The following is a 52,764-nucleotide window of genomic DNA, read 5'->3' as shown; positions in this document are numbered from 1 at the left end:
CGGCTCGCAACCGGGCGAACGGTCGCCGGGCTGGCATCGGCTGTCGCCGGGCCGCTCCCTTCATCCGCTGATGCAACTTCGCTCATTAAGGCCTGTCTTCACAAACGCTTGATCGGTTGAGATTAGGTGATTGCGGCTTTTTTGCCAATTTCATCCTTCGTTGGACGATGGCGCCAGCAATAAAAATAGCCTCGAACTGGGTGTTCGCGCCGCGACGAACGGGGTGTCGCGCCGTGACGAACTGGCAGTTCGCGCTGCGACGAACTGGCGTTCGCGCTGGATTGACTCCCAAAACCCTTCTTTCTATAAGCCGCTCACGCTCGGGCCATTCGTCCCGGCGCGGTTTCGATCGCGCCAATGCCGGCCCGGCAAAGCTCCTGTTACACAGTGACAGAATCAAGAAGGGCCGCACCCCGCGGTATTAAAACAAATGAAGCGTACCTACCAACCGTCCAAACTCGTCCGCAAACGCCGGCACGGTTTCCGTGCTCGCATGGCCACCAAGGGTGGTCGCGGCGTCGTCGCAGCTCGCCGCAACCGCGGCCGCAAGCGGCTCAGCGCCTGAACGGAAGACGAGATCGTTGCCCGCAACCGGCAAGCCAGTGGGACCAAACCCCAAGCGGCTTCTGAAACGTGCGGAATTCCTGGCCGTCCGCCGCGGTGAAAAGCGGCGCGGGCGGCTTTTTCTCGTCGAAGTTCTCGACCGCAATGACGGCCTGCCGCCGCGCGTCGGCTTCACCGTCACCAAGAAGGTCGGCAATGCGGTTGTCCGCAACCGCGTCAGGCGGCGGCTGAAAGAAGCCGTGCGCACCCATGCCGCAAGTGACATGGCGCCCGGCAATGACTATGTCATCGTCGGGCGTGAAGACGTGCTCACCATTCCGTTCGGCCAGTTGAAGGCCGAACTCTCCCGCCGTCTCAGCGGAACACGATAGGCCAAGGGCTTTCGATGGAAAACAACCGGAACTTCTACATCACCATCGTCTTGTCGGTGCTGATCCTCGGGCTGTGGCAATATTTCTATGTGCTGCCGCGCAGCGAACAGCAGCGCGAGGCGGCCCGCATCGAAGAGCAGCGGGCGGCGGAGCAGAAGAAGGCGGCCGAGGCCGCCAACCCCGGCGGCACGCCGGCGCCCGCAGCGCCCGGCGCCATTCCAAACGCGCCCGGCACCTATGTTACGACGCCGGAAGGCCGCGCGCAGGAAGTGGCCAAGACGGCCCGCGTCAACATCGACACGCCGAGCCTGTCGGGCTCGATCAACCTCACCGGCGCCCGCCTCGACGACCTCAAGCTCAAGCACTATACCGAGACGGTCGACAAGACATCGCCGCAGATCCAGCTGCTCAATCCGCAGGCGCTGCCCACCGGCTATTATGCCGAGATCGGCTTTGTCGGCAGCGACACGACCGGCACGGTGCCGGGCCCGGAAACGGTCTGGAGCGTCGACGGCAATGCGACTCTGACGCCGGCGACGCCAGTGACGCTGACCTTCACCAACGACAAGGGCCTGACCTTCAAGCGCACGATCTCCGTCGACGGCGACTACATGTTCACCGTTTCCGATGCGGTGCAGAATTCAGGCTCGGCCCCGGTCACGCTGTCCAATTACGGCCGCGTCATCCGTTTCGACAAGCCAGCCATTGCCAGCTCCTATGTGCTGCATGAAGGCCTGATCGGCGTCACCGGCACGGAAGGCCTGCAGGAGCACAAATACGCCGACATCGAGAAGAACAAGCTGTATACGCCGAGCAAATCGACCGATGGCTGGCTTGGCATCACCGACAAATACTGGGCGGTCACCCTGGTGCCGACCGAGAAGCAGCCCTTCCAGCCGCACTATGCCTATTACGACAATGGCCGCCCGCGCTACCAGTCGGACTTCCTCACCGACCCGATCACCATTGCCGCCGGCCAGTCGGCGACGGTGGAGACCGAGATCTTCGCCGGCGCCAAGGAAGTCAACAAGATCAACGCCTACGCCCAGGACCGGCAGATCAGGCTGTTCGACCGGCTGATCGATTGGGGGTGGTTCATCTGGATCACCAAGCCGATGTTCTACCTGATCGACACGCTGTACAAATTCTTCGGCAATTTCGGCCTGGCCATCCTTGCCACCACGGTCGTCGTCAAAACCCTCTTCTTCCCGCTCGCCAACAAATCCTATGCGTCGATGGCGAACATGAAGAAGGTGCAGCCCAAGATGCTCGAGATCCGCGAGAAATACGCGGACGACAAGATGAAGCAGCAACAGGCGATGATGGAGCTGTACAAGACCGAGAAGATCAATCCGCTCGCCGGCTGCTGGCCGGTGGCGCTGCAGATCCCGGTGTTCTTCTCGCTCTACAAGGTGCTCTACATCACCATCGAGATGCGGCACGCGCCGTTCTTCGGCTGGATCCAGGATTTGGCCGCGCCCGATCCGACCTCGGTCTTCAACCTGTTCGGCCTGCTGCCCTTCGCGCCACCGGCATTCCTGCCGCATATGGGCGCCTGGGCGGTGGTCATGGGCATCACCATGTTCCTGCAGATGCGCATGAACCCGACGCCGCCGGATCCGACGCAGGCGCAGATCTTCACCTGGATGCCGGTGATCTTCACCTTCATGATGGGCAGCTTCCCGGCCGGCCTCGTCATCTACTGGGCCTGGAACAACACGCTGTCGATCCTGCAGCAGGGCGTGATCATGAAGCGTCAGGGCGCCAAGATCGAATTGTGGGACAATCTGACGGCATTGTTCCGAAAGAAACCCTCGCCGGCTGAATAGAAGGCGCTATTCCGGCAATCAAAGCCCCGGCTCGTCCGGGGTTTTTTTGGACGAGGCGCGCATCACGTTCCCGTGAGGCGCGAAACTTGCGGCGTGCAACCGGCGTGGCTGCTGCTTGTACCGCCAAGGCCGATCAACACCGATCAGCTCTAATCCGAAGACCGCTGTTTTTGATCCGTGACCCCGTCATGTCCATCGCGGGGATGCGGCGCGTGGAATGGGCATTCGCCTTTAAGTATTTGTTATCATTATCGTTTTTTACTCTGCACCGAAACTTTCCCGCAATCGCCGCGTAACTCTTCCCGACAATCGAATCAACAATTGTCGCACCAGAAGGGTTCTCCAATGGCAAAGTCCATCCTCAAGGCATTCTGCTTTTCCGCCGGCCTGGCTCTATCGGGCCTCGCAGCTACGACGGCCTATACGCTCGCCAATCCCGCCGTTGGCGGCGCTGCGATGCTGACCTCGAAGAACATCGTCGAGAACGCCCTCAACTCGCCGATCCACAAGACGCTGGTTGCCGCCGTCAAGGCCGCCGGCCTGGTCGACACGCTGGAAAGCGCGGGACCCTTCACGGTGTTTGCGCCGACCGATTCCGCCTTCAAGAAACTGCCGGCCGGCACCGTCGCCACGCTGGTGAAGCCCGAAAATAAGGACAAGCTGACCAAGATCCTGACCGCCCATGTCGTGGCCGGCAAGATCTCCGCCAAGGATATGATGACCAAGGCCAAGGCGATGGGTGGCAAGTATGAAATGAAGACCGTCAGCGGCGACACGCTGATCGCCGAGGTAAAAAAAGGCGCGCTTTATATCGTCGACGAATCCGGCGGCGCCGCCAAGGTAACGGTCGCCGACGTCAACCAGTCGAACGGCGTCATCCACGTCGTCAACAAGGTGCTGTTGCCGAAGTAACGGTTTTAGGCAACGGCGAATGACGGCGGGCTGCGACGGGCTTTCTCGGTCTGCCTTCCCCACCTCACGGCGAGGTGCCATTCTTTTGAAGCCGTCTTCGACACCACCGGGGTCCTGCTTGTCCTTCGCAGGGCCCCGTTTTTCGTTTCAGGGCGCCTTAGGCGACTGCGCTGCGGTCGACCTGATCGTGATCTGCCGCGGCACCAAGTGAACATCGAAGCCCAGCAGGGCTCGCTCATCGGGCGATTGGTGCTATAGGGCGGATCACGCCATCTAGAATGGCGGCTTTAATTTGCGCCACTCTCGACGGATCTCGCCATGGACGGACCCAACCCAGACATCAAACACCCGATCCCGATGCACACCCGCGTCGGCTTCCTCAAGCCCCTGGTCACCGCGCCGAATATCGAGATCGGCGAGTTCACCTACTATGACGATCCTGACGGACCGGACAAATTCGCCGAGCGATGCGTGCTGCATCATTATCCCTTCATCGGCGACAAGCTGATCATCGGCAAGTTCTGCGCCATCGCGGAGGGCGCGCGCTTCATCATGAACGGCGCCAACCATGCCATGTCCGGCTTTTCCACCTATCCGTTCAACATTTTCGGTCATGGCTGGGAGCAAGGCTTCGACCCGAAGACGTGGTCACAGGAACTGCGCGGCGACACGGTGGTCGGCAATGATGTATGGATCGGCATGGATGCGGTGATCATGCCCGGCGTGTCGGTCGGCAATGGCGCCATCGTGGCGGCGAAATCGGTGGTGACGCATGACGTGCCGGCCTATGCGATCGTCGCCGGCAATGCGGCAAAGGTGGTGAAGATGCGTTTCGACGACAGGACGGTGCGGCGGTTGCTGGCTGTGGCGTGGTGGAATTGGCCGGTGGACAAGATCGGCCGCAACCTCAACGCCATCCGGGGCGCCGATATTTCCAGGCTGGAGGCAGCAATTTGAACGCGCTGGGCAACACCGTCATCGGCACCGACCTGTTCACCAAGGGGTGGATCTTCATCCGCGGCGTGCCGGCGATGAAGTTCCTGCCGCCGGAGGGGCCGCCTGAGATCGCCTTTGCCGGCCGCTCCAATGTCGGCAAGTCGTCGCTGATCAATGCGCTCGTCGGCCATAACGGGCTGGCGCGCACCTCCAACACGCCGGGGCGCACGCAGGAGCTCAACTATTTCGTGCCGGGCGGGTTTTCCGGCGAAGGCACCGACCTGCCGCCAATGGCGCTGGTCGACATGCCGGGCTACGGCTATGCCAGCGCGCCGAAGGAAAAGGTGGACGATTGGACCAAGCTGGTCTTCGACTATCTCAAGGGCCGCGTGACGCTGAAGCGGGTCTATGTGCTGATCGATTCCCGCCATGGCATCAAAGCCAAGGACGACGAAGTGCTGTCGCTGCTCGACAAGGCGGCGGTGTCCTACCAGATCGTGCTGACCAAGACCGACAAGATCAAGGCCGCCGGCGTGCCGCAGCTGATCGAAGAGACATTACTGAAGATCAAGAAGCGGCCGGCGGCGTTTCCGTTCGTGCTCGCCACGTCGTCGGAAAAGGGCGAGGGTCTGGACGAACTGCGCGCGGCTATCGTGCTGGCGGCCAATGGCGGTTAAAAGCAACTCCGGGAAAAGTGTGAAGCGGTTTTCCGTCCGGAGTTGCGAAAAAAGACCTTTGGCTAACTAGGCCTTTGCCTTGGACTTCGCCTCGAGCGCGATCATCTGATGGCTTTCTTCCTCGGCAAGCTTTTCGGTGCCGTAGGACTTCAGGAACAGGCTGACGCCCGACCGCACGATGTGGTCGATTTCATCCTGGCTCGGCGCCGTGGTGCGGTAGGCGAAGATGCACTGGCGAAACAGGCCGGCGAGGCACAGTTCGGTGAATTGATAGGCGGCAAGATCGACATCATCGATCTTGAGCAGGCCGCGTTCGATGGCTGCATTGAGGAACTTGACCACCTTGTCGTGGCCGCGTTTTGGGCCACGTTCGTAAAACCGCGCGCCCATGTCCGGTATCCTGTCGGAGGCGCCGATCACGGTGCGTTGCGCCTGGATGACCTTGGCCGAGGTGATCTTCATCGACAGCACCTTGCCGAATTTCACCAGCGTCTGGCGCAGATCGTCGGCGCGGTCGAGCATGTCGTACATGTTCTTGAAGATGGTGCCGCGCTCTTCCTCGATCAGCGCCTCGAACAGCTCTTCCTTGTTGGCGAAGTAGACATAGATCGTGCCCTTGGAGACGCCGGCCTCGCGGGTAATGTCGTTCATCGACGCCGCTTCGAAGCCCTTGTCGATGAACACGCGCCGCGCGCCCTCAATGATCTGGCTGCGCTTGACCGGATCCTGGCCCGCCGCCGGGCGGCCGCGACGCGCACTATCCAGCACATCGCACCGATCATTTTCGACGTCGGGTAACGTGTCGGCCATTAAAGTCACACCTCGCGAAATAATTCGAACCGAGCGGTTCGATTGCTCTTGATATGGGCCTGCTTTAGCGCTATGTCAACGTTCGCATCGAACCGAACGGTTCAGTATAACACATTTTCCTTATGTAGCTACGGTAGCGAGATATCATGTCCTCGAACACGTCAACCACCGCCGAAGTCCGCCCCTTTCCCCACGCCAAGGTCTCGCCGGTTATCGAAGCGCCGGAAGCGCCCATCAAGCCTGCCGCCGAAGTTTTGGCCGAGGTGCCGGCCAAGAAGAAGCGGTCGGCTCGCTCGTTCATGCTGCCGATCATCGGCCTCGCTCTGCTCAGCGCCGGCGCCTGGTATGGCTATAATTACTGGACCGACGGCCGGTTCCTGATCTCGACCGACGATGCCTATGTCCAGGCCGACATGTCGTTCGTCTCGCCGAAGATTTCCGGCTATGTCGATCAAGTCAAGGTCTCGGAGAACCAGCAGGTCAAGGCCGGCGATCCGCTGCTGACGATCGAGGACGGCGACTACAGAATAGCCGTTGCCCAGGCGGAGGCGCAGATCGCCACGCTGGCCAAGACGCTCGACCGTATCGACGCGCAGACCAAGGCGGCGCACGCTTCGCTGCAACAGGCGCAGGCGCAGAAGGTCGCCGACCAGGCGGCAGCCGACAATGCCGCTCGTGCCCAGCAGCGCGCCGCGCAACTGGTCAAGACGCATGTCGGCACGCAGGCGCAATTGGACGACGCCCAGACCGCTCTCGACCAGGCCAATGCAGCCCTCGTCGGCGCCGACGCGCAGATTGCAGCCGCACAGGCCAATATCGGCGTGTTCGAAGCGCAGCGCGCCGAATCGGCCAGCACGCTGGCTTCGCTGCGGCTGAACCGCGACAAGGCCGCGCGCGATCTGTCCTTCACCGTGCTCAAGGCGCCTTATGACGGCGTCGTCGGCAACCGCTCGGTCGAGCAGGGCGACCTCGTCAGCCCCGGCCAGAAGCTCGCCGTCGTGGTGCCGCTGGACAAGCTCTACATCGTTGCCAACTTCAAGGAGACGCAGCTGGCCAAGCTGATGCCCGGCGAGAAGGTGCGGGTCTCGGTGGACGCCACGGACGGCCATGATTTCGAAGGCACGGTGTCGTCGCTGGCGCCGGCTTCGGGTGCGGTGTTCTCGCTGCTGCCGCCGGAAAATGCCACCGGCAACTTCACCAAGGTGGTGCAGCGCATCCCGGTTCGCATCGACGTGCCGGCCGATGTGCTGAAGGCCGGCAGGCTGCGCGCCGGCCTGAGCGTCGTCGTCGCCGTCGACAGCCGCACGGCTCCGGCCGCGGCGAACTGAGCGGCCGCAAGGGGATAACGCCATGGCAACCGCAACCATAACAGCAGGAGCGGCCCCTGCCATGCCGGCGGTGCCGACGACCATCTCGACGCGCCGCCTCATCGCCTTCCTGGCGATGGTGTTCGGCATGTTCATGGCGATCCTCGACATCCAGATCGTCTCAGCCTCGCTGGCCGAGATCCAGGCCGGCCTCAGCGCCAGTTCCGATGAAATCCCATGGGTGCAGACCGCCTATCTGATCGCCGAAGTGGTGATGATCCCGCTGTCGGGCTTCCTCAGCCGGATGCTGTCGACGCGCGTGCTGTTTGCAGGCGCCGCGGCCGGCTTCACGGCGGCCAGCGCGCTGGCCGCGACCGCCACCAACATCGACCAGATGATCGTCTACCGCGCCATCCAGGGCTTTATCGGCGGCGGCATGATCCCGAGCGTTTTCGCCGCCGCCTTCACCATCTTCCCGCCGTCGCGCCGCGCCATGGTGTCGCCGATGATCGGCCTGGTGGCGACGCTGGCGCCGACCATCGGCCCGACCGTCGGCGGCTATATCAGCCATGCCATGTCGTGGCACTGGCTGTTCCTCATCAATGTCATTCCAGGCATTCTGGTGACGGTTACGACCTGGACCCTGATCGATTTTGACAAGCCCAATCTCGGCCTGTTCAGCAAGTTCGACTGGTGGGGCCTTGCCGGTATGGCGGCATTTCTCGGCTGCATGGAATATGTGCTCGAGGAAGGTCCGAACCATGACTGGCTGCAGGAACAGGCCGTGTTCATCTGCGCCATCATCATGGTTGTCGGTGCGGCGCTGTTCTTCTGGCGTGCCTTCACCGCCGAGGAGCCTATCGTCGATCTCAGGGCCTTCACCAACGTCAATTTCGCCTTCGGTTCGCTGTTCTCCTTCGTCATCGGAATCGGCCTGTACGGTCTGACCTATCTCTATCCAGTGTTCCTCGGACGCATCCGCGGCTACGATTCCTTGATGATCGGCGAAGCCCTGTTCGTCAGCGGCCTGGCGATGTTCGTCACTGCGCCGATTTCCGGCATCCTGTCGAGCAAGATGGATTTGCGCATCATGATGATGATCGGGCTGTTCGGTTTCGCTGCCGGCACATGGTGGATGACGCATCTGACCGCCGACTGGGATTTCTGGGAATTGCTGATCCCGCAGATCCTGCGCGGCAGCTCGATGATGCTGTGCATGGTGCCGATCAACAACATTGCGCTCGGCACCTTGCCGCCGGACCGGCTGAAGAACGCGTCGGGCCTGTTCAACCTGACCCGCAACCTCGGCGGTGCGGTCGGCCTTGCCGTCATCAACACCGTGCTGATCGATCGCAGCGCCTTCCACTACGCCAGGCTGGCCGAGCATGTGGAATGGGGCAGTGCGGCGGCGCAGACCAAGCTGCAGAACATGACGCTCGACTTCCAGCAGACTCCCGGCCTCGACGCCACCAAGGCCGCGATCTCCAAACTGTCGGGCATGGTCCAGCAGCAGGCGTCGCTGCTGTCGTTCATGGATGTGTTCACCATGCTGACCGTGCTGTTCGCGACCATGGCGGTCTTCACCCTGGTCATCGCCAAGCCGGCGCCGCCCGCGGGCAGCGGTGGCGGAGGCCATTGAGCGCGCCGGACCCCCCGCCTGGCGCCCTCATGTGTGACCCCGGAAATCACCCCCGATTTCCGGGGTCACGCTTAAGCATCGATCGTTGTCAAGCTCCTTGGTCGAACACCCGGCGCGCTATGCTGCGGCAGGCGGCCCAAACCATTTGGTCAGCGAGTCGGTTAGCCCGGCTGCTTCAGGGCCGCCGACCCAGGCCACATAACCGTCAGGCCGGACCAGCACTGCGCGTGGGGCTTCGACTGCCCCCAGCACCGGAAGCTCCCATGCGCCATCGTAGCTGGCGTCGACCAGCTGAATCCGCTCCACCCACTGGCCGATACCAAAAGCGCCGGGCTCACCAAGATTAAGCAGCAGCGGCCGAGCGTCATGCAGCAGGGCGAAAACCGGCAGCGGACCGGCAGCGGTGACGAGGTCGAGATCCGGCATGCGACGCCCCAGCAGCGGATGCCCCTCGCCAAGATCGTAGTGGATGTCCAGGCCGGATAACATGCCGGCAAAACGCTTGCGCGGTTCTTCCATGCCGAGAAGTTCCGACACTGTATCGCGCAGCGCCTTGGTGCGCTCGTCTTCGCGACGGAGCACGACCGACGCCATGGTGTTTTTCATCACACGCGCGGCAATCGGGTGGCGCTCTGCCTGGTAGCTGTCGAGCAGGCTTTCGGGCGCAGTTTTCCTGACCACCTGGGCAAGTTTCCAGCCCAGATTAACCGCGTCCTGCACGCCGGTCTGCAGCCCCTGTCCACCGTCCGGTGGATGCACGTGCGCGGCGTCGCCTGCCAGCAGCACCCGCCCCTTGCGGTATGCGGCTGCCTGCCGGGTCATGTCGGTGAAGCGGGCCAGCGATGTCGGATTGTGGACGCCATAATCGGTGCCGTAGACGGCAATGAGCGCCTCGCTGAGATCGCGCAAAGTTGGCTCGCCGCCAGCCCCGACCTCGCGCTCGGTCACCAGCACCCGTACCGTACCGTCTTCCAGTCTGCTGAGGCCGTGAATTCCGATGGCATCGCGGTGGATACCCCATTGCGGCTCTTCTGTTACCTCGATCTCGGCGATCAAATTGCTGGTTGTCGGCTCGGAACCGGGGAACTCGATGCCCCCCGCCTTGCGCACGAGGCTTCTGCCGCCGTCGCAGCCGACAAGATAATCGGCACGAAGCGACCCGCCATCTGTCAGCGCGACATCGACGCCGCCTGCATCCTGCACGAAGCCTGTCACCTCGCGGCCACGGTAGACCGTGACGCCAAGTTCATCGACCCAGCAGGCAAGGATGCGCTCTATGTGCTTTTGCCACAGCGCCAGCCCGTAATTGTGGCGGGTGGGGAAGTCGCTGATATCAAGCGAAACGCCGGCGAAGCCTGCGACCTGTGCGGTCTGGCCTTGCGACAGGAACCGATCGGCAATGCCGCGCTGGTCGAAGATCTCGATGGTGCGCGAATGCAGGCCGCCCGAGCGCGCGCCGGCGAGGTCCTGGTTCTCGCGCCGCTCGACGATGGCCACATCGATGCCGGCCAGGGAAAGCTCGCCGGCCAGCATCAACCCGGTCGGGCCGCCGCCGGCGATCACCACGGAATGGGATATTCGCGGCCGGTCCGCATCAACACCGTCGGTCGATTTGGCGGTCGATTTGGGCTCGCCGTCGCGAGCCCGTGCTTTGGTTGGTTGCATAGGTTCTGGCCCTCTCGTTAGGGCTGCGGAATCTACGCATAAAAAGCCGTCTGCCAATTCTTGAAGTTGACTGTTTTCGCCCCATTTCAGGAGATACGAGGCGGTCGTCACACCGGCTCCAAATCCCCCACCCCGCTAAAAGACGCCGAACGGTCAGGCAGTGGCCGGCTTGAAGCTGAGCGCAACGCCGTTGATGCAATGGCGCAGGCCGGTGGGTGCGGGACCGTCATCGAAGACATGGCCGAGATGACCGCCGCAGCGGCGGCAATGGACCTCGGTGCGGGTCATGCCCAGCGAACGGTCCTCGGTCTTGCCGACGGCGTTGGCAATCTCCTGCCAGAAGCTCGGCCAGCCGGTGCCGGACTCGAACTTGGTGTCTGAGGGGTAGACCGGCAGGTCGCAACCGGCGCAGGCGAAAATGCCCTTGCGATGCTCGTTCAGCAGCGGGCTGGTGCCGGGATACTCGGTGCCTTCCTTGCGCAGCACGTTGAAGGCTTCGTCGGACAGGATGGCGTGCCATTCGGCGTCGGTCTTGGTGACCTCGAAGGTTTCGGCAGCCTTAGCGGGCCCGCCCATGCGCAACGTTGCCGCCGCGCCGGCCACGGCAGCGATGGCGGCGCCGCTCAAAAGCAAATCTCGACGGTTCATGACAGAAATCCTCCTGCGGGTTGTTTTGCCAAATTTGGCCGCCACTGGAAAATCAAAAGCCGGTGACGGTTGTCCTGCAAACGAACGCTCCACACCGGCTCCGCGCTTGTTGCGGACGGGATGGAGCGCTCGGTCGTTTGCTCGGCCCACGGGGGCGGGGCCGCGCAATCTGCAGGAGCTTACCGCCTGTTCGTCGGCGGCAGGGGCTTTGTTACATCTTCGGCAGCAGGACCTTGTCGATGACGTGGATGACGCCGTTCGACTGCTCGACATCGGCGATCGTGACATTGGCGACATTGCCGTTCTCGTCGGCTACGGTGACCTTGCCGCCATCGGCCTTGAGCGACAGCTCGCAGCCGCCGACCGTCTTGACCTTGTGGGTGCCGCCATCGGCCTTGGCCATCGAGGCGACATCGGCGCCCATCGCCTTGGCGCCGATGACATGGCAGGTCAGGATCTTGGTGAGCTTGTCCTTGTTCTCGGGCTTGAGCAGCGACTCGACCGTGCCAGCCGGAAGCGCGGCGAAGGCCTCATTGGTCGGCGCGAAGACGGTGAACGGGCCGGCGCCCTGCAGCGTCTCGATCAGGCCGGCAGCCTTGACGGCGGCGACCAGTGTCGTGTGATCCTTCGAATTGACGGCGTTCTCGACGATGTTCTTGTTGGCGTACATGGCGGCGCCGCCAACCATCGGATTCTCGGCATAGGCGATTGTGGCGAGGGCGGAGACGGCAATGGTACCGGCGAGCAAAAGGGTGGCGATTCTACGCATAGTGTTCGAACTCCTCGGGGTTATTGTTTCCTCTTTCGGAACAGAGGAGATACGAAATAGAACTGCCTGAGTTTCCGCGCGCCGGGAAAAATTTCCTTTATTTTGTCGGCGAATTAATCTCCCAGATCGAACCTCTAATCTCCAGCAGCGTATCCAAAACGAAAACAGCGGAAGATGTACTTCCGCTGTCTTCATTGTCACGTCATGGTTTTACGATCTATCAGATGCCCTTCAGGTCGCCCGCGGCAACGACCGGTCCGGTCGGCTGTCCCGTCGTCGAACCGCCCGTCGGCTCGACGCTGACAGCAAGCACGGCGCCTTGCGCCAGCTTCTGCTGCACGGCCGGGGTAACCGGGATATGGGCGACCTGGCCGGCGGGGATGACGCCCATCGAGACCGGCGCATTCTTGCCTTCGATCATCCACAGTTCGAAGTCCTTGCCGGCGGCGCGTTCGCCCGAAACCAGCGACAGGCCGACATCGCGGCGGGAAGCGTCGTAGACGACAAGGTATTTGACATCGCTGCCTTCGGCAGCCAGCGAGGCGACGAGGCGCTCCTGCGGCACGACGACCGGCGACCTGACGTAAGGCACGGCGACATAGAGCACCAGGGCCGCGAGAGCCGCTGCGGTGAGGCCGCGCCAGAAGCTAAGGCTGGACCACAGGCTGCCGCTCGGGGCCGTCGTCGACGCCGCGGTGGAGGAGAACAGCCGGCGATCGATAGCCGGCTTGATGGTGGCCGGCGGCTCTACCTCAGCATAAGCGGCAGCCATCGGCGAGAGGTTTACTTCCCAGGAATCGACGAGACGGGCAAAGCCGGTCTCCGCGTCGATGCGTCCGGAGGCTATCTGGCGCTCATCCGCCGGCAGCACGCCGAGAACGTATTCGGCTGCGAGCAGGTCGTCGCCTCCACGTTCCGGTCCATTTTCTTCTGCCAGGGTCATCTTTCCAGACATTCTCTAAGTTTCAACAGGCTGCGGCGCAGCCATGTCCGCATCGTGTTGAGCGGAACCTTGTGACGTTCCGCGAGCTCGGCGTAACTTTCGCCGTTCAAATAAGCACCCCGAACGGCTTGCGCCCGGTCTTGTTCCAACTCTTCAAGGCACTGATAGATGCGCTCGGATTCACCGCCCGCAACAACCATAGCCTCTGGCCCCGGACCGGGGTCAGCCACGTCGAGCGCGGCATCGATATCGGCAGCGGGCTTGCGTCGCGACCGGATGCGATCAATCGCATGATTGCGTGCTATGGCCACCAGCCAGGAGATTGGGCTTAGATCGGAAACAGCGAAACGGTCCGCCTTCGTCCACACTTTGACGAAGACCTCTTGCAGCGCTTCTTCCGCATCTCCGCGATCCTTCAATACACGAAGGCACACGCCGAAAAGTTTCGCACTGGTTTGCCGGTAAAGCAGATCGAACGCAGTCCGATCCTTCGTCGAGGTCCGGACAATCAGGGTGGAGATATCCTGCGGCGTCATACGGACAAGCTAAGCGATCACGATTTATTTGCAAAGGCAGAAATCTTGTTGTCCACGCAATCGATGTCCGCGCCCGATCGCCAGTAATCGCCGGTCGGTTGCCAAGGAAATCGGCTGTCGTTAGCCTCCCGCAGATAGGGGAACAGCAATGTCGGCCGAACGGATGCTGTGGGAGAACGATGCGACCGGCTTGGCAGAGCTGTTGCACAGAGGCGAGATCTCGCCGCCAGACCTTGTCGATGCTGCGATCGCGCGCGCCGAGGCAACCCGATCATTGCGCATCCGCCGCTTGCCTGAGGCGCCATGGACCCGAAGGGGGCCGACGAGCTCATCGAAAACCTGCTCGACAAATTGCATTTGACCCGTCTCTTGGAGATCAGATCCTTGTTTGGGCAATTGATGGACAAGAGCCTGTGGTTCACCACTGGCCGGCGATCCAGAATGTCAGCGGCCAGCCGTCGATCGCGCTGCCGGTCCATGTCACCGATGCCGGCCTGCCGCTCGGCATCCAGGCCGTCGGCCGCCCCGGCGACGAGCAGGACGCTTTTGTCGCTTGCTGCGCAGATGGAGAAGGTTTCCGGGTGGCTGACGCGGCGGGCGCCGCTCAAGGTGCCGGCCTGATCCGGCAGATTTCATCATCGTGATAGCAAAGCTGTTTGCGGCCTGGGCCAATTCCCGCTAAGACGCCGCCGTCCTTACCCACATCCAAGGAACCATGCCGATGACGGAGATCACCGCCACCGCCGAAATGCAGGCCGCCCTGCTCTCGCGGGCCCTGCCCTATATGCAGCGCTACGAGCACAAGACGGTGGTGGTGAAATATGGCGGTCATGCCATGGGCGATATCGAGCTCGGCAAGGCTTTCGCCCGTGACATCGCGCTGCTGAAGCAGTCCGGCGTCAACCCGATCGTCGTCCATGGCGGCGGGCCGCAGATCGGCGCCATGCTGGCCAAGATGGGCATCGAATCCAAGTTCGAAGGCGGACTGCGCGTCACGGATCAGAAGACGGTCGAAATCGTCGAGATGGTGCTGGCCGGTTCGATCAACAAGGAGATCGTCGCGCTGATCAACGCCGAGGGCGAATGGGCGATCGGCCTGTGCGGCAAGGACGGCAACATGGTGTTCGCCGAAAAGGCGCGCAAGACCATGATCGACCCGGATTCCAACATCGAGCGTGTGCTCGATCTCGGTTTCGTCGGCGAACCGGTCGAAGTCGACCGCACCCTGCTCGACCTGCTGGCGCGCTCCGAAATGATCCCGGTGCTGGCGCCGGTGGCGCCCGGCCGCGATGGCCATACCTACAACATCAATGCCGACACCTTCGCCGGCGCCATCGCCGGCGCCTGCCAGGCGACGCGCCTTTTGTTCCTGACCGACGTGCCCGGCGTGCTCGACAAGAACAAGAAGCTGATCGACGAGCTGACGGTGGCCGAAGCCAAGGCGCTGATCAAGGACGGCACGGTGTCGGGCGGCATGATCCCCAAAGTCGAGACCTGCATCGAGGCGATCGAGCGCGGCGTCGAAGGCGTCGTCATCCTCAACGGCAAGACGCCGCATGCGGTGCTTCTGGAACTGTTCACCGAACACGGCGCCGGCACGCTAATCGTGCCCTGATCGGCAACTGGCTTGGCGGCCAGTTGGTCGGCTGGCCAGCCCTTAGGCAGGCTGGGGCAGGCGCGCGATGACCTTTATCTCGAAGTCGAAGCCGGCTAACCAGTTGACGCCGACCGCCGTCCAATTGGTGTAGGGCGGTTCACCGAACACCTTCAGCCGAACGGCATCGATCACGGGCCATTGCGTTGCCGGATCGGTGTGGAAGGTGGTCACGTCGACTATATCGTCGAACGTGGCGCCCGCTGCTTTCAGCACTGCCGCGAGATTGTCGAAGGCAAGCTGGACCTGCTTTTCGAAGACAGGTTCGGGCGACCCGTCCTCGCGGCTGCCGACCTGGCCCGAGACAAACAAAAGATCGCCCGATCGGATTGCAGCAGAATAGCGATTGATCTCGTAGAGAGCCTGCCTGCCGGCAGGAAAGATCGCGTCACGTTTGGTCATTTTCACTCCATTGTCCGGGGCACTCACATACGTCCCGTATGCATGAGGTGGGTACATACGCCGCGTATGTCAATACGCATACGGTACGTATCTATGAATGGCAGCGAGCCGGTCAGGTGCCGGCCGAGATCGCGACAGCCGCTTCGGCCGGCTTGAGCGGCGGGCGCATGACGACCATGGATTCCTCATCGGCATCCTGCGGCGCGCCCCAGAACTCAGCCAGCGTCGGACCATCCTTGAGGCGGCGGTCGCGGGCCAGGAAACCCCAGACCTCGCGGAACCACACGCGGCGGCCCATTTGGGTGTACCAGCGCATCGAATGGCGCTGTTCGGGATCGGGGTGGAAGAGAATGCGCGCCAGCGCCTTCGGCCGCGACTGCACCGCGACCTCGATCAGCTTGACCGAGAAGAACAGCATCCACGGTTTCAGCCGGGTCATCTGCAGCACCTGGTGCTTGTAGTCCCACAGCCGGGCATCCGTCTGGATCACCTTGCGGTCCTTGGCGATGCGGAAGAACGGCGTCCAGCGGTGCGGCGTGACATAGAGCGCCTGGATCTGGTCGGGGTCGTAGGCAAGCAGCTGGCGAAAGCCGCGCCACAGATCGCGAAAGGTCTCATCCTCGAACCCCGCCACCCAGGTCGCCATGGACAGTATGCCATGCTGGCGGAGCAGCCGGATCGCCTCGCGGTCGGATGAGGTGCTGCCGCCCTTGCGGATCAGTTGAAGCGTCTGCTGGTCGGTGTTTTCCATGCCGAGCAGCCAGCGGATGACGCCGGCCTTGCGATAGAGGTGCAGGATGTCGGCATCGCGCACGATGTCGTCGGCCCGGGTCGAGCCGACGATCAGCACCGGCACGTTCTCGGCGATCAGCGCATCGAGAAAGGCGCGCCAAACCTTCTTCGATACGGTCGGGTTTTCGTCGGCGAGGTTGATCAGTTCGACGCCGTGCTGGCGGTGCAGCCAGGCAATCTCCTGCGCAAATTTTTTGGGGTCGCGGTGCCGCCAGCGGGTCCAGAAACCGCGCTGGCCGCAATAGTTGCACAGATGCGGGCAGCCCCGCGAAAACTGCATGACCACGGCGCGCTTGCCGCCCCAATAGCTGTAGCGGCGGTGATCGATCAGCTCCCAGCTGACGCGGTACTCGTCCAGATTGGCAGTGGTCCCGGCCGGCCGCGTCGCGAAGGGGCGGCCGAGATCGTCGCGATAGGCGATACCCGCGACATCGCCCAGCGGCCGGCGATTGTCCAGTGCCACGACCAGGGCAAGGATGGTTGCCTCGCCCTCGCCGCGCACGATGAAGTCGAAGACATCGCTCGCCGCCAATATGTCGCGCCAGTGATAGGTCGGGAACACGCCGCCATAGATCACCAGCGTCGCCGGCTCGAGCGCCTTGACCATGCGGGCGATCGCGAGCGCGGTGGGATGCGCCGAGGTCGAGCCGGAGTGGCCGATCAGGATGCAATCGGGCTGGCCGCTGAGCGCATCGCGCACCAGAGTTTCCAACGGCATCGGCCCGAATTCGGCATCGACCCGCCGGACTTTATGGCCGGCGTCGATAAGCGGGCCGCCCAGTGCCAGCAGGCCGAGCGGTGGCAGATGGTCATCGGGCACGCGGCTGCCGATGGCGGTGTGGGGCGGATTGATCAGCACGATGTTCATGACGGACCTTTGAGCGACGGTCCGCATGGCTTAGCCGGCGTTTCAGTTTCGCATTTGGGCTCCGTTCAGCAGTTTGCGTGCAGCTTTTCCGCAGAAATGGCGATGCGTGTCCTACCGCCTGAGGTGGGCGAGCGGCACGTGGCCCGGGCCCTTGATGTTCTGCAGCACCAGCTGGGTGTGAACGTCGCGCACGCCGGCAAGGCGCATCAGGCGGTGCATGACGAAGGCGTTGAGTTCGTCGACCGACGGCACCATGACGTGCAGCAGGAAATCGTGGTCGCCGGTCATCGTCCAGCATGACGACACTTCGTCCATGCGTTGCACGGCGGCGATGAAGGTTTCGGGCGAACCGTCGCTGTGGCTGGTGAGGCGCACCTGGATGAACACCTCGACCATCAGGCCGACGGCGCGGCGGTTGAGCACGGCGGCAAAGCCCTTGATGATGCCGGCCTCCTGCAGCGCCTCGAAGCGGCGGGCGCAAGGCGTCGTCGACAGGCCGATCTCCTGCGCCAGTTCGGACACGGGCTTGCGTCCATCGCGCTGAAGAACATCCAGCATCTTGATCTCGAAATCGTCGAACTGAGGCATTTTCACTCTCTTTCAGCTTCTGCTTGGTGATTTTTACCTCAAATCATGGACCCAAGCCATCATCAAAGCTGAATTGCCTCGCCGGCCGCCGCTAGACTCTGCGGACAGATTCAAGTGTCACGATCAGGGGAGAAGAACCATGACGACGATGAGTGTTGCCGAATATGCCCGTGATTGCGCGGCGCAAGGCCTGCGTGGCGACTATTCAGTGTGCCGTTCCGACTTCACCGTGGCGCAGGGCTACAACTACAGCGCCGACGAACAGGCGGTGTGGCGCACGTTGTGCGACCGGCAGACCAAGCTGACGCAGAAGCTGGCGCACCATTCCTATCTCGATGGGATCGCCGCACTCGGCCTGCTCGACAAGATCCCGGATTTCGGCGCGGTCTCAGACAAGCTGCGCAAGCTGACCGGCTGGGAAATCGTCGCCGTGCCTGGGCTCATCCCGGCCGCGCCCTTCTTCGACCATCTCGCCAACCGGCGCTTTCCGGTGACCAACTGGCTGCGCACCAAGGACGAGCTCGACTACATCGTCGAACCCGACATGTTCCACGACTTCTTCGGCCATGTGCCCATCCTGACGCAGCCGGTGTTTGCCGACTTCATGCAGATGTATGGCGAAAAGGCCGAGAGCGTGATTGCGCTGGGCGGTGACGAGATGATCACCCGTCTCTACTGGTACACCGCCGAATACGGGCTGATACAGGAGGAGGGCCAGAAGCTGAAAGCTTTCGGCGCCGGGCTGATGTCGTCGTTCACCGAATTGCAGTTCGCCGTCGCGAGCCCGGACGCGCACCACGTGCCCTTCGACCTCGAAACGGTGATGCGCACCGGCTACGAGATCGACAAGTTCCAGCGCGCCTATTTCGTGCTGCCGTCCTTCGACGTGTTGCGCGATGCGTTCCGGACCGCCGATTTCAAGGCGATCGTCGCCCGCCGCAAGGGGCAGCCGGCGCTGGATCCAGCGACGGTTTAGCAAATCCTGAAGGGTTTGCGCGGCACCTACCCCCACCCTTAATCCCTCCCCACAAAGGAGGACGGAGATCTCGTTGGCGCTGATTTCCGAGGGTTTCGACACCAAGGCATGGGTAGCGCCGGCAGCAATCCTGTCGCGCCGTTCGCTTTTTTGACAATCAGACGGTAATGACTTCGTCACACCGTGGATGACTTCGTCACACCGTGATTACTTTGGTCAGATGGTCGCCTAGCCGGCAGGCAAGCGCTGTGATCGTCGTCGTTGGATTGCATTCGCCAGAGGTGCAGAATACCGAGGAACCACCGACATAGAGATTATCCATGCCGTGCACCTTGCAGTTGGCGTCGACCACGCTCTTGACGACATCGGTGCCCATGCGCGTGCCGCCCATGTGGTGGTGGCCGGCCAGTTCCTCATCCGTCGGGTAGTCCTCGCCATTGGTCAGCCAGTCCATGATGCGGACGCGGCCGAGGTCCTTCTCGATCAGCGTCGTTCCGAACAACTTGAGCCCCTCGAGGATGGTGCGGCGCTCCAACGGCGACTTCTTCCAGTGCAGCTCGATGCGCGGCACGCCGGCACGGTCGACATCGGTCTTCGACAATTCGATATGGTTCGAGGCCAGCGGCGCCTGTTCCCAGGCGACGTAGAGCTGGGCGGCGCAGCGCAGGTTCTGGCTGAGCTGGTAGGCGACCCATTCGGCGGCCTCGGGCGCGGTGCAGGCGAGGTCGGCAATCAGGCTCTTGACGCCGGCATAGGGCGTCTCGATCAGGCGTATGCCGAAATTCATGATCTGCAGCCGCTCCATGGCGGCGAGCGTCGGCGAGAAGAACGCCTCGTTGACGGCATCAACCTCGAACTCCCTGTAATCGGCCAGGATGGCATTGCCGCCCTCGAAGGTCGGGTGCTCCATCCAGTAGCGGCCAAGTGCCGTGGCGTTCGGCACCACGCCGCCATTCGAGCGCTGGTTCGACCATAGAAGCAGCCGCGAATTCTCCAGCCCGCCGGCGCAGACGATGAAATAATCGGCGCTGAAGGCGCCGGCATCCTTGCCGTTCGACCACAGCCTGGCGCCGGTCACTCGTTTGCCGTCCCCGGCAAGTTCGGTGGCATAGGTGTTGAGCACGAGCGCTATGTTCTTGCTCTTGTCGAGCTCGTCGGAGAATTTCTCGCCAAAGTGCACGGCCGGGCTCTTGATCAGCTGCACCCAGCGTATGTCGTCTGAAATCGGCACATCGGGCTTGAAGTCGGGAAGCTCGAGTATGTCGTGCAGCTCGGACAGATAGGGCTCGATGTCGGTCCGGGCGATTGGCCAGCCGGTGTCCGGCGCCCATGCCTTGGGCTCAAAGTCCTGCTTGTCGAGCACGCGGCACCAGCCGGCCCAGTGGTTCGACGACCCGCCCATGAAGCGCAGCCGGGTGATGTCGAGATCGAAATATTGATCGCCGACCGTGGAGCCGCGGTAGAAATCCTGCGACTCGTCGCTGAATTCGCGTGCGCCGGCCTCCAGCACCACGACCGGAATGCCGGCGGCGCCGAGCTTTCTGGCAATGGTGGTGCCGGCCGGCCCGGAGCCGAGAATGCAGACCTTGGGCTTGAAATCCGAGGCTCGAAACGCCTCATAGCTGTCGAAGATCATGCCAGGTCGCTCCGCTTCAGGATCCAGCCATTGACCACGACGATCTCGTCGGGATCGGACGGGGGGCGGTCGCTGTCAGGCTGCTTGCGAAAAAGCTGTAGCGCCGGCATCGCAATCAGCGCCTGCACGATGGTGCGGCGCGATATTTTCCTGATGAAGAAACTCATGACACGTCTCTGGATGGGGGCTTCGATCCACGCATGGCGTTCCCTGAACGGCACACGTACCGGCCAGACATGCCATTCCCGTGCCAAGCCTTGCCTATAAACGAGTTACAACCCGGTAAACGGCGCAGTTGCGTGGAAACAATGTTGGCGATCCGTTAACAGCCCCACCACCAACACCTCAGGCAGCTTCGGAAATATCCCGGTCTAGGATCGACAAATTGCGGCCGCGGTGCTTGGCCTCGTAGAGCCGGCGGTCGGCGGCGCGCATCAGGTCCGAGACATCGGCATCTTGCGCACAGGTGATGCCGCCGATCGAGACGGTCAGCGGCACCGTGCGCTCGTCGACCGGACGAAAGCGGACCAGCTCGACTTCACGGCGGATGCGCTCGGCCACGCGCCGGGCTTCGGCTTCCGTAGCGCCGACCAGGAAGGCGCCGAACTCCTCACCGCCAATGCGGCCGAGCACGTCGCCGCTGCGGACGCCGCGCTCGATGGCGCTGGCGATCAACACCAGTGCGTCATCGCCGGTCAGATGGCCGAAACTGTCGTTGATCGCCTTGAAATGATCGGCGTCGATGATCAGCAGCGCGCCGCGATCGGATTTGCGCCGCGAGCCGTCCAACGCGGCAAAGAAGCTCTCGCGGTTGAGCATGCCGGTCATGTCGTCGCGGCTCGCCTTCGCCGACAGGCGCCGATGCGCGGCGGCGAGCTGGGCATGCGCGCGGGCGAGATCGCGATGCGCGTTTTTCAGTCGGTCGCTCTGCCAGAAGGTGCTGGCGCAGGCGATCCAGGCGAGCGCCAGCGGGCACACCGTCGATGTCAGCCAGACAGTGCGGTCGACCGGAAAACCCATGGCGGGAACGATGATCAGCGTCAGCAAAAGCGAGATGGCTACCGAGCCGAATGCGACCGCGGCGGACTTTAAGACTATGCGACTCATCGCTGGCTCCCACTGAACCGTCTCTGTGCCAGCAAGCCCTGAAGGCCACCTTTCCGTGATGGCTAAAATTTGAATGGTGAGCCCATTTTTTACAACTCTAGATGCACATAGGTTGTGGATAGCTCTACATCAGAAAGGGGTTCGAACGGCAGATATTTCATGCCATAAGGACGCCATGACCACGCTGCCCGATCCCGCCCGCTTCGCCCATGTCACCGACTGGGTGTTCGACCTCGACAACACGCTTTATCCGCACCATTCGAATCTGTTTTCGCAGATCGACGTCAAGATGACGGCCTATGTCGGAGAACTGCTCACGCTGCCGCGCGAGGAAGCGCGCAAGCTGCAGAAGGAACTCTATCTCGAATATGGCACGACGCTGAACGGGCTGATGACGCGCCACGGCATCGACCCCGACGATTTTCTCGAAAAGGTGCACGACATCGACTATTCGTGGCTGGTGCCGGATCCGGTGCTGGGCACCGCCATCCGCCAGCTGCCCGGCCGCAAGTTCATCTTCACCAATGGCGACCGCAGGCACGCCGAGCGCACCGCGCGCCAGCTCGGCATACTCGACCATTTCGACGACATTTTCGATATCGTCGCCGCCGGGCTGACGCCGAAGCCGTCGCGGCAGACCTATGAGAAGTTTGCCGAACTGCACGCCGTCACCGGACACAATGCGGTGATGTTCGAGGATCTCGCCCGCAACCTGGAGGTGCCGAAATCACTGGGCATGACCACGGTGCTGGTGGTGCCGCGCAATTTCGAGCCGACCTTTGCCGAGATCTGGGAACGCGATCCGGCCAATGAGGACGACGTCGATTTCGTCACCGACGATCTCGCGACGTTTCTGACGGGGATAGTGGAGGGGGTAGAGGAATTGAGGAGCTGAAGAATTGAAGAACTGGTGAAAGGGAGACCGATCCGGACCTCCTTTTCCTCAATTCTTCAGTTCTTCAATTCCCGGTTCCCCTACTCCCCCAACTTGTAGAAGCGGCTGATGATCCCCCAGGCCTCGTCGGCGGTGTCGACAAAGTCGATGATATCCTGGTCGCCGGGCGTGATGGTGCCTTGTTCGGCCAGGAAATCGAGGTCGATCGCGCGCTGCCAGAACGCCTTGCCGAACAGGATCACCGGCACGCGCTCCATGCGGCCGGTCTGGATCAGCGTCAGCGTCTCGAAGAATTCGTCCATGGTGCCGAAGCCGCCCGGAAACACCGCGACGGCCTTGGCGCGCATGACGAAATGCATCTTGCGGATGGCGAAATAGTGGAAGTTGAAGCACAGCTCCGGGGTCACATAGGCGTTCGGCGCCTGCTCGTGCGGCAGGACGATGTTGAGGCCGATCGACGGCGCGCCGACATCGTCGGCGCCGCGATTTCCCGCCTCCATGACGCCTGGACCGCCGCCGGTGACGACGACGAATTCGCGGTAGTAGGACGTGGCCGATTGCTGTGAGCAGAGGCGGGCGAATTTGCGCGCCTCCTCGTAATATTTGCTGTTTTCCTCGAGGTTTTTCTTCTGCGTCTCGTTCTTGGCGGCCCAGGCCTCGCCGCCGGGCTCGGGAATACGCGCGCCGCCGAACAGGATGACCGTCGAGCGGATGCCGCGCTCGGCCAGGATCATTTCGGGCTTCAAGAGCTCAAGCTGCAAGCGCACAGCGCGCAATTCCCGGCGCGTCATGAAGTCGGGATCGTTCCAGGCCAGCCGGTAGGTTTCGGCGCGCGTCTGCGGCGTGTCGGGAACGCTTTTCGAGCGCTCCAGATCCTCGTCCGAATGCGGCAGCGGCGTCCATCCCGCCTTTTCCATAGGAGTCATATGCTTTCTACCCGTCCCAACAGTTCACTTGCGCCGTCCCATGGCGCACGCGCGATTGACCCCCAATACGCCTTAACATAGGGTCCGCGCGACTTTCAAAACAAGGTTAAGGCCGACGGCCTTAACAGCGTGGTAACGGAGCGAATTCATGTCGAAGCCTGATCTGGCCAGCCTCGAAAAGACGATCGAGAAGGCCTTCGAGGAGCGCGACACGATTTCGACCGCGACCCGGGGCGAAACGCGCGACGCCATCCAGTCCTCACTCGACCTGCTCGACCGTGGCACCGTGCGCGTTGCCGAGCGCCAGGCCGATGGCAAATGGCATGTCAACCAATGGCTGAAGAAGGCGGTGCTGCTCTCGTTCCGGCTCTATCCGATGGAGATCATCAAGGGCGGCCCCGGCCAGGCGGTCTGGTGGGACAAGGTGGCGTCGAAGTTCGATGGCTGGAGCGCGGTCGATTTCGAGAAGGCAGGCTTCCGCGCCGTGCCGTCTTCGATCGTGCGCCGCTCGGCCTATGTCGCGCCGGGCGCGGTGCTGATGCCGTCCTTCGTTAATGTCGGCGCCTATGTCGATAGCGGCACCATGGTCGACACCTGGGCCTCGGTCGGCTCCTGCGCCCAGATCGGCAAGAATGTGCACCTCTCGGGCGGCGTAGGCATCGGCGGGGTGCTGGAGCCGATGCAGGCCGGCCCGACCATCATCGAGGACAATTGCTTCATCGGCGCGCGCTCCGAAGTGGTCGAGGGCTGCATCGTGCGCGAAGGCTCGGTGCTCGGAATGGGTGTGTTCATCGGCCAGTCGACCAAGATCGTCGACCGCGCCACCGGCGAAGTGTTTTATGGCGAGGTGCCGCCGAATTCGGTCGTCGTCGCCGGCTCGATGCCGGGCAAGGCCTTTCCGAACAACGAGCCGGGCCCTGGCCTCTACTGCGCCGTCATCGTCAAGCGCGTCGATGCCAAGACCCGGTCGAAAACCTCGATCAACGAACTGCTGCGTGATTGATCCTGTCCGAGCAACCAGAGCGCTCCAGATTGCCCAACACACCACCACTTCCCTGGCTTTTCTTCAGCCTCTCAGGGCGCGTCAGCCCAAGTGCCTACGTGCTCGCCGGGCTGCTGCTGGTGCTTGCACAGTTTTTCCCGCTCTACCAGTTGTCGAGACTGGAACCCGGCACCGCAACCAGCCAGAACTGGGCACTTGTGTTCTGGGTCGTTTTGCTCATCTCGACATGGTCGAGCTTTGCGGTAACCGCAAAGCGGTTTCATGATTTCGGCAAGCCGACTTATTACGCGTTGATCTCTCTTGTCATCGGCCCCATTCTTCTCATCGTTCTAGCGTGTTTCCGGGGTGACCCCGGTCCGAACCGCTACGGCAAACGCAGCAACGCGCCGGCTGAACCATGAGCGCCGACCGGATATCTCGCCATGCGCTACCGCACGCTTGATCCGAAACTGATCATCGACACCGCCGAGCGGCTGGAAGAGCGCGTCGCCGAGCGTTTTCCCGATGCCGGCCTGCGCGGCGTCGCCGCCGAACTGGTGTCGCTGTCGCGCGACCTGGCCAAGGCGGCGCAGGCGCTGGAAGCGCCGATCTGGTGGCTGCGCGGCGCCATCGTCGCCGCTGTTGCCGCCGGCGCGCTGACCTTCCTATTCGTCGGCACCATCCTGCCGCTCATCCATATCTCGCAGGCCGACGATGCGGTGCAGTCGGTGCAAGGCATCGAAGCCACGATCAACATGATGATCCTTGCCGTGCTCGGCCTGCTGGCGCTGATCCGCACCGAGGAGCGCATCAAGCGCAAGCGGGTGTTTCGCCAGCTGCATGGGTTGAGATCGCTGATCCATGTCATCGACATGCACCAGCTGACCAAGGATCCGGCAGCATTGTCCGCCAATTTCAGGCCGACCGCGCATTCGCCGGCTCGCATCACCAATGCCGCCGACCTGGCGCGCTACCTCGACTATTGCTCGGAAATGCTGTCGATCACCGGCAAGATCGCGGCGCTGTTTGCGCAGTCCGTCAATGACGATGTGGTCATCGACGGCGTCAACGACGTCGAGAACCTGGCGTCCAACCTGTCGCGCAAGATCTGGCAGAAGATCACGCTGATCGAGAACCACCCGGCGGCGCAGCCCGTGCCGGCGCCAGGCCCGGCGAGCAAAGCGCCGGCTCCGAGGCGCGCACCAAAGCTGTGACGCGGCGGGCCCACGCGCCTGTTTTCGGGCTATGCGGGCCAAGGCCCGAGGCTCGCGGCAAGTAGACTATCCAGTGACGGCTTCCGGCGTCAGCCCGGGTGAGCCGCGCGTTTCCCGCTCGGCCTGCCGCACCAGCGCGGTGACCCGCTTCAGCAGAGGCGCCGGCGTGCCGGCCTTTTCGGCGAGGCTCAGGACGGCCCCCTGCAGGTCACCGATCTCGGTCGGCCGACCGCGCTGGAGGTCGTCCCACATCGACGAGCGCGCCTGCGGGTCGATGGCGAGCATGCGGCGGGCGACCAGCCGGAACAGCCAGTCCGGCAGCCGGAGCAGCTTCGGCAGCAGGCCGGGACGCAAGCCGCCGATCCGCGCCGGCGCGATATGTAACGCCTTCATCGCCGCCAAGGCCTCGTCGATCTGACCGGCCAGGATCCGCCGCCAGCGGCGGTCGGCAAGTTCGCTCGCCAGCGGCAGGCCGGACAAGGCGACAAGCGCGTTGTTGAGGTTGATCAGCAGCTTGCCCCACTGAACGGCTTTCATGTCGGGATGGGTTTCCACGCCAAGCCCTTCGACATCGAGAAGGCCGGCAAGGCCGGTCACGCCATCTTCGATCATGACCTTGCCGTTGCTGGCGCGATGCACGTGAAGCGGCAAATTGCCTATGGCCGACTGGACGACATTGAACGGCACCATGCCGGCGAGCACAGTCCGTCCACCGAGCCCGGCGCGTAACCGGTCGGCATTGCCGACGCCGTTCTGGAGGCTGACCACCACGACTTCGCCGCGCGCATGTCCGGCAACAAGCGACGCCATCTCCTCGGTAGCGCCGTTCTTGACCGTCACCAGCACCACGTCGGCACTGGCCAGGGCAGCGGCGGGATCGGTGGTGACGGACTCCGGCCGGATGGATCGGTCGCGATTATCGAGATCGGTGATGCGCAGGCCGCCGTCCAGCAAGACCGTCGCGATGCTTGGCCGCGCCAAAAACACCACCTTGCGTCCGGCCAGCGCCAGGCAGCCGCCGACATAGCAGCCTATGCTGCCGGCGCCGGCAATGACGATGGTCTTTTCGGCGTTGGCCATGCGATTATCTCGTGTTGGCCTGCACTATACGACAGGAAAACCATAATGTCGGCGGCAGGACCGGTCATCATCTCTGGCCGTGACAGGCCTTTCGCTTTCGACTATCGCTTTGCCCATGAAACTGCCGACCGATCCCGCCGCCAACCTCGCGACCCTCATACGCTGCGCCTCCGTAACGCCCGCCGAGGGCGGCGCGCTGGCTGCCCTGGAAGGCATGCTGAAGCCGCTCGGCTTTTCCGTCGAACGCCCGGTGTTTTCCGAAGACGGCACCCCCGACATCGAGAACCTCTACGCGCGTCGCTCCGGCAATGGGCCGCATCTGATGTTTGCCGGCCATACCGACGTGGTGCCGGCGGGCGACGAGGCGTCGTGGACGCATCCGCCCTTCGCCGCCGAGATCGCCAAGGGCGAGATGTATGGCCGCGGCGCCGTCGACATGAAGGGCGGCATCGCCTGTTTCATCGCCGCCGTGGCGCGCCATGTCGAGAAAAAGGGTGGTCCGAAAGGCTCGGTCTCGCTGCTGATTACCGGCGACGAGGAGGGGCCGGCGATCAACGGGACGACAAAACTGCTCGACTGGGCGGCGGCCAGGGGCGAGAGATGGGACGCCGCGATCGTTGGCGAGCCGACCAATCCGGACACGCTCGGCGACATGATCAAGATCGGCCGGCGTGGCTCGATGTCGGGCAGTGTCACGGTCAACGGCCGCCAGGGCCATGTCGCCTATCCATTGCTCGCCGACAATCCGGTGCGCGGCCTGATCAGCCTGGTCGACGCCTTGCTGTCGCCCGTCTTCGACAAGGGCACGAAGGATTTTCAGCCGACCAATCTGGAAGTGACCTCGATCGATGTCGGCAACCCGGCGACCAATGTTATTCCGGCCAAGGCGACAGCCACCTTCAACATCCGCTTCAACGACACATGGACTGCCGAGACGGTGCAGGCCGAGATCCATAACCGCCTCGACCAGGCGGCGAAGCGCAAGAAATACCGGACCGGCAAGACGCCGGTCGACTACGAGCTGATCTGGCGCGACCGGCCGAGCCATGTCTTCCTGACGCGCGACGACAAGCTGATCGAGACGCTGCGCGGGTCGATCAAGGCGACAGTCGGCAAGGAGCCGGCGCTGTCCACCTCGGGCGGAACCTCGGATGCGCGTTTCATCAAGGACTATTGCCCGGTGGTCGAGTTCGGCCTCGTCGGCAAGACCATGCACATGGTCGACGAGCGCGTCGCACTGGCCGACCTCGAGACGCTGACCCAAATCTACCAGCGCTTCATCGATGACTGGTTCGAGCAGGGCTGATCATGCTTTCGGTTGACGAGACCTCTTCATCGCTTAACGGCGCCTGGCGGCTGATGCTCGGAAAGGCCGACGGCTTGCGGCTGCTCGACCTTTCGGCGGACGGCTTCTGGAATTCCTTCTTCGCCATCGTCGTCGCCGCGCCGGCGATGATCGTCGGCTGGGTCGGCACGGCCAACGAGATCGGCGATCCCAATGCGTTCGCCGGCCGGCTGGGCATGTTGATTCGCCTGGCGACCGTCGACCTCGGCTCGTGGCTGCTGCCCCTGGTTGTGCTTGCCCTGGTCGCATCGCGCGCCGGCATCGGCGACCGCTTCGTCCACTATGTCGTCGCCAGCAACTGGGCGTCGGCGATCACTGCCTGGATGCTGCTGCCTTCAGCGCTGATCAGGCTTTTCCTGCCGTCTGGCAACCCGGTTGCCGAATTGGTGTGGCTGGTTCTGGTGGTGCTTTCGCTGGTACTCTCCTGGCGGATGACCAACGCCGCGATCGGCAAGGGCGCGGCTGTCGGCAGCGCCGTGTTCGCAGGCATGTTGGTGGTGTCTCTGGCCGTGTTGTTCGGCCTGGTGGCGCTGCTCGGCATCACTGTGCCGACCGCCGCTCCGGCCTAGAACTTTTCCGGATAGTCTACACCGACGAGAAAAAGCCCGTCGGGCGGCGCCACCTGGCCGCAGGCGGCGCGGTCTTGTGCAGCGAGCGCGGCCTTGAGGTCGGCGGCGGTCCAGCCGCCGTCGCCGACGCGTTTCAGCGAACCGACCATGGAGCGCACCTGGTTGTGCAGGAAAGAGCGCGCCGAGGCCCTGACTTCGATCAGGTCGCCCTGGCGGCTTACATCGAGCCGCTCCAGCGTCCGCACCGGACTATTGGCCTGGCATTGCGTCGAGCGGAAGGTGGTAAAGTCATGTCGGCCGAGCAGGACTTTCGCCGCTTCGTGCATGGCGTCCGCATCGAGCCGCTTCGGCACCCACCAGACCTTGCCCTTTTCCATCGCTGCAGGCGCGCGCCGGTTGAGGATGCGGTAGAGATAGTGCCGTCCGGTGGCCGAGAAACGGGCGTCGAACTCATTGGGGACAACCGTGGCCTGCAGGATGGCGATGCGCGCGCCTGCCGCCTGCAGGTGCGCGTTGACGGCGTCGCGCACCTTGTCGTTTGGCCATGCCTTGGCGAGGTCGACATGCGCCACCTGGGCGGTCGCATGCACGCCGGCGTCGGTGCGGCCGGCGGCGCGTATCCGCACCGCCTCACCGCAAAATTTCTCGATCGCCTGCTCTATCGCCTGCTGCACCGAAGGCTGATCCGCCTGGTGTTGCCAGCCGGCGAAGAGGCTGCCGTCATATTCGATATCGAGACGAAAACGCGGCATACACCCTTCGTTCAGGCGGCGAGTGCGGTAAAGGCCTGGGCGTAGACCAGTTTGCCTTTTTCGGGTGCGTCACCCCAGGCCAGCGCCTGCAGCGCTTCGCCCTGATATTCGCTCTCGAACTTTTCGGCGCGCGCATGGCTGTAGCCGAAGCGGCCGTAATAGGCCGGATCGCCCAACACAACGGCGAGCGTCTCGCCGCCATCCCTGAGGCGGATATGCGCCTCGCGGATCAGCGCACCGCCAATGCCCGAGCCGTGGAACGAAGGTTCCACCGCCAACGGCGCCAGCGCCACGGCTGCAAACTGCTTGCCGCCGTTCTGGACGAACAGCCTGGAAAACAGGATGTGGCCGACCACCTGGCCGTCTTCTTCCGCCACCAGTTCGACAACGGCGTCGCCGCCGGTGACCAGAGCGTCGACCAGCCCGGCCTCCGCCTGCTGGCCGAATGCGTGTTCCTCGACCAGGCGTATGGCCTCGCGGTCCCGCGGCGTCGCGCCGCGTATCGACATCATGCTCATGAGAACTTCATTCCTTTTTCGATCTTGGCCCCGCGCAGAAACTCCTGCGCGGCAGCGGGCTTTCCGCCCGCCCGTTGAACTTCGACCAGCCTGACCGCGCCCGACCCGCAGGCGACCGTCAGCCGGTCATCGAGAATTCCTCCCGACTCGCCCATGCTTTCAGAAAGCGTGCCTTCCAAAAGCGTCGAGCGAAGCAGTTTCAGCCGTTCCGTGCGGCCGCCGATGTCGGCCTCGCACCAGGCGCCGGGGAATGGCGACAGGCCGCGAATGTGATTGTGGACCTCCGCAGCCGGGCGCGTCCAGTCCACACGTGTCTCCGACTTATCGATTTTCCTGGCGTAGGTCACCCCGTCAGCCGCCTGCAAAGTCGATGCCAGGGTATTTGTCTCCAATCGGGACAGCGCTTCCACCATCAGCGTGGCAGCAATATTCATCAAGCGGTCGTGCAGATCGCCGGCCGTCATATCGGGCTCTATGGCGCATTTTTCAACCAGTGCCACCGGACCGGTGTCCAGGCCCTCTTCCATGCGCATCACCATCATGCCGGTCTCGACGTCGCCGGCCATAATGGCGCGCTGGATGGGAGCTGCACCACGCCAACGCGGCAAAAGCGAGGCGTGGCCGTTAAGGCAGCCGAGGCGCGGAGCCTCCAGAATAGCCTTCGGCAACAGCAAACCATACGCGACGACGACCGCGACATCGGCACGCAACGCCTGGAAAGCAGCTTGCTCGGCCTCGCCCTTCAGCGACAGCGGCGTGCGCACTTCGATGCCCAGCCGCTCAGCCTCGCGCTGCACCGGGGACGGTGTCAGCTCCAGCCCGCGGCGGCCCGCGGCGCGCGGCGGCTGGGTGTAGACGGCTGCTATCTCGTGCCCGGCCTCGGCAATCGCGCGCAGCACCGGCACCGAAAACTCCGGCGTGCCCATGAAGATGACGCGAAGCGGCATTTTTCGTCCAGTATCCTGTTCTGCGCGCGGCAGTCCGCTCAAGCGTCTGCTTCAAACGGGTTTACGATCTTGAGGTCAAGCTCTTCGAAGTCCTTAATATTGCGCGTCGCCAGCATAGCGTCGTGCGACAGGCAGATGGCAGCGATCATGGCATCGGAAAGGCTGATCGGCCGGCCGATAGTTTCCCGCATTGCCCGGAGCTTGCCCGCCAGACGGGGAATGGGACCGGCAAATTCGACGACACGTCCCGAAAACTGCTTCGAAACCAGGTGGTCAAGTGCACGGACGTGGCGGTCCGAGCCGGTCTTGTTGAGAAACCTTTCGGCTCCAAAGGACTGCTCCATGACAACAGGACCGCAGAGATAGAGGTCGAGCAGGTCCTGTCTGCGAAACCACTTAGCGACGTTTGGATCGGGCGCGGGCCGGCTCGCTTCCGAGACGACATTGGTATCGAGGATTATCACTCGAAATTCTCAATGGTGCGGCCAAAGTCGCGTTTCCGTTCCGCTTCGATCTCATCCATCATCTGCGCAAATTCGTCGCTGATTGCATTTTCCGAGGCGAAGGCAGCGCGAATCGCATCCCAAGCCGTGAGTCCAGGCTCGGCCTTGTCTTCTTTTTCCGCAACCATGCCTTTTCGCAATAAATCGATCGCCTTGATCGAGAGGCTTTGGCCGCCCTTGCGTGCCGCATGCTCGATTTCACGCTTCAACGGCTCGGGAATATCTCTGATCAACATATCGCCCATCTGAGTCTCCAGTCTGATATCAATGATATCACGCAAGGAAGCGTCTCTCAATAGGGGCGGGTCGAGACGGGATTTTGTGCGAGTCGCCGAAAGCAGGGCCTATCCCACCAGCTTGCCCGGCGCCTTGTCCTTGGCGAGCTTCTTGAACTTCTTGACCACCATGTCGCGCTTCAGCTTCGAGATGTGGTCGATGAACAGCACACCGTTGAGATGGTCGATCTCGTGCTGCAGGCAAGTCGCCATCAGGCCTTCGGCCTCGATCTCCTGCAGCTTGCCGTCGCGGTCGAGATATTTCACGCGCACCGAGGCGGGACGCTCGACCTCGGCGTAATAGTCCGGGATCGACAGGCAGCCTTCCTCGTAGACCGAGCGGGCGTCGGCGCTTTCGAGGATTTCGGGATTGATGAAGACATGCGGCGCCGGCGGCTCGTCTTCCTTGGCGAGGTCGATGACCAGCATGCGCAGCGGCTCGCCGATCTGGATTGCGGCCAAGCCGATGCCCGGCGCATCATACATCGTCGCCAGCATGTCGTCGGCCAGTTTGCGCAAAGGCGCGTCGACGCGTTCGACTGGTTTGGAAACCTGGCGCAGGATGGGATCGGGAAGGATGATGAGCGGCTTGATCGACATGGCGCCTCACCTAAAACGTCGCAGGAGAAGCGTCAACCGGTGCGAATCGGTCTCGTTCACGTTTTGATCTGTGCCAGGTCTGCGAATCGGCTATGCTGGCGGGATGAACGACCTGAGCACCATCCTTTCCGAACCCGTTGCCCGGCTTGGCGCCACGACGATCACGCTCGGCCATGCACTGGCCCTCGGCGCGCTGGTGTTTCTCGGCCTGTTCCTGGCGCTTGTCGTGGCGCTGTGGCGATCGGCCAAGGCGCGCACCATCGCCGCGGCGGAAGCCGCCGACCACGCCCGCGACGCCGAGGCGCGGATGGCCGGCATTTTGCAAAGCCAGGCCGAGATGCAGGGCCGCATGGGCGCCATCGCCGACGTGTTCGGCGCAAGGCAGGCCGAACTCAACCAGTCGATCGGCCAGCGCCTCGACGCCATGACCGGCAGGCTCGGTCAAACCATGACCGAACAGACCAAATCGACGCATGAGAGCCTCGCCAAACTGCAGGAACGGCTGGCGGTCATCGACACCGCGCAAGGCAACATTCAGTCGCTGGCCGGCCAGGTCGTGCAATTGCAGGCGATCCTGTCCAACAAGCAGACGCGCGGCGCCTTCGGCCAGTCGCGCATGGAGGCGATCGTCGCCGACGGCCTTCCGATGGGCGCCTACGAGTTCCAGGCAACGCTGTCAAACGGCAGCCGTCCCGACTGCCTGGTCAGGATGCCGAACGGTGCGCCGCAGCTTGCCATCGACGCCAAGTTTCCGCTGGAAGCCTGGAACGCCATCCGCGCCGCCGATGGCGCCGAACAACAGAAGATCGCGGCCCAGGCTTTCCGCCGCGACATCGAAATTCACGTCCGCGATATCTCGGTAAAATACCTGATCCAGGGCGAGACGCAGGACACCGCCTTCATGTTCGTGCCGTCGGAATCGGTGTTCGCCGAAATCCACGAGAATTTCGACGCCGTGGTCCAGAAGGCGCACCGGGCGCGTGTCATCATCGTCTCGCCGTCGCTTTTGATGCTGTCGATCCAGGTCATCCAGGCCATCCTCAAGGACGCCCGCATGCGCGAACAGGCTCATCTGATCCAGGGCGAGGTGATCCGGCTGATGGAAGACGTCGCGCGCGTCGACGAACGCGTGCGCCGGTTGCAGACGCATTTTGGCCAGTCGGCCAAGGATATCGACGAGATACTGGTGTCGACGTCGAAGGTGACCAAGCGCGGCCAAAAGATCGAAGCGCTGGAGTTTGGCGAAAGCGAAGCCGAAGTGCGCGGTGGCGGACCCGCCAAGGCCGAAGCCGGGGTGCGGGTGGCGGATTCCAAGACGGGGCAGCTCAGGCTACGTGTCGTCGAAGGCGACGATTAAAGCGCGTCGCGCTGAACGGATTCATACGACGCGCTTTAAAAGTCTTTGTTTTGATGCATGTCGTTGTCCCAGAACCGCGGCACACTTCTGGGCGCCATGCATTAGACCGTAGCCACGATCACGTGAGCCTGGATCTTGGCCGCAACCTCGCCGCTGCCGTGTCTGGCTGCAATCACGGACGCGGCGTGATCGGTTGCGGCTTCCAGTTTTCCTCTAGCCTCGATTTCGTTGCGAAGCGGAGTTCCCTGGCAATAGGCAACCGCCGGAAGGCGCGGCGAGGAGGCACGGCTTTGTTCGGCCCTCGTGTCGATCACCACACGGGAGAAACCTGCGGCTTCCAACTCGCCGCGGATCAATGCAGTGTCATTGTAGCCGTGCGGCGTGCGGGCGAGAAAGCGGGGCGGATCGTTCGGAAAAATCTCCGCAAGAGCATTCGTCACATCATTGGCGAATACATTGTCTTCGATGCGATCCCACACGTTGAACAGGAAATGGCCGCCGGTCTTCAGGACCCGCTTTGCTTCGCGATAGCCGGCGGCTCGGTCGGGAAAGAACATCGCGCCGAACTGACAGCAAACGAGATCGAAAGCCGCATCTTCGAACGGCAGCGCCAGAGCATCCGCCTGACGCCAATGTATACGACTGTCGGGAGCTTGTCGCGAGGCCGCGTAGTCGAGCATAGGCTGGTTGAGGTCGGTCACGACATAGCTTACGCCGGGAGACAGTTTTGGAGCCAATGCGCGGGTGACAACGCCGGTGCCGGCGGCGACTTCCAGGACGGCGCCGGGCGACAAGGACGCTGCCCGTCGTGCCAAATCCGCGGCGAACGGCTCGAAGATCAGCGGCACCATGTAGCGGTCGTAGTTTTCCGGAATCGAGCCGGCAAACACTTTGTCCGTTTCCGACATTGCTATCCCCCGCCATCCGTTTGATGGCTAGCCTAGCACATTATTGGCTGGTTTGGGCCGCGTTTAACCGGGAGGCAGGTGCTACTGCGCCTCTACGATGCTTACGCCCTCGAAATCCGGAAGCCAGTGCAGGGCCGATCGGTGCCATTTCTGTTGGGTCGGAACGAGATCCTCGCGTTGCCGCGCGGTCCCCGCCCTGATCCCATAGACCTTCGGCCCGTCGCCAACCGACGTTGCGTAAAGATGGGAACCGCAGTCGCCGCAGAACGCCTGGGCACGCTTGGCGCCGCTCGATCCCGTCTTGATATAAACCTTCGGTGTGCCCTTTGTGATCCTATAATGATCCTCAGGCGCGGGAACAGTGACACGAAAGGCGGTACCGGTCAGTTGCTGGCAGTCGGTGCAATGACAGATAGAGGTCTTTTCCGGGTCGACGTCTGCTTCATAAGTTATGGCGCCGCAATGGCACCCACCATCGATTTTCATCGTTGATTCTCCGAAATCCGTCGGGTGATCTTAGCGGGACCAGGCGATGGCGCCAACGGTGGACTGCTGGTCCAGAACTAGTCCGACGCCGCCTCGACCTGCTTGCGCCGGTGCTCCCAGGTTCCGGTCGTCTGCGGCTTGACGAACAGTCTGGTGATCTCCGGCATTTCTTTTTTCAAGAGCGCCTCGATGCGCTCGACACAGGCTTCGATCTCAGGCGCCGTCAGATGGTCCTCGAATTCGATGCTCAGCCCAGCGACGATCTGTTGCGGGCCGAGATGGACGGTGAGAACGCCGTTGGCCCGCTGCACTGCCGGATCCTGCTGGGCGATGGCCAGCACCTTGGCCTGCACTTCCGGCGAGGCCGGCTCACCGATGAGCAATCCCTTGCTTTCGCGCGCCAGAAAGATGGCGGTGGCGCCGAGGATCATCGCGATGCCGATCGAGGCGACGCCGTCGAGCTCGGGCATGTCGAGGAGTTCGGCCGCCAATATGCCGGCGAAGGCGACGAACAGACCGAGCAGGGCGGCGCTGTCCTCGAACAGGATCGTGTAGACGCTCGGATCCTTGCTCGATTGCACGGCCTGCAGCCAGCCTTGGTTGCCCTTCTGCTGGCGGAACTCCTTCAGCGCCACGTACCAGGAGCTGCCCTCGAACAGCATTGAGAGGCCCAGCACAATGTAGTTGATTTTGGGATTGGCGACCGGCTGAGGCGCCATGATGTGGACGACGCCTTCATAGAAGGACACGCCAGCGCCGAGCGCAAAGACGAGCAGGGCGACAATGAAGCTCCAGAAATACAGCTCGCGGCCATGGCCGAGCGGGTGCGTGCGGTCCGGCGGACGGGCGGCGCGGTGCATGCCGTAGAGCAGCAGCCCGCCATTGCCGGTATCCACCAGCGAGTGCACGCCTTCCGACAGCATCGCCGAGCTGCCGGTGAAGAAGGCGGCGACGAATTTGGTCATAGCAATAGCTAAATTACCGGCGAGCGCCGCGTAGATGACCGTCTTCGACCCGCCATGCGCTGCCATGCTGTCCCTCCAAGGCGCCCAATGTAACGGCCTGCCGCCGAGCTCCACAGGCATCACAACGCACGAATCGCCTGGTCGTTCAGGTTGAAGGCCAGCTTGCGGAAAGACGCCCCTATTCGATGATCTCGTCCGTCCACACCTTGAAACCAGCCAGCGTGCCCGGTCCGAAGATGTGGGTCAGCGGCACGTCGGCGGCGTCGCGACCCGACGCGATCAGGATGCGGCCGATGCGTGGCGAATTGTTGCGCGGGTCAAAGACATGCCAGCGGCCACCGAGATAGACCTCCATCCAGGCTGCGAAATCCATGCTCGCCCAAGGTTTGGGCAGGCCGATGTCGCTGATGTAGCCGGTGCAGTAGCGGGTCGGGATGTTTAGCGCACGGCAGAAGGTGACGGCGAGGTGGGCAAAGTCACGGCAGACGCCGCTTTGCTCGCGATAGGCTTCGGCCGCGGTGCGCGTCGGTCGGGCATTGCCGTAGCTGAAGACGATGTGGTTGTGGACGAAATCACAGACCGCCTGGACGCGGGCAATACCGAGCGGCGTATGCCCGAACAGCCGCCAGGCTTCGCTGGCCAGCAGATCGCTCTCGCAAAAGCGGCTGGGCAACAGGAACAGCAATGTGTCCGACGGCAGGTCGCGAACCTCATGCTGCCAGGCCATCAGGTCGCCCATCTCGAAGGTACCGGGGTCGCGGATTACCGAATCGGTGCCGAAGGTGAAGCGCCCGGGCGGGGCGACGAAACGGTTGCACCAATTGCCGAAACTGTCGCGGTAGCTCTGGATCGGCACCGGCGGGCTGGAGGTCAGGAAATCCGGGCGCTCGAGATCGGAGGCCCTGGAGTAGTGGACGTTGAGCATCGCGATGAGCGGCGTTTCCTGCGGAAAATCGAAACTCATCTCGCTGCCGATGCGGATTCGCATTGTCGTCCTGACCGCACTGCCTGATCATCGCCGGGCGAAGGCATGGCCGATGCTGCAGTGCGAAGGCAACCATGGCACGGACCGGAATGGTTTACGAGCAAATTAGAAACCGGTTGAAAGCGGCCCGACGGCGCCGGCGACAGACGCCCGCCCCCTTGCAGTCCGGCGTTTCTCTTGTTTCACTTGGCCTCCCAGCAACTGGAGGAGCGAATCATGGCTAAAGGTGCGATGAAGGCGGGCAAGGAAGCTCGGAAGCCGAAAAAAGACGCCAAGAAGCCCGCAGCGGCTCCGGCACTCAAGGCGCCGCCCGTCAAGGCGATGAGGCTCAAGGAAAAGTAAGCCCGCCTCGGAAGATCTTGGACGGTTGAAATCCGGACAACCGTTTCGGCGCAGATTTTGACACCGGCGGCATGAACGATGCGGCCGGTGTTTTTGTTGATCGCACCGGCGCAGCCGCTTATACCGAAGCGGCGAGGACGACCTCGCGCCTTTCTCAAAAGTCCGGCCGGGACGCCCCGCCATCCTCATGGAAGGAGTGCATCCCGATGTCGTGGATTTTTCTGTTCTTCGCTGGTCTGTTCGAAATCGGCTGGGCGATCGGCCTCAAATACACTGACGGCTTCTCGAAGCCGCTGCCGACGGTGCTCACTGTCGCCTCGATGATCATCAGCCTCGGGTTGCTCGGCCTGGCGCTCAAGACGCTGCCTGTCGGGACGGCCTATGCGGTGTGGACCGGCATCGGCACGGTCGGCACGGCGCTGCTTGGCATCTGGCTGCTGGGCGAGCCGGCGACGGCCATCCGGCTCGCCTGCATTGCGCTCATCGTCTGCGGCATTATGGGGCTGAAGCTCGCCGCCTGAGCAAAGCAACCAAGGAAATCGACGCACAAACACATTCAGGGCCGCTGGAAGGCGACCCTGATGTCCGATCGTTTCGATCGAAGCGTTAGCGGGCGGAGAAGCCCGGAGGCGTCCTGCCGGTACGCTGCTTGCGGGCCGCATAGCGTGCGTCGCGCTTGGCCTTGCGTTCGGCTTCGTCGGCCAGCAAACGGGCAATGCGCTCGTTTTCTTCGGCTTCCTTGATCTTCGCTTCAGCCTGCGCTGCCTCTTCGGCCGCAATACGCGCCGCTTCGGCTGCTGCCTCGCGCTCGGCCTTCTCGACCGCCTCGCGTGCCAGCTTTTCCTGCTTCAGCCTGGCCTTTTCGGCCTCGCGTATCTCGCGAGCCTCAAGAATCGCCTTGCGTTCGGCTTGTTTGGCCAGAACCGCAGGATCATCAGCCGCCGGCTTTGACTTGAAGCGCTCCAGAAGCGCCTTCTTTGCCTCGTTCGCGGCATTGCGCCGCTCGAAAATGTCTTTTTCCCTGTAGATAGCCAAGTCCACTTCCCTGAAGTCAATTCGCGACGCTTACATACGCGCGAAAACCGAGAGTTCAAGCGCCAAAACGGTATGCCAGCCATGAAAGTTTATGCTGTTGCAGCCGGGAGACGCGTTTTCCCTGAAACAAAGCCGGCCGAAACCGACATGCACTGTTCACCATCCGCCCCTCTGGCGGCCGGGGCGGCTCGCCGCTACCTCTAGCGGCAAATCAGAACATTTGGATGACATGCCATGGAACTCGGTCTCTACACTTTCGCCGACGTCAGCCCGGAGCCCGGCCCCGGCGCGATCGGCCCGCATCAGCGACTGCGCAATCTGATCGAGGAGGTCGAGCTGGCCGACCAGGTCGGCCTCGACGTCTTTGGTCTGGGCGAACATCACCGCCCCGACTATGCCGCGTCCGCGCCGGTGGTGGCGCTGGCCGCTGCCGCCGAACGCACCAAGCGCATCAAGCTGACCAGCGCGGTCACCGTGCTGTCCTCCGACGATCCGGTGCGCGTCTTCCAGCAGTTCGCAACGCTCGACCTTTTGTCGGACGGCCGGGCCGAGATCATGGCCGGGCGCGGCTCGTTCATCGAATCCTTCCCGCTGTTCGGCTACAATCTCGAGGACTATGACGAGCTGTTCGCCGAAAAGCTCGATTTGCTGCTGGCCATCCGCGATAATGTAAATGTCACCTGGTCCGGCAATCTGCGCGCGCCCATCAACGACCGCGGCGTCTATCCGCGGCCGCTGCAGGACAAATTGCCGATCTGGATCGCAATAGGTGGAACGCCGCAATCTGCGGCGCGCGCGGGCGTGCTCGGCCTGCCGCTGGCGCTGGCCATCATCGGCGGTGAGCCGGCGCGGTTTGCACCGCTGTTCGACATTTATCGCGATGCCGCCAGGCGGGCCGGTACCGACCCCTCGGGCCTTGCCACCAGCATCAATGTGCACGGCTTCATCGCCGGGACCACTGAACAGGCGGCCGACGATTTCTACGGCCCGCAGGCCGAAGTGATGAACCGCATCGGCCGCGAGCGCGGCTGGGGCCCGACCTCGCGGGCGCATTTCGATCAGTCGCGTGGTCCGAACGGCGCGCTGTTCGTCGGTAATCCGGAGCAGGTGGCGGAAAAGATCGTCGCCCAGCACAAGATCTTCAACAATGACCGCTTCCTGCTGCAGATGGCGATCGGCGCCATGCCGCACGCCAAGATCATGAAGGCGATCGAACTGTACGGCACCAAGGTGGCGCCGATCGTGCGCAAGGAGACCGCCAAGCCCGGCGTCGCCGTCGCAGCGCCAGCCGCCTGAGCGACGGGCGGCCCGGATTGAGGGCCTTGCCGGCTAACGGAACCTTGGGCTTGCAGAGGCGTTTCCGTCAGGGGAATGCACCAATTGCGGTGCGCCGCTGAGGGAAAATCATGAAAGCCGAACCCGCCGCTTTGGGTGCTGGCCTTGCCGAAACCGAAGAGGCGAGAGTTGTGGCGCGTGCCGACACGCATCTGATGCGTTCGCTGCTCATCGGGATCTTCCTGTTCATGGCCATCTACGCGCTGTATTTCGCGCGTGCTTTCTTCATGCCGGTCATCCTCGCCTTCCTGCTGACGCTGACGCTGACACCAATCGTGCGCTTCCTGCGCAAGCGCGGCATTCCGGAAGTGGCTTCGGCGACAATGTTGGTCGTGCTGTCGATCTGCGTCTTCGGCGTTGCCGGCTATCTGCTCAGCGGCCCGGTCATCGACCTTCTCAACAACACCTCGTCGATCGGCCAACAACTTACCGAACGGCTGGCGCAATTACGGCGTCCGCTCGAGAGGATCATGCAGATCTCGCATCAGATCGAACAGATGACGGAGACCTCGCAGGAGCCGGGCATCCAGAAGGTGGCGATGGCACAGTCCGGCGTCCTGTCGGCCGCCGCCAGCAACGTCCTGTCGGCGGGGACAAGCCTGACCATCATCTTCGTGCTGTCGCTGTTCCTGCTGGCGTCAGGCACGATGTTCTATGAGAAGATCATCCAGTCCTTCGCCAGCCTCAGTGAGAAGAAGCGGGCCTTGCGCGTCGTCTATGACGTCGAGCGCGAAATCTCGCATTATCTGCTCACCGTCACCGTCATCAATGCCGGTCTCGGCGCGGTTATCGGCCTTGGCCTGTGGGCGCTCGGCATGCCCAACCCGCTCGTCTGGGGAACGATGGCGGCGCTGCTCAACTTCCTGCCCTATGTCGGCGCGCTGATCACCATCGTGCTGGTCAGCGTCATTGCGATGATCAGCTTCGACTCGATCACCTACGCCCTTTTGGCGCCGGGCTTCGTGCTTTTGTGCGACATCGTCGAAGGCCAGTTCGTTACGCCGATGGTTGTCGGCCGACGCCTCGAGATCAACGCCGTGGCGATCTTCATCGCCATCGCCTTCTGGTCCTGGCTTTGGGGCTTTGTCGGCGCGCTGATGGCGGTGCCGCTGTTGGTCGTCGTCAAAGTGTTCTGCGATCATTTCGATGGCCTCAGCCATGTCGGCAATTTTCTCGCCGCACAGCAGACGGCCGTGGTGGAGGAAGAAGCGGCCGAAGAGAACGGAAAGGCAGCGGCATAAGCTTGCCGCGCCTGCCCGTCATCGCGCATTTGTTGTCTTCAGGCGGAGTGCCTATATCGAGCCGGTCAAGCCGGACCCTGCGATGAAAGATGCCTCCTTCGACCTCGATTCCTATTTCGACCGCATCGGCTATCGCGGCCCGATCGATGCTCCGCTCGGCACGCTGAGCGCGCCGCATCGCCAGCGTCCGCAGGCGATCCCGTTCGAGAATATGGACCCGTTGCTTGGCACCAGCTCGACATCGTCATTCCCGACCGCGCCTTCGAAACCAGGGTCAGGCAGTTGAACATCGTAAAGGCTTGAGGCCCATGACCGCACTTTCCGTTCTCGACCTGTCGCCGATCGTCGAAGGCAGCGACGCCTCGCAATCGCTGGCAAATTCGCTCGACCTGGCCCGCCATGCCGAGCGGCTCGGCTACAGGCGCTACTGGCTGGCCGAGCACCACAACATGCCGGGCATCGCCAGCGCGGCGACCGCCGTCGTCATCGCCCATGTCGCCGGCGGCACCAAGACCATCCGCGTCGGCGCCGGTGGCATCATGCTGCCCAACCATGCGCCGCTGGTGATTGCCGAGCAGTTCGGCACGCTGGCGGCACTGCACCCCGGCCGCATCGACCTCGGCCTCGGCCGCGCGCCCGGCACCGATATGGGAACAGCGCGCGCGCTGCGCCGCAATCTCGAGGCGTCAGACAATTTCCCCCAGGATGTCGTCGAGCTGATGGGCTATTTCCAGCCGGCCGCGGAAGGCCAGCGTATCCACGCCGTGCCCGGCGAAGGCCAGAAGGTGCCGGTCTGGATCCTCGGTTCCAGCCTCTATGGCGCGCAGCTCGCCGCCATGCTCGGCCTGCCCTATGCCTTCGCCTCGCATTTCGCGCCGGCCGAACTGGACCATGCGCTGGAGATCTACCGTTCGCGCTTCCAGCCTTCGGAACAGCTGGACAAGCCCTATGTCATGCTCGGCCTCAACGTTTTCGCCGCACCGACCGATGGAGAGGCAAAACTGCTGTTCACCTCGCTCCAGCAGGCCTTCGTCAATCTGCGCACCGGGCGGGCCGGCCGCCTGCCGCCGCCGGTCGAGGGCTATGACCAGACGCTCGAGCCGATGGCAAAAACCATGATTTCGCAGGCGCTGTCCTGCGCCGTCGTCGGCTCTCCCGAAACCGTCCGGCAAGGCATAGACGCGTTCGTGCGCCGCACCGGCGCAGACGAGCTGATGGTGACCGCGCAGATCTTCGACCATGCGGCACGCGTGCGCTCGTTCGAAATCCTGGCCGAGGCGCATAAATCGCTGTCGCAGGCCGCGTGACGCTTTTGCCTGTGTCTGCTGTGGGCAGGCGCCTTCCTCAGCCAGGAGCCGCCTCTCTCACGCATAGGTGACGTTTTCTTGTGGTTTCGAAGCCCTGACTGGGCGCTTCGCCGGGGGATCGCGCAGATCCTGGGGTTTTGAGCGCGGTTGGAGCACATCCGGGCCGCTGGGCGGCTGTTCAAAGGCGCCAAGCGCGGCGCGGTGGATGCCATGCGCAGAATGCTTGCGCCCGATGCCGCCTGTTCTTATATACGCGCCAAGCCGCCCAGTGCCGGAATGCCGGTTGCCGGAGCGGAATTTCTTGTGAACAGGGGCTTTCGTCGGAACGCCTTACGGGTCCTGAGAGCCTGCTTAGCGGAGAGACTAGAAAAATGGCAAAAGTAATCGGTATCGATCTCGGCACCACCAACTCCTGCATCGCCATCATGGATGGCAAGGAGCCCAAGGTCATTGAAAATGCGGAAGGCGCGCGCACGACGCCTTCCATCGTCGCCATCTCGGGCGACGGCGAACGTCTCGTCGGCCAGCCGGCCAAGCGCCAGGCGGTCACCAATCCTGAAAACACCATCTTCGCGGTCAAGCGCCTGATCGGCCGCCGCTATGACGACCCGGTGACGGAGAAGGACAAGAAGCTTGTCCCCTACAAGATCGTCAAGGGCGACAATGGCGATGCCTGGGTCGAGGCCGGCGGCAAGAAGCAGTCGCCCAGCCAGATCTCGGCCATGATCCTGCAGAAGATGAAGGAAACGGCGGAGGCCTATCTCGGCGAGAAGGTCGAGAAGGCGGTCATCACCGTTCCGGCCTATTTCAATGACGCCCAGCGCCAGGCCACCAAGGACGCCGGCAAGATCGCCGGCCTTGAGGTGCTGCGCATCATCAACGAGCCGACGGCTGCAGCACTTGCCTACGGCCTCGACAAGAAGGATGGCAAGACCATTGCCGTCTATGACCTTGGCGGCGGCACGTTCGACATTTCGGTGCTCGAAATCGGCGACGGCGTGTTCGAAGTGAAGTCGACCAATGGCGACACCTTCCTCGGCGGCGAGGATTTCGACATGCGTCTCGTCGAATACCTGGCGGCCGAGTTCAAGAAGGAACAGGGCATCGACCTGAAGAACGACAAGCTTGCGCTGCAGCGCCTCAAGGAGGCGGCTGAAAAGGCCAAAATCGAGCTGTCGTCGACGACGCAGACCGAAATCAACCTGCCCTTCATCACCGCCGACGCGACCGGCCCCAAGCACCTGACACTGAAGCTGACCCGTGCCAAGTTCGAGCAGCTGGTCGACGATCTCGTCCAGCGCACCATCGAGCCCTGCAAGGCAGCGCTCAAGGATGCCGGGCTGAAGGCTGGCGAGATCGACGAAGTGGTCCTGGTCGGCGGCATGACCCGCATGCCCAAGATCCAGGAGATCGTGAAGCAGTTCTTCGGCAAGGAGCCGCACAAGGGCGTCAACCCGGATGAGGTCGTCGCACTCGGCGCCGCAATCCAGGCCGGCGTGCTGCAGGGCGACGTGAAGGACGTGCTGCTGCTCGACGTGACGCCGCTGTCGCTCGGCATCGAGACGCTGGGTGGCGTGTTTACCCGCCTGATCGAACGCAACACGACCATCCCGACCAAGAAGAGCCAGGTGTTCTCGACCGCTGAAGACAGTCAGTCGGCCGTGACCATCCGCGTCTTCCAGGGCGAGCGTGAAATGGCTGCCGACAACAAGGCGCTCGGCCAGTTCGACCTGGTCGGCATTCCGCCGGCGCCGCGCGGCGTGCCGCAGATCGAGGTCACTTTCGACATCGACGCCAACGGCATCGTCAACGTTTCGGCCAAGGACAAGGGCACCGGCAAGGAGCACCAGATCCGCATCCAGGCCTCTGGTGGCCTTTCGGACGCCGACATCGAGAAGATGGTCAAGGACGCCGAAGCCAATGCCGAGACCGACAAGCAGCGGCGCGCCTTGGTCGAGGCCCGCAACCAGGCCGAGGCGCTGGTGCACTCCTCCGAGAAGTCGCTGAAAGAATATGGCGACAAGGTTTCGGAAACCGAGCGCACGGCGATATCGGAGGCTATCACGGCGCTGAAGGCTGCTGCCGAAGGCGACGATGCCGCCGACATCGAGGCCAAGTCGCAGACGCTTGCCGAAGCATCCATGAAGCTCGGCCAGGCCATGTACGAAGCTTCGCAGAAGGAAGCGGCGGAAGCCGACGCCAAGGCGGACGCGGCCAAGGATAGCGATGTGGTCGACGCCGATTTCGAGGAAATCGACGAAAACGACGAGAAGAAGAAGTCGGCCTGACCGGTTGACGGCAAATAAAGCGGAAAGCCCGGCGCAAAGCCGGGCTTTTTTGCAACCCTCGCTGAAAAAGTGCGGGCCTTGCCGAAAAAGTCACTGAAAAACACAGGCACAAGCGCGCCGGCCCTAGCATCCGGGCAGCACCGCTCCTAAATCGAGACAACGTGCCGGCAAACGACGCAACATGCATCAAGACGTTGAGCATCCGGACTGCGGGAAAAGATGAAAGCTGATTTCTACGAGACGCTGGGCGTGCAAAAGGGCGCCGACGAGAAGGAGCTCAAGAGCGCTTTCCGCAAGCTGGCCATGCAGTTCCATCCCGACCGCAATCCCGGCGATCACTCATGCGAGCATAAGTTCAAGGAAATCAACGAAGCCTACGAAACGCTGAAGGACCCGCAGAAGCGCGCGGCCTATGACCGTTTCGGTCACGCCGCCTTCGAGCAGGGCGGCATGAATGGCGGCGCGCAAGGTTTTGGCGCCGGCGGCTTCGCCGACATTTTCGAAGATATTTTCGGCGACATGATGGGCGGGCGCCAGCGCCGCTCGTCGGGCGGCCGCGAACGCGGCGCCGATTTGCGCTACAATATGGAAATCACGCTGGAAGAAGCGTTTGCCGGCAAGACCGCGCAAATCCGCGTGCCGGCCTCGATCTCATGCACGGAATGCTCCGGGACCGGCGCCAAGCCCGGCACCCAGCCGGTGACCTGCTCGATGTGCCATGGCCACGGCAAGGTACGGGCGACGCAAGGCTTCTTCTCGATCGAGCGTACCTGCCCGCAATGCCAAGGCCGCGGGCAGACGATCAAGGACCCGTGCCCGAAATGCGCCGGCCAGGGCCGCGTCACTGAGGAACGCTCGCTGTCGGTCAATATCCCGGCCGGCATCGAGGATGGCACCCGCATCCGGCTTGCCAATGAGGGCGAGGCGGGCCTGCGCGGCGGCCCATCGGGCGACCTCTATATTTTTCTGGCGGTGAAGCCGCATGAATTCTTCCAGCGCGATGGCGCCGATCTCTACTGCAAGGTGCCGATATCGATGACGACGGCCGCCCTTGGCGGCTCGTTCGAGGTGACGACGCTGGACGGCAGCCAGACCAAGGTGAAAGTGACCGAAGGCACGCAGAACGGCCGCCAGTTCCGCCTCAAGGGCAAGGGCATGCCGGTGCTGCGCCAGCCCAATGTCGGCGACCTCTACATCCAGACCGCGGTCGAAACGCCGCAAAACCTGTCGCGCCGCCAGCGCGAGCTGCTGGAAGAGTTCGAGCAGCTGTCGTCGAAGGACAATTCGCCCCAGTCGAGCGGCTTTTTCGCCCGCATGAAGGACTTTTTCGAATCCTTCGGCGAGCACTGAACCCAAACCAAGGCCGCCACGCTTCCCGAACGTCATCAACATCTTATGCCAGATCGCGCCTTGCCTTGGACCTGTTAGCTGCTAAGTAGCGTTCGGGGAGTGTTGAGGAGAACTTGCATGGCACGTGGTCCGGGATTGCGGAAGGCGCTGGCGGAAAAGTTCGACGACGAACTCAAATTCTTCAAAGGCTGGATCGACAAGCCGAAGTCGGTCGGTTCGATCGTGCCGACAAGCTCCGTCACCGCCCGCAAGATGGCTTCCATCGTCAATCCGAAGTCTGGCCTGCCGGTGCTTGAAGTCGGCCCCGGCACAGGCGTCATCACGCGTGCAATCCTCGCCCAGGGCGTTAAGCCCGAAAACCTCTATGCGGTCGAATATTCCACCGATTTCGTGCGCCATCTGCGCCAGCTCTATCCCGGCGTCAACGTCATCGAGGGCGATGCCTTCAATCTCAACGCCACGCTTGGCGAGAAGAGCGGTATGGTTTTCGATTCCGTCGTCTCCGGCGTGCCGCTGCTCAATTTCCCGGTCGCACAGCGGATCGCCTATATTGAAAGCCTGCTAGACCGCATCCCGGTTGGACGGCCGATCGTGCAGCTGACCTATGGGCCGTTGTCGCCGATCCCGCCCGGCCGCGGCAATTACACGGTCAAGCATTTCGACTTCATCTTCCGCAACATCCCGCCGACGCAGCTGTGGATCTACCGGCGCGAAGCGCATTAGCTGGTATTGGGGGCGGGAGAAGTCTCTGGCGCCTTGTAGAGGATCGACGTCTCCCGAAGGAAGCTCGATTGAGGGTCGATCCACATCCTTGACTGTTATCCGCCTCGCAAACTCGTGGCGACTTCTCTGATCGCCGCGCACATGGCCCGCACGGCCGTTGCTTCGGCGCTGCTGGAGAACAGAAGCAGCAGAGGCCGACGCGCACGCGGCTCCAGAGGACGCCTCGCGACGGTTCGCTGCCAATCGGCCGGAAACGCCAGGCCTGGCGCAATCGACAAACCGCGCCCGGCCCCAACCAGAGCAAGCAGCGCCGCCATATCGCTCGCCGACAGGATGACAACTGGCGCAACGCCAAAATCCTGGAACAATTCGGCAAGCATTGGTCCGCAGCCGCCGCTCGACATGATGAATGGCTGGCCGTCGAGAGCGCGGATCGGAAATGACCCGCCTTGGACTGAGTTCTTTTGCGATGACGCCACAAAGAGTTCGTCGTCGACAAGTTCCTCGGCTTGGCAATTGCCGGCGATGTAGGACAGTCCAATATCGGCGGCACCGCGATCGACCCACTCCGCCACCTCGGTATCCGTGCCCAAGAGCAGTTCGACAGCAAGCTCCGGGTGCCGGACGGAAGTAATGTTCAACGCATATGGAGCAATCTTTACCGAGGCGCTGCTGACCAGCGCGAGCCGTACTCTGCCTTTGATGGAGTGTTCCCGTAGGCCGGCAAGACGGCCTAAAGCATGCAAAGCGGCGCGCGCCGCATCCAAAGCCGACTCGCCGGTTGCGGTGAAAGCGACACCGCGCCGATCACGTATGACGAGGGGCGCGCCAACGATCTCCTCCAGCGCCTTCATTGCATGGCTTATGGCCGATTGAGAAAGACAGAGCCGCTCGGCGGTTTTCGTGAAGCTGCGCGTCTCGCTGAGCGATGTCAGGACGCGCACCATTGTGATGTTGATATTAGCTTTGTTCATGGCTGCCGAAATATCTTTCATTTCGCTCATATTAAAGGGCGCTGTAGGTTTGTGAAGATGAGGGAAACGACCCTCGAAATCGCGGCGAGCGGCTTCCTGGCCTCTCTGGCATGCAGGCGTGCGGTACGACGAGCCTGAAATTGGAGCTTCGCATGAGCTACCTTCCGCAATTCCTGACACTTGCTTCAGTGTTCCTGCTCGGCGCCATGAGCCCGGGACCCGATTTTGTAGCCGTGACTTCCCATGCGCTGATCAGCCGTCGCGCGGGGTTCCATGTGGCGCTTGGCATTGCCGCAGCGATCATGGTGTGGGCGGCTCTCGCGATGTTTGGCCTGGGCCTCGTGCTGACGCAGATTGCATGGGCTCACCTTGCCGTCCGGATCGCCGGCGCCGTGTATCTCGGTTACCTGGGCAGCAAGATCCTTTTGTCGGCTTGGCAGGCGCAGCCACCGCTGGCCGTCAGTGGCGCAGAGACTACGGCTCCCTGGCGAAGCGGCTTCGTTGTCGGAATTACAAATCCGAAGACGGCCGCCTTCTTCGCGAGCCTGTTCATATCGGTATTGCCGATGCAGGCTCCGATCTGGGTCCAGGCAGTGTCCCTGGCCATAATCGGGCTGGTCGCGATGGCGTGGTTTGGGCTTGTCGCGCTAATGTTCTCCACAAGAAGGGTTCGGTCGGTATATGGCAGCGTCCGCAGGCCGATAGATGCCTTGCTCGGAGTTGCACTCATCGCGCTGAGTGCAAGAATTGCGGTCACCCACTAGCAATAGCCCAGCTGCTCGGCACACCTTCGCGCGCTTGCCCCCCGATCGTTTCCGTTTTTTGGGCCAGTGCGTTGATTTGCGCAGCCTCTGGCTGTACCTGTCCGGGAACAAGAGTGGCCAATGGCTGTGATCGCGAAAATCCTCGTCTTCGCCGGCTCGGTGCGCAGCGGCGCCTTCAGCGGCAGGACCGCCGATGTGGCGCAGAAGGAGCTGGCCATGCAAGGCGCCGAGGTGACGCGCATTTCGCTGGCCGACTATCCGCTGCCGATCATCGACGAGGACCTCGAAAAGGAAAAAGGCGTTCCCGACAACGCCGTGAAGCTCGGCCGGCTGATCGCCGCCCATGACGGGCTGCTGATCGCGACGCCGGAATATAATGGCTCGATCCCGCCACTGCTCAAGAACACGATCGACTGGGTAAGCCGGGTGCGCCTCGATGGCGGCTGGCCGGTGAGGCCATTTGTCGGCAAGGTCGCCGGCCTGTGCTCGTCTTCGAACGGACATTTCGCCGGGATCCGCTGCATCAACCATCTGCGCGCCGTGCTGGTGCGCTGCCAGCTGGAGATGGTGACGCCGGAATGCTCGGTATCCGATGGCGGCAGTGCCTTCGACGGCGACGGCAATTTCAGGGATGATAGACTGACCAAATCGATGGAGCACCTATGCCGCACGCTGATCGAAACCTCGCGCATGCTATCGACCCGGACCGGGGCATGATTTCCACAGCCATGCAGGCCCATACCATGAGAGACAGGCTGATCGTCGGCCTCGACGTGCCGACGGTGAAAGAGGCCGAACAGGCGGTGCGCGAACTCGACGGCGTCGTCTCCTTCTACAAGATCGGCTATCAGTTGGCCTTCGCCGGCGGGCTCGACTTCGCCAGGGAGTTGGCCAGCGGCGGCACCAGAATCTTCCTCGACATGAAGCTGCTCGACATCGACCACACGGTGGCCAAGGGTGTCGAGAACATCGTGCGCATGGGCATGACCATGCTGACCATCCACGCCTATCCCAAGGCGATGCGGGCCGCGGTGGAGGCCGCCAGGGGCAGCGACCTGTGCCTGCTGGCGGTCAGCGTGCTGACCTCGATGGACGAGCAGGACGTGATCGACGCCGGCTATGAATATGACCCGCACACGCTGGTGCTGAGGCGCGCCGAACAGGCGCTGCATGCAGGCATGGGCGGCGTCGTCTGCTCGGCCGAGGAGGCGGAAGCGGTGCGCCGCATCGTCGGACCCGACCTGGCGGTGGTGACGCCGGGGATACGGCCCAAGGGCAGCGACCATGGTGACCAGAAACGCGTGGTGACGCCCGGCCAGGCGATCCGCAACGGCTCCAGCCATCTTGTTGTGGGCCGGCCAATCGTGGCGGCAAGCGACAGGCGCGCGGCGGCGGAAGCCATACTGGAAGAGATGCGCGCCGCGTAACGAGGAGAAGAAAATGCGCAAGGGATACTGGATAGCCCGCGTCGATGTGCGCGACGCTGAAGGCTACAAGGACTATGTCGCTGCCGCCAAGCTCGCTTTCGACCGTTTCGACGTGAAGTTCCTTGCCCGTGGCGGTGAGCATGAAAAGGCCGAGGGGCCTGGCCGCGCCCGCAATGTCATTATCGAGTTCGAATCGCTCAGCGCGGCGCATGACTGCTACCACTCGCCGGAATACCAACGCGCCGTCGCCATCCGTCAGAAAGTGGCCGATGGCGAGATCGTGCTGGTCGAGGGTATCTGACGCGCGAAGCTGCTCTGCTCAGTGCGGCGCTTCCTCCTGCGCCAGCACCTCCAGTTGATGGCGGTGCCCCGACAGCTCATAGCCGACAACAGTGACGGCCGGCGCTAGCGTGAGTAAGATGAGGCAGACCGCCATGTCGACGTCGGCAATGGCGGCGATGATGCCAAGTGCGACGACCGCAGCCGTTCCCGCCAGCAGCCAGACGTGGAGGGGATCGAAGCGCTGGACGAGATAATAATACAGCGCATAGATCGCCCCCAGGAACACGCCTAGCGGAATGGCGACTGACAGCAGGGTCGCTACCGGGCCGTTATGGGTCTTGTGCTCGATGAAATAGGCCGCGACATGCAGCCCGGCGCCGGTGGCGACGATGGCAGCGACGATCACCATCTGGCCATAGCCCCAGACGAAGGAACGGCTGCGGTGCTGGTGCAGCACCGTCCCCGAGGGCAGCATGTAATAGACCCACCACATGCCGAAGGTGAGACCCATTCCGGCAATGCCGATCAAGGCGGCATCGAGGTTCCAGCCCTGCTCCTCGACCACGGCCGACAGCGTCGCCAGCGTGCCGATCACCCCTTCGCCCAGCGCGATAATGGCGAACAGGCTGTAGCGCTCGGCGACGTGATGCGCGTGCCAGGGCGTGCCGCCATCCCGGCGTTCGGCGATGACCGGTCCGGCAAGCTCGATGAGAAGCAGGACCGCGCCGAAAGCCAGGCTCGTCGCCAGCGAGAAATCGACCAGGATCTGCACCACCCAGCCGATCTGGGCGATCGCGATGGCGATGGCATAGGTGAGACAGGCACGCCGCCGCCCAGGGTCCTGCCGCGCCGCGCGCAGCCATTGGAAGATCATGGCGACGCGCATGATGACGTAGCCCAGCACCATGACCGAATTGTTGAGGTGTTCGCCATGCTCGATCGAGGCGAACATGCGCGGCAGGCCGATGGCCAGCACCAGCACGCCGATCATCTGCACCATGGTGACGAGGCGGAAGATCCAATCGTCGGTGTCATAGGCGGAGGAAAACCAGGAGAAATTGATCCACGCCCAGCAGATGGCGAAGCTGGCAAAGCCGAAGCCGATCAGCGCCGCCGCGTAGTGGCCCTCGGCCAAGGCATGCGCCAGTTGCGACGAGGCAAGGCTGAAGGCGGTGACGAAGGTCAGATCGAACAGCAGCTCGAGCGGCGTGGCGACGCGATGCGCCTCATGCGGATCGCGCCCGGTCATGCGCCTTATGTGATGATGGAGGGAGCTTGCTGGTGTGCTCATAGCGCGGCCTTGCCTGAGGACTGTCCCGCGACACTAAAGGTGGAGCAAAAGCCGTCAAGGCGCGGTAGGTCGCGCTGGTCCCTCGACCGTTCAGATCGCCTGTCGGTTCAGTCGGTTCGCCGCCGTCTCGGCAACCGCATCGGCCAGCGTCATGCCCCATTGCATCAGGCAATAGGCGCGGAAATCGAAGCAGGGCAGGCCGGGACAGACCTCGAACTCGATGAGGTGGACATGGTCGTTAGCCTCGACCCTGAAATCGAGGGAAAACACGTCTCGCAGGCCGAGCCCGCTGACCAGCCGCTCGGCGATGCGGCGGATGGTTGCCGCGGCTGCCGGCTGGGTGTCGGCAACCGCCTCCAGCACCGGCTCGCTGTATAGTCCAGCCGCCTTGGCGGCCTCGCCGGTGTCGCCGTAAAGCGCCATCGAGTCCGCCATGGTCTGGAAATCGCCGCCGGAGTCGACGAATGCAACGCCGAGCGCTTCCGCCCCGGCATCCGTTTGCAGCCCAAGGAAGCTGGCGCGGACATTGCGACCGCCGACATAGGGCTGGACGACGACATCGTCGCGATAAGCGGCATAGACCCGCCGGCTAAGCTCCAGCGCATGGGCCAGGTCGTTGCAGCGTGAATCCGGCCAGATGCCTACCTTGGAGCCGAGCCGGTTCGGCTTGACGAACCAGCCGGCTTCCGAAGCTGGCGGGTCGGCCAGCCAGCGGCCGTCGCGGGCCAGGCCTGCCTGCGGCGCCGGCAGGCCGAGCGCGCAAAGCACGGCGCCGGAACGGAACTTGTCCTGGCAAAGCGCGAACAGCGCATCGTCGGCTCCGATGGTTCTAAGCCCATTCAGCCTGGCAAGTGCGGGCGCTGCAGCACCGCGGAAATAGGCAATGCCGTCGGTCAGCGTCCAGACCAGCGTGGTTGCGGGATCGGCCTTCGCCAGCGCGCTTGCCGCATCGTCGAGTGCAACCGGCATAAAGGCGAGGCCGCGCTTTTCACAAGTGGTCGCCAGTTGATCGAACTCAGGAGCGAGATCGGTCGACTGCGCCAGATAAGACGAGATTTCCAGGGCGCGCTCGGCGGGAAAGCCGTCGGCGACCAGCCTGTCGAAACAGGCCTTTTCCGGCTCGTGGACGAGGATCAAGGTCGGGCGCGGCATGGGTCAACGCTTCTCGGTGATGCAGCCACACCATCGCACGGCCAATGCGATCGGCTTGCGCGAAATCGACCCGCGCCCGACGCCTGCACGACAACCGGTACGCTCAGGCGATCAGCACGCGCGGCTCGAAGCGGCCGTTGACGGGGATGTCGAGCAGGAAGGTCATGCCGGCCTGTGGGTCAAGCTTGCGCTGCTTGTCGTCCTTGCCTTTCCAGGCCGAGGTCACCGCCAGCCGATCGGCCTTGGCGCCGACAAAGGCCGGGCACGAGGACTGCCCCGCCGGCGTGGCAATTTCGCGCAACAATGTGCCGTCCGGC

Annotated in this window: 62 protein-coding genes (2 of these 62 only partly in view); 31 read left to right on the top strand and 31 right to left on the bottom strand. The window is 62.9% G+C overall.

Annotation, left to right across the window (positions count from 1 at the left end):
• Nucleotides 1-86, bottom strand: partial view of an ATP-binding protein gene (locus tag NKJ18_RS14550; protein WP_023728827.1) — the 5' end (the start) only. It extends 1,447 nt beyond the left edge of the window; only the first 86 of its 1,533 coding nucleotides appear in the window; it begins with the start codon at nt 84-86; its stop codon lies off the left edge, out of view.
• Nucleotides 87-430: 344 nt separating this feature from the next.
• On the opposite strand from NKJ18_RS14550, the gene rpmH reads away from it, so the two are divergent.
• From rpmH to yihA, 6 genes are all read left to right on the top strand, one after another.
• The gene (gene rpmH / locus NKJ18_RS14545; protein ID WP_008833937.1) at nt 431-565 is read left to right on the top strand and encodes a 50S ribosomal protein L34; all 135 of its coding nucleotides are present in this window, start codon (nt 431-433) and stop codon (nt 563-565) included.
• Between the two features lie 16 nt (nt 566-581).
• Nucleotides 582-935, top strand: coding sequence for a ribonuclease P protein component (rnpA, locus tag NKJ18_RS14540; protein ID WP_023672264.1), 354 nt, complete (start codon nt 582-584; stop codon nt 933-935).
• Nucleotides 936-949: 14 nt separating this feature from the next.
• Nucleotides 950-2,764 carry a membrane protein insertase YidC gene (gene yidC, locus NKJ18_RS14535; RefSeq protein WP_023709266.1) on the top strand — a complete coding sequence of 605 codons (1,815 nt, stop codon included), beginning with the start codon at nt 950-952 and terminating at the stop codon, nt 2,762-2,764.
• Between the two features lie 345 nt (nt 2,765-3,109).
• Nucleotides 3,110-3,676, top strand: coding sequence for a fasciclin domain-containing protein (locus NKJ18_RS14530; RefSeq protein ID WP_023673244.1), 567 nt, complete (start codon nt 3,110-3,112; stop codon nt 3,674-3,676).
• Nucleotides 3,677-3,994: 318 nt separating this feature from the next.
• Complete coding sequence (locus NKJ18_RS14525; protein WP_023701989.1) at nt 3,995-4,633, top strand: CatB-related O-acetyltransferase; 639 nt, start codon at nt 3,995-3,997, stop codon at nt 4,631-4,633.
• On the top strand, nt 4,630-5,289 hold the full coding sequence (yihA, locus tag NKJ18_RS14520) for a ribosome biogenesis GTP-binding protein YihA/YsxC (RefSeq protein WP_023673242.1): 660 nt from the start codon (nt 4,630-4,632) through the stop codon (nt 5,287-5,289). The genes NKJ18_RS14525 and yihA overlap by 4 nt, the downstream gene beginning before the upstream one ends.
• 66 nt (nt 5,290-5,355) lie before the next feature.
• On the opposite strand, the gene NKJ18_RS14515 is transcribed toward yihA, so the two are convergent.
• Nucleotides 5,356-6,099 carry a TetR/AcrR family transcriptional regulator gene (locus NKJ18_RS14515; RefSeq protein WP_023673241.1) on the bottom strand — a complete coding sequence of 248 codons (744 nt, stop codon included), beginning with the start codon at nt 6,097-6,099 and terminating at the stop codon, nt 5,356-5,358.
• Nucleotides 6,100-6,245: 146 nt separating this feature from the next.
• Between NKJ18_RS14515 and NKJ18_RS14510 the strand changes: the two genes are divergently transcribed.
• Both NKJ18_RS14510 and NKJ18_RS14505 read left to right on the top strand, forming a co-directional pair.
• Nucleotides 6,246-7,427 carry an HlyD family secretion protein gene (locus NKJ18_RS14510; protein ID WP_352758498.1) on the top strand — a complete coding sequence of 394 codons (1,182 nt, stop codon included), beginning with the start codon at nt 6,246-6,248 and terminating at the stop codon, nt 7,425-7,427.
• A 22-nt stretch (nt 7,428-7,449) separates the two neighbouring features.
• Nucleotides 7,450-9,045: a DHA2 family efflux MFS transporter permease subunit gene (locus tag NKJ18_RS14505; protein ID WP_031215512.1), complete on the top strand. Its 1,596-nt coding sequence runs from the start codon at nt 7,450-7,452 to the stop codon at nt 9,043-9,045.
• Between the two features lie 117 nt (nt 9,046-9,162).
• Here the strand turns inward: NKJ18_RS14505 and NKJ18_RS14500 are convergent, their stop codons facing one another.
• The 6 genes from NKJ18_RS14500 to NKJ18_RS14475 all read right to left on the bottom strand — a co-directional run bounded on the left by NKJ18_RS14500 (nt 9,163) and on the right by NKJ18_RS14475 (nt 13,963).
• Complete coding sequence (locus NKJ18_RS14500; RefSeq protein ID WP_352758496.1) at nt 9,163-10,710, bottom strand: FAD-dependent monooxygenase; 1,548 nt, start codon at nt 10,708-10,710, stop codon at nt 9,163-9,165.
• A 153-nt stretch (nt 10,711-10,863) separates the two neighbouring features.
• Nucleotides 10,864-11,358 (bottom strand): peptide-methionine (R)-S-oxide reductase MsrB, encoded by a 495-nt coding sequence (gene msrB / locus NKJ18_RS14495; RefSeq protein ID WP_031215510.1) that lies wholly within the window; start codon nt 11,356-11,358, stop codon nt 10,864-10,866.
• Between the two features lie 211 nt (nt 11,359-11,569).
• Complete coding sequence (locus NKJ18_RS14490) at nt 11,570-12,127, bottom strand: fasciclin domain-containing protein (RefSeq protein WP_023752344.1); 558 nt, start codon at nt 12,125-12,127, stop codon at nt 11,570-11,572.
• A gap of 220 nt (nt 12,128-12,347) precedes the next feature.
• Nucleotides 12,348-13,070 carry an anti-sigma factor gene (locus tag NKJ18_RS14485; protein WP_023736962.1) on the bottom strand — a complete coding sequence of 241 codons (723 nt, stop codon included), beginning with the start codon at nt 13,068-13,070 and terminating at the stop codon, nt 12,348-12,350.
• A complete protein-coding gene (locus NKJ18_RS14480; protein WP_084023687.1) occupies nt 13,067-13,606 on the bottom strand; it encodes a sigma-70 family RNA polymerase sigma factor in 540 nt (179 codons plus the stop codon). The genes NKJ18_RS14485 and NKJ18_RS14480 overlap by 4 nt, the downstream gene beginning before the upstream one ends.
• 120 nt (nt 13,607-13,726) lie before the next feature.
• Nucleotides 13,727-13,963, bottom strand: coding sequence for a hypothetical protein (locus NKJ18_RS14475; RefSeq protein ID WP_023696029.1), 237 nt, complete (start codon nt 13,961-13,963; stop codon nt 13,727-13,729).
• 56 nt (nt 13,964-14,019) lie between these two features.
• On the opposite strand from NKJ18_RS14475, the gene NKJ18_RS14470 reads away from it, so the two are divergent.
• Nucleotides 14,020-14,250, top strand: coding sequence for an amidase family protein (locus tag NKJ18_RS14470; protein ID WP_023696030.1), 231 nt, complete (start codon nt 14,020-14,022; stop codon nt 14,248-14,250).
• A 77-nt stretch (nt 14,251-14,327) separates the two neighbouring features.
• Nucleotides 14,328-15,221, top strand: a complete 894-nt coding sequence (gene argB, locus NKJ18_RS14465) for an acetylglutamate kinase (protein WP_013528489.1) — start codon at nt 14,328-14,330, stop codon at nt 15,219-15,221.
• 42 nt (nt 15,222-15,263) lie between these two features.
• Here argB and NKJ18_RS14460 read toward each other — a convergent pair whose 3' ends face one another.
• From NKJ18_RS14460 to NKJ18_RS14450, 3 genes are all read right to left on the bottom strand, one after another.
• Nucleotides 15,264-15,662, bottom strand: coding sequence for a RidA family protein (locus NKJ18_RS14460; RefSeq protein ID WP_023687463.1), 399 nt, complete (start codon nt 15,660-15,662; stop codon nt 15,264-15,266).
• A gap of 112 nt (nt 15,663-15,774) precedes the next feature.
• Complete coding sequence (gene bchE, locus NKJ18_RS14455; RefSeq protein WP_352758493.1) at nt 15,775-17,322, bottom strand: magnesium-protoporphyrin IX monomethyl ester anaerobic oxidative cyclase; 1,548 nt, start codon at nt 17,320-17,322, stop codon at nt 15,775-15,777.
• Nucleotides 17,323-17,433: 111 nt separating this feature from the next.
• The gene (locus NKJ18_RS14450; RefSeq protein ID WP_023687465.1) at nt 17,434-17,910 is read right to left on the bottom strand and encodes an Lrp/AsnC family transcriptional regulator; all 477 of its coding nucleotides are present in this window, start codon (nt 17,908-17,910) and stop codon (nt 17,434-17,436) included.
• A 139-nt stretch (nt 17,911-18,049) separates the two neighbouring features.
• Here NKJ18_RS14450 and phhA point away from each other — a divergent pair, with 139 nt between their 5' ends.
• Nucleotides 18,050-18,886 (top strand): phenylalanine 4-monooxygenase, encoded by an 837-nt coding sequence (gene phhA / locus NKJ18_RS14445; RefSeq protein WP_352758492.1) that lies wholly within the window; start codon nt 18,050-18,052, stop codon nt 18,884-18,886.
• A gap of 196 nt (nt 18,887-19,082) precedes the next feature.
• Here the strand turns inward: phhA and NKJ18_RS14440 are convergent, their stop codons facing one another.
• The 3 genes from NKJ18_RS14440 to NKJ18_RS14430 all read right to left on the bottom strand — a co-directional run bounded on the left by NKJ18_RS14440 (nt 19,083) and on the right by NKJ18_RS14430 (nt 21,629).
• Nucleotides 19,083-20,522, bottom strand: a complete 1,440-nt coding sequence (locus NKJ18_RS14440) for a GMC oxidoreductase (protein ID WP_352758490.1) — start codon at nt 20,520-20,522, stop codon at nt 19,083-19,085.
• Complete coding sequence (locus NKJ18_RS14435) at nt 20,519-20,689, bottom strand: hypothetical protein (RefSeq protein ID WP_023687468.1); 171 nt, start codon at nt 20,687-20,689, stop codon at nt 20,519-20,521. The genes NKJ18_RS14440 and NKJ18_RS14435 overlap by 4 nt, the downstream gene beginning before the upstream one ends.
• A gap of 178 nt (nt 20,690-20,867) precedes the next feature.
• Nucleotides 20,868-21,629, bottom strand: a complete 762-nt coding sequence (locus NKJ18_RS14430) for a GGDEF domain-containing protein (RefSeq protein WP_023681345.1) — start codon at nt 21,627-21,629, stop codon at nt 20,868-20,870.
• A 175-nt stretch (nt 21,630-21,804) separates the two neighbouring features.
• Here NKJ18_RS14430 and NKJ18_RS14425 point away from each other — a divergent pair, with 175 nt between their 5' ends.
• Nucleotides 21,805-22,524, top strand: a complete 720-nt coding sequence (locus NKJ18_RS14425; protein ID WP_023687469.1) for a pyrimidine 5'-nucleotidase — start codon at nt 21,805-21,807, stop codon at nt 22,522-22,524.
• 80 nt (nt 22,525-22,604) lie between these two features.
• On the opposite strand, the gene NKJ18_RS14420 is transcribed toward NKJ18_RS14425, so the two are convergent.
• Nucleotides 22,605-23,450, bottom strand: a complete 846-nt coding sequence (locus tag NKJ18_RS14420) for an LOG family protein (protein ID WP_023681343.1) — start codon at nt 23,448-23,450, stop codon at nt 22,605-22,607.
• A gap of 148 nt (nt 23,451-23,598) precedes the next feature.
• Here NKJ18_RS14420 and dapD point away from each other — a divergent pair, with 148 nt between their 5' ends.
• From dapD to NKJ18_RS14405, 3 genes are read left to right on the top strand one after another with little or no spacing between them, the layout of a single operon-like run.
• A complete protein-coding gene (dapD, locus tag NKJ18_RS14415; RefSeq protein ID WP_023673222.1) occupies nt 23,599-24,453 on the top strand; it encodes a 2,3,4,5-tetrahydropyridine-2,6-dicarboxylate N-succinyltransferase in 855 nt (284 codons plus the stop codon).
• A complete protein-coding gene (locus tag NKJ18_RS14410) occupies nt 24,450-24,854 on the top strand; it encodes a DUF805 domain-containing protein (protein ID WP_084013651.1) in 405 nt (134 codons plus the stop codon). The genes dapD and NKJ18_RS14410 overlap by 4 nt, the downstream gene beginning before the upstream one ends.
• 21 nt (nt 24,855-24,875) lie before the next feature.
• Nucleotides 24,876-25,646 (top strand): hypothetical protein, encoded by a 771-nt coding sequence (locus tag NKJ18_RS14405; RefSeq protein WP_023703796.1) that lies wholly within the window; start codon nt 24,876-24,878, stop codon nt 25,644-25,646.
• A gap of 66 nt (nt 25,647-25,712) precedes the next feature.
• On the opposite strand, the gene NKJ18_RS14400 is transcribed toward NKJ18_RS14405, so the two are convergent.
• On the bottom strand, nt 25,713-26,726 hold the full coding sequence (locus NKJ18_RS14400) for a 2-dehydropantoate 2-reductase (RefSeq protein WP_023703797.1): 1,014 nt from the start codon (nt 26,724-26,726) through the stop codon (nt 25,713-25,715).
• 115 nt (nt 26,727-26,841) lie between these two features.
• Between NKJ18_RS14400 and dapE the strand changes: the two genes are divergently transcribed.
• Both dapE and NKJ18_RS14390 read left to right on the top strand, forming a co-directional pair.
• Nucleotides 26,842-28,032, top strand: coding sequence for a succinyl-diaminopimelate desuccinylase (gene dapE / locus NKJ18_RS14395; protein WP_023673218.1), 1,191 nt, complete (start codon nt 26,842-26,844; stop codon nt 28,030-28,032).
• A 2-nt stretch (nt 28,033-28,034) separates the two neighbouring features.
• A complete protein-coding gene (locus NKJ18_RS14390; RefSeq protein WP_023673217.1) occupies nt 28,035-28,640 on the top strand; it encodes a hypothetical protein in 606 nt (201 codons plus the stop codon).
• Here the strand turns inward: NKJ18_RS14390 and truA are convergent.
• The 6 genes from truA to def form a co-directional block, all read right to left on the bottom strand.
• Entirely contained in the window at nt 28,637-29,392 is a 756-nt protein-coding gene (gene truA / locus NKJ18_RS14385) for a tRNA pseudouridine(38-40) synthase TruA (RefSeq protein ID WP_023681338.1), read from the bottom strand. The two genes, NKJ18_RS14390 and truA, sit on opposite strands and share 4 nt — an antisense overlap.
• Before the next feature lie 11 nt (nt 29,393-29,403).
• Nucleotides 29,404-29,910 (bottom strand): GNAT family N-acetyltransferase, encoded by a 507-nt coding sequence (locus NKJ18_RS14380; RefSeq protein WP_023673215.1) that lies wholly within the window; start codon nt 29,908-29,910, stop codon nt 29,404-29,406.
• Complete coding sequence (gene fmt, locus NKJ18_RS14375; protein WP_352745401.1) at nt 29,907-30,857, bottom strand: methionyl-tRNA formyltransferase; 951 nt, start codon at nt 30,855-30,857, stop codon at nt 29,907-29,909. The genes NKJ18_RS14380 and fmt overlap by 4 nt, the downstream gene beginning before the upstream one ends.
• 38 nt (nt 30,858-30,895) lie before the next feature.
• Nucleotides 30,896-31,321: a type II toxin-antitoxin system VapC family toxin gene (locus NKJ18_RS14370; protein ID WP_023732763.1), complete on the bottom strand. Its 426-nt coding sequence runs from the start codon at nt 31,319-31,321 to the stop codon at nt 30,896-30,898.
• Nucleotides 31,318-31,605: a plasmid stabilization protein gene (locus NKJ18_RS14365; RefSeq protein ID WP_352758489.1), complete on the bottom strand. Its 288-nt coding sequence runs from the start codon at nt 31,603-31,605 to the stop codon at nt 31,318-31,320. Before NKJ18_RS14365 ends, NKJ18_RS14370 begins: the two co-directional genes overlap by 4 nt.
• A 99-nt stretch (nt 31,606-31,704) precedes the next feature.
• Nucleotides 31,705-32,235 (bottom strand): peptide deformylase, encoded by a 531-nt coding sequence (gene def, locus NKJ18_RS14360; protein ID WP_023673213.1) that lies wholly within the window; start codon nt 32,233-32,235, stop codon nt 31,705-31,707.
• A gap of 103 nt (nt 32,236-32,338) precedes the next feature.
• Between def and NKJ18_RS14355 the strand changes: the two genes are divergently transcribed.
• Complete coding sequence (locus tag NKJ18_RS14355; RefSeq protein WP_352758487.1) at nt 32,339-33,592, top strand: DNA recombination protein RmuC; 1,254 nt, start codon at nt 32,339-32,341, stop codon at nt 33,590-33,592.
• A gap of 101 nt (nt 33,593-33,693) precedes the next feature.
• Here the strand turns inward: NKJ18_RS14355 and NKJ18_RS14350 are convergent, their stop codons facing one another.
• The 4 genes from NKJ18_RS14350 to NKJ18_RS14335 all read right to left on the bottom strand — a co-directional run bounded on the left by NKJ18_RS14350 (nt 33,694) and on the right by NKJ18_RS14335 (nt 36,939).
• Entirely contained in the window at nt 33,694-34,500 is an 807-nt protein-coding gene (locus NKJ18_RS14350) for a class I SAM-dependent methyltransferase (protein WP_352758486.1), read from the bottom strand.
• Nucleotides 34,501-34,581: 81 nt separating this feature from the next.
• Nucleotides 34,582-34,986: a GFA family protein gene (locus NKJ18_RS14345; protein ID WP_023692994.1), complete on the bottom strand. Its 405-nt coding sequence runs from the start codon at nt 34,984-34,986 to the stop codon at nt 34,582-34,584.
• A 77-nt stretch (nt 34,987-35,063) separates the two neighbouring features.
• Complete coding sequence (locus tag NKJ18_RS14340; protein ID WP_023696044.1) at nt 35,064-36,017, bottom strand: cation diffusion facilitator family transporter; 954 nt, start codon at nt 36,015-36,017, stop codon at nt 35,064-35,066.
• A 112-nt stretch (nt 36,018-36,129) separates the two neighbouring features.
• On the bottom strand, nt 36,130-36,939 hold the full coding sequence (locus NKJ18_RS14335) for a transglutaminase-like domain-containing protein (protein ID WP_023673208.1): 810 nt from the start codon (nt 36,937-36,939) through the stop codon (nt 36,130-36,132).
• Between the two features lie 213 nt (nt 36,940-37,152).
• Between NKJ18_RS14335 and NKJ18_RS14330 the strand changes: the two genes are divergently transcribed.
• Nucleotides 37,153-37,278, top strand: coding sequence for a hypothetical protein (locus tag NKJ18_RS14330; RefSeq protein ID WP_006200611.1), 126 nt, complete (start codon nt 37,153-37,155; stop codon nt 37,276-37,278).
• Nucleotides 37,279-37,484: 206 nt separating this feature from the next.
• Nucleotides 37,485-37,799, top strand: a complete 315-nt coding sequence (gene sugE / locus NKJ18_RS14325; RefSeq protein WP_023681326.1) for a quaternary ammonium compound efflux SMR transporter SugE — start codon at nt 37,485-37,487, stop codon at nt 37,797-37,799.
• 85 nt (nt 37,800-37,884) lie between these two features.
• On the opposite strand, the gene NKJ18_RS14320 is transcribed toward sugE, so the two are convergent.
• Complete coding sequence (locus tag NKJ18_RS14320; protein WP_023673205.1) at nt 37,885-38,313, bottom strand: DUF6481 family protein; 429 nt, start codon at nt 38,311-38,313, stop codon at nt 37,885-37,887.
• A gap of 234 nt (nt 38,314-38,547) precedes the next feature.
• On the opposite strand from NKJ18_RS14320, the gene NKJ18_RS14315 reads away from it, so the two are divergent.
• The 7 genes from NKJ18_RS14315 to pmtA all read left to right on the top strand — a co-directional run bounded on the left by NKJ18_RS14315 (nt 38,548) and on the right by pmtA (nt 46,557).
• Complete coding sequence (locus NKJ18_RS14315) at nt 38,548-39,609, top strand: LLM class flavin-dependent oxidoreductase (RefSeq protein WP_023673204.1); 1,062 nt, start codon at nt 38,548-38,550, stop codon at nt 39,607-39,609.
• 110 nt (nt 39,610-39,719) lie between these two features.
• Nucleotides 39,720-40,889 (top strand): AI-2E family transporter, encoded by a 1,170-nt coding sequence (locus tag NKJ18_RS14310; RefSeq protein ID WP_352758484.1) that lies wholly within the window; start codon nt 39,720-39,722, stop codon nt 40,887-40,889.
• A gap of 82 nt (nt 40,890-40,971) precedes the next feature.
• A complete protein-coding gene (locus NKJ18_RS14305; RefSeq protein ID WP_023673202.1) occupies nt 40,972-41,175 on the top strand; it encodes an arylamine N-acetyltransferase in 204 nt (67 codons plus the stop codon).
• 22 nt (nt 41,176-41,197) lie between these two features.
• The gene (locus NKJ18_RS14300; protein ID WP_023673201.1) at nt 41,198-42,196 is read left to right on the top strand and encodes an LLM class flavin-dependent oxidoreductase; all 999 of its coding nucleotides are present in this window, start codon (nt 41,198-41,200) and stop codon (nt 42,194-42,196) included.
• A gap of 371 nt (nt 42,197-42,567) precedes the next feature.
• Complete coding sequence (dnaK, locus tag NKJ18_RS14295; RefSeq protein WP_023673200.1) at nt 42,568-44,484, top strand: molecular chaperone DnaK; 1,917 nt, start codon at nt 42,568-42,570, stop codon at nt 44,482-44,484.
• Between the two features lie 219 nt (nt 44,485-44,703).
• On the top strand, nt 44,704-45,834 hold the full coding sequence (dnaJ, locus tag NKJ18_RS14290) for a molecular chaperone DnaJ (protein ID WP_023681322.1): 1,131 nt from the start codon (nt 44,704-44,706) through the stop codon (nt 45,832-45,834).
• Between the two features lie 117 nt (nt 45,835-45,951).
• Nucleotides 45,952-46,557 (top strand): phospholipid N-methyltransferase PmtA, encoded by a 606-nt coding sequence (pmtA, locus tag NKJ18_RS14285; RefSeq protein ID WP_023681321.1) that lies wholly within the window; start codon nt 45,952-45,954, stop codon nt 46,555-46,557.
• A 95-nt stretch (nt 46,558-46,652) separates the two neighbouring features.
• On the opposite strand, the gene NKJ18_RS14280 is transcribed toward pmtA, so the two are convergent.
• Nucleotides 46,653-47,561: a LysR family transcriptional regulator gene (locus tag NKJ18_RS14280; protein ID WP_023701965.1), complete on the bottom strand. Its 909-nt coding sequence runs from the start codon at nt 47,559-47,561 to the stop codon at nt 46,653-46,655.
• Between the two features lie 122 nt (nt 47,562-47,683).
• Between NKJ18_RS14280 and NKJ18_RS14275 the strand changes: the two genes are divergently transcribed.
• From NKJ18_RS14275 to NKJ18_RS14260, 4 genes are all read left to right on the top strand, one after another.
• Nucleotides 47,684-48,295 (top strand): LysE family translocator, encoded by a 612-nt coding sequence (locus NKJ18_RS14275; RefSeq protein WP_023714463.1) that lies wholly within the window; start codon nt 47,684-47,686, stop codon nt 48,293-48,295.
• 120 nt (nt 48,296-48,415) lie between these two features.
• Nucleotides 48,416-49,012, top strand: a complete 597-nt coding sequence (locus NKJ18_RS14270) for an NADPH-dependent FMN reductase (RefSeq protein ID WP_023701964.1) — start codon at nt 48,416-48,418, stop codon at nt 49,010-49,012.
• Nucleotides 49,009-49,722: an orotidine-5'-phosphate decarboxylase gene (pyrF, locus tag NKJ18_RS14265; protein ID WP_023701963.1), complete on the top strand. Its 714-nt coding sequence runs from the start codon at nt 49,009-49,011 to the stop codon at nt 49,720-49,722. The genes NKJ18_RS14270 and pyrF overlap by 4 nt, the downstream gene beginning before the upstream one ends.
• A 13-nt stretch (nt 49,723-49,735) precedes the next feature.
• Entirely contained in the window at nt 49,736-50,023 is a 288-nt protein-coding gene (locus NKJ18_RS14260) for a DUF1330 domain-containing protein (RefSeq protein ID WP_023701962.1), read from the top strand.
• Between the two features lie 18 nt (nt 50,024-50,041).
• Here the strand turns inward: NKJ18_RS14260 and NKJ18_RS14255 are convergent, their stop codons facing one another.
• The 3 genes from NKJ18_RS14255 to NKJ18_RS14245 form a co-directional block, all read right to left on the bottom strand.
• Nucleotides 50,042-51,253, bottom strand: a complete 1,212-nt coding sequence (locus tag NKJ18_RS14255) for a low temperature requirement protein A (RefSeq protein ID WP_352758481.1) — start codon at nt 51,251-51,253, stop codon at nt 50,042-50,044.
• A 132-nt stretch (nt 51,254-51,385) separates the two neighbouring features.
• Nucleotides 51,386-52,447 carry a D-alanine--D-alanine ligase family protein gene (locus NKJ18_RS14250; protein ID WP_023701960.1) on the bottom strand — a complete coding sequence of 354 codons (1,062 nt, stop codon included), beginning with the start codon at nt 52,445-52,447 and terminating at the stop codon, nt 51,386-51,388.
• Between the two features lie 103 nt (nt 52,448-52,550).
• Nucleotides 52,551-52,764 carry the end of an SMP-30/gluconolactonase/LRE family protein gene (locus NKJ18_RS14245; protein WP_023701959.1) on the bottom strand. 662 nt of this gene lie beyond the right edge of the window, so the window shows 214 of its 876 coding nt (coding positions 663-876); its start codon lies off the right edge, out of view — the gene reads right to left on this strand; it ends in the stop codon at nt 52,551-52,553.

The sequence above is a fragment of the Mesorhizobium sp. M0217 genome (genome assembly GCF_040321955.1).
Taxonomy (GTDB): Bacteria; Pseudomonadota; Alphaproteobacteria; order Rhizobiales; family Rhizobiaceae; genus Mesorhizobium.
The sequence above is the reverse complement of the archived record's forward strand: the minus strand, read 5'-3'. Positions and strand labels throughout refer to the sequence as shown.

Excerpts from the sequence above, each read along its gene's own strand:
- dnaJ (WP_023681322.1), top strand. The coding sequence starts at position 44,704 with ATGAAAGCTGATTTCTACGAGACGCTGGGCGTGCAAAAGGGCGCCGAC.
- dapD (WP_023673222.1), top strand. The coding sequence starts at position 23,599 with ATGTCGAAGCCTGATCTGGCCAGCCTCGAAAAGACGATCGAGAAGGCC.
- argB (WP_013528489.1), top strand. The coding sequence starts at position 14,328 with ATGACGGAGATCACCGCCACCGCCGAAATGCAGGCCGCCCTGCTCTCG.
- NKJ18_RS14440 (WP_352758490.1), bottom strand. The coding sequence starts at position 20,522 with ATGATCTTCGACAGCTATGAGGCGTTTCGAGCCTCGGATTTCAAGCCC.
- NKJ18_RS14335 (WP_023673208.1), bottom strand. The coding sequence starts at position 36,939 with ATGCGAATCCGCATCGGCAGCGAGATGAGTTTCGATTTTCCGCAGGAA.
- NKJ18_RS14500 (WP_352758496.1), bottom strand. The coding sequence starts at position 10,710 with ATGCAACCAACCAAAGCACGGGCTCGCGACGGCGAGCCCAAATCGACC.
- msrB (WP_031215510.1), bottom strand. The coding sequence starts at position 11,358 with ATGAACCGTCGAGATTTGCTTTTGAGCGGCGCCGCCATCGCTGCCGTG.
- pmtA (WP_023681321.1), top strand. The coding sequence starts at position 45,952 with ATGGCACGTGGTCCGGGATTGCGGAAGGCGCTGGCGGAAAAGTTCGAC.
- NKJ18_RS14275 (WP_023714463.1), top strand. The coding sequence starts at position 47,684 with ATGAGCTACCTTCCGCAATTCCTGACACTTGCTTCAGTGTTCCTGCTC.
- NKJ18_RS14345 (WP_023692994.1), bottom strand. The coding sequence starts at position 34,986 with ATGAAAATCGATGGTGGGTGCCATTGCGGCGCCATAACTTATGAAGCA.
- NKJ18_RS14365 (WP_352758489.1), bottom strand. The coding sequence starts at position 31,605 with ATGGGCGATATGTTGATCAGAGATATTCCCGAGCCGTTGAAGCGTGAA.
- NKJ18_RS14510 (WP_352758498.1), top strand. The coding sequence starts at position 6,246 with ATGTCCTCGAACACGTCAACCACCGCCGAAGTCCGCCCCTTTCCCCAC.
- NKJ18_RS14355 (WP_352758487.1), top strand. The coding sequence starts at position 32,339 with ATGAACGACCTGAGCACCATCCTTTCCGAACCCGTTGCCCGGCTTGGC.
- NKJ18_RS14485 (WP_023736962.1), bottom strand. The coding sequence starts at position 13,070 with ATGACCCTGGCAGAAGAAAATGGACCGGAACGTGGAGGCGACGACCTG.
- NKJ18_RS14435 (WP_023687468.1), bottom strand. The coding sequence starts at position 20,689 with ATGAGTTTCTTCATCAGGAAAATATCGCGCCGCACCATCGTGCAGGCG.
- yidC (WP_023709266.1), top strand. The coding sequence starts at position 950 with ATGGAAAACAACCGGAACTTCTACATCACCATCGTCTTGTCGGTGCTG.
- NKJ18_RS14390 (WP_023673217.1), top strand. The coding sequence starts at position 28,035 with ATGCTTTCGGTTGACGAGACCTCTTCATCGCTTAACGGCGCCTGGCGG.
- bchE (WP_352758493.1), bottom strand. The coding sequence starts at position 17,322 with ATGAACATCGTGCTGATCAATCCGCCCCACACCGCCATCGGCAGCCGC.
- NKJ18_RS14305 (WP_023673202.1), top strand. The coding sequence starts at position 40,972 with ATGAAAGATGCCTCCTTCGACCTCGATTCCTATTTCGACCGCATCGGC.
- NKJ18_RS14400 (WP_023703797.1), bottom strand. The coding sequence starts at position 26,726 with ATGGCCAACGCCGAAAAGACCATCGTCATTGCCGGCGCCGGCAGCATA.
- NKJ18_RS14405 (WP_023703796.1), top strand. The coding sequence starts at position 24,876 with ATGCGCTACCGCACGCTTGATCCGAAACTGATCATCGACACCGCCGAG.
- pyrF (WP_023701963.1), top strand. The coding sequence starts at position 49,009 with ATGATTTCCACAGCCATGCAGGCCCATACCATGAGAGACAGGCTGATC.
- sugE (WP_023681326.1), top strand. The coding sequence starts at position 37,485 with ATGTCGTGGATTTTTCTGTTCTTCGCTGGTCTGTTCGAAATCGGCTGG.
- NKJ18_RS14255 (WP_352758481.1), bottom strand. The coding sequence starts at position 51,253 with ATGACCGGGCGCGATCCGCATGAGGCGCATCGCGTCGCCACGCCGCTC.
- NKJ18_RS14475 (WP_023696029.1), bottom strand. The coding sequence starts at position 13,963 with ATGCAATTTGTCGAGCAGGTTTTCGATGAGCTCGTCGGCCCCCTTCGG.
- NKJ18_RS14430 (WP_023681345.1), bottom strand. The coding sequence starts at position 21,629 with ATGAGTCGCATAGTCTTAAAGTCCGCCGCGGTCGCATTCGGCTCGGTA.
- dnaK (WP_023673200.1), top strand. The coding sequence starts at position 42,568 with ATGGCAAAAGTAATCGGTATCGATCTCGGCACCACCAACTCCTGCATC.
- dapE (WP_023673218.1), top strand. The coding sequence starts at position 26,842 with ATGAAACTGCCGACCGATCCCGCCGCCAACCTCGCGACCCTCATACGC.
- truA (WP_023681338.1), bottom strand. The coding sequence starts at position 29,392 with ATGCCGCGTTTTCGTCTCGATATCGAATATGACGGCAGCCTCTTCGCC.
- NKJ18_RS14460 (WP_023687463.1), bottom strand. The coding sequence starts at position 15,662 with ATGACCAAACGTGACGCGATCTTTCCTGCCGGCAGGCAGGCTCTCTAC.
- phhA (WP_352758492.1), top strand. The coding sequence starts at position 18,050 with ATGACGACGATGAGTGTTGCCGAATATGCCCGTGATTGCGCGGCGCAA.
- NKJ18_RS14420 (WP_023681343.1), bottom strand. The coding sequence starts at position 23,450 with ATGACTCCTATGGAAAAGGCGGGATGGACGCCGCTGCCGCATTCGGAC.
- NKJ18_RS14310 (WP_352758484.1), top strand. The coding sequence starts at position 39,720 with ATGAAAGCCGAACCCGCCGCTTTGGGTGCTGGCCTTGCCGAAACCGAA.
- NKJ18_RS14270 (WP_023701964.1), top strand. The coding sequence starts at position 48,416 with ATGGCTGTGATCGCGAAAATCCTCGTCTTCGCCGGCTCGGTGCGCAGC.
- fmt (WP_352745401.1), bottom strand. The coding sequence starts at position 30,857 with ATGCCGCTTCGCGTCATCTTCATGGGCACGCCGGAGTTTTCGGTGCCG.
- NKJ18_RS14480 (WP_084023687.1), bottom strand. The coding sequence starts at position 13,606 with ATGACGCCGCAGGATATCTCCACCCTGATTGTCCGGACCTCGACGAAG.
- NKJ18_RS14300 (WP_023673201.1), top strand. The coding sequence starts at position 41,198 with ATGACCGCACTTTCCGTTCTCGACCTGTCGCCGATCGTCGAAGGCAGC.
- NKJ18_RS14530 (WP_023673244.1), top strand. The coding sequence starts at position 3,110 with ATGGCAAAGTCCATCCTCAAGGCATTCTGCTTTTCCGCCGGCCTGGCT.
- def (WP_023673213.1), bottom strand. The coding sequence starts at position 32,235 with ATGTCGATCAAGCCGCTCATCATCCTTCCCGATCCCATCCTGCGCCAG.
- NKJ18_RS14525 (WP_023701989.1), top strand. The coding sequence starts at position 3,995 with ATGGACGGACCCAACCCAGACATCAAACACCCGATCCCGATGCACACC.
- NKJ18_RS14515 (WP_023673241.1), bottom strand. The coding sequence starts at position 6,099 with ATGGCCGACACGTTACCCGACGTCGAAAATGATCGGTGCGATGTGCTG.
- NKJ18_RS14505 (WP_031215512.1), top strand. The coding sequence starts at position 7,450 with ATGGCAACCGCAACCATAACAGCAGGAGCGGCCCCTGCCATGCCGGCG.
- NKJ18_RS14490 (WP_023752344.1), bottom strand. The coding sequence starts at position 12,127 with ATGCGTAGAATCGCCACCCTTTTGCTCGCCGGTACCATTGCCGTCTCC.
- NKJ18_RS14350 (WP_352758486.1), bottom strand. The coding sequence starts at position 34,500 with ATGTCGGAAACGGACAAAGTGTTTGCCGGCTCGATTCCGGAAAACTAC.
- rpmH (WP_008833937.1), top strand. The coding sequence starts at position 431 with ATGAAGCGTACCTACCAACCGTCCAAACTCGTCCGCAAACGCCGGCAC.
- NKJ18_RS14280 (WP_023701965.1), bottom strand. The coding sequence starts at position 47,561 with ATGAGCGAAATGAAAGATATTTCGGCAGCCATGAACAAAGCTAATATC.
- NKJ18_RS14315 (WP_023673204.1), top strand. The coding sequence starts at position 38,548 with ATGGAACTCGGTCTCTACACTTTCGCCGACGTCAGCCCGGAGCCCGGC.
- NKJ18_RS14260 (WP_023701962.1), top strand. The coding sequence starts at position 49,736 with ATGCGCAAGGGATACTGGATAGCCCGCGTCGATGTGCGCGACGCTGAA.
- NKJ18_RS14425 (WP_023687469.1), top strand. The coding sequence starts at position 21,805 with ATGACCACGCTGCCCGATCCCGCCCGCTTCGCCCATGTCACCGACTGG.
- NKJ18_RS14330 (WP_006200611.1), top strand. The coding sequence starts at position 37,153 with ATGGCTAAAGGTGCGATGAAGGCGGGCAAGGAAGCTCGGAAGCCGAAA.
- NKJ18_RS14450 (WP_023687465.1), bottom strand. The coding sequence starts at position 17,910 with ATGCCTCAGTTCGACGATTTCGAGATCAAGATGCTGGATGTTCTTCAG.
- NKJ18_RS14340 (WP_023696044.1), bottom strand. The coding sequence starts at position 36,017 with ATGGCAGCGCATGGCGGGTCGAAGACGGTCATCTACGCGGCGCTCGCC.
- NKJ18_RS14250 (WP_023701960.1), bottom strand. The coding sequence starts at position 52,447 with ATGCCGCGCCCGACCTTGATCCTCGTCCACGAGCCGGAAAAGGCCTGT.
- NKJ18_RS14380 (WP_023673215.1), bottom strand. The coding sequence starts at position 29,910 with ATGAGCATGATGTCGATACGCGGCGCGACGCCGCGGGACCGCGAGGCC.